Source organism: Thalassobacillus pellis (genome assembly GCF_016908295.1).
Taxonomy (GTDB): Bacteria; Bacillota; Bacilli; order Bacillales; family Halobacillaceae; genus Thalassobacillus; species Thalassobacillus pellis.
In genome coordinates this window covers 1-57,671 of record NZ_JAFBDO010000004.1, presented here as the reverse complement: position 1 = coordinate 57,671, position 57,671 = coordinate 1, and the positions used below count along the sequence as shown (strand labels likewise).

Annotated in this window: 51 protein-coding genes and 1 pseudogene; 42 read left to right on the top strand and 10 right to left on the bottom strand. The window is 42.6% G+C overall.

Annotated elements, in window-relative coordinates; all coding sequences use genetic code 11:
• Nucleotides 1-120: 120 nt before the first annotated feature.
• From JOC33_RS13865 to JOC33_RS13800, 15 genes are all read left to right on the top strand, one after another.
• Entirely contained in the window at nucleotides 121-399 is a 279-nt protein-coding gene (locus JOC33_RS13865) for an ArsR/SmtB family transcription factor (protein ID WP_205093152.1), read from the top strand.
• 82 nt (nucleotides 400-481) lie between these two features.
• On the top strand, nucleotides 482-865 hold the full coding sequence (locus JOC33_RS13860; RefSeq protein WP_205093151.1) for a VOC family protein: 384 nt from the start codon (nucleotides 482-484) through the stop codon (nucleotides 863-865).
• A gap of 147 nt (nucleotides 866-1,012) precedes the next feature.
• Nucleotides 1,013-1,387 carry a hypothetical protein gene (locus JOC33_RS13855; protein ID WP_205093150.1) on the top strand — a complete coding sequence of 125 codons (375 nt, stop codon included), beginning with the start codon at nucleotides 1,013-1,015 and terminating at the stop codon, nucleotides 1,385-1,387.
• Nucleotides 1,371-1,673: a hypothetical protein gene (locus tag JOC33_RS13850; RefSeq protein WP_205093149.1), complete on the top strand. Its 303-nt coding sequence runs from the start codon at nucleotides 1,371-1,373 to the stop codon at nucleotides 1,671-1,673. The genes JOC33_RS13855 and JOC33_RS13850 overlap by 17 nt, the downstream gene beginning before the upstream one ends.
• Before the next feature lie 726 nt (nucleotides 1,674-2,399).
• Nucleotides 2,400-2,972: a DUF1062 domain-containing protein gene (locus JOC33_RS13845; protein ID WP_205093148.1), complete on the top strand. Its 573-nt coding sequence runs from the start codon at nucleotides 2,400-2,402 to the stop codon at nucleotides 2,970-2,972.
• 173 nt (nucleotides 2,973-3,145) lie between these two features.
• The gene (locus JOC33_RS13840; RefSeq protein ID WP_205093147.1) at nucleotides 3,146-3,643 is read left to right on the top strand and encodes a GNAT family N-acetyltransferase; all 498 of its coding nucleotides are present in this window, start codon (nucleotides 3,146-3,148) and stop codon (nucleotides 3,641-3,643) included.
• Nucleotides 3,639-3,866 carry a DUF6440 family protein gene (locus tag JOC33_RS20380; RefSeq protein WP_420825718.1) on the top strand — a complete coding sequence of 76 codons (228 nt, stop codon included), beginning with the start codon at nucleotides 3,639-3,641 and terminating at the stop codon, nucleotides 3,864-3,866. Before JOC33_RS13840 ends, JOC33_RS20380 begins: the two co-directional genes overlap by 5 nt.
• A gap of 122 nt (nucleotides 3,867-3,988) precedes the next feature.
• Nucleotides 3,989-4,360 (top strand): DUF4181 domain-containing protein, encoded by a 372-nt coding sequence (locus JOC33_RS13835; RefSeq protein ID WP_205093146.1) that lies wholly within the window; start codon nucleotides 3,989-3,991, stop codon nucleotides 4,358-4,360.
• 311 nt (nucleotides 4,361-4,671) lie between these two features.
• Nucleotides 4,672-5,025, top strand: coding sequence for a hypothetical protein (locus JOC33_RS13830; RefSeq protein WP_205093145.1), 354 nt, complete (start codon nucleotides 4,672-4,674; stop codon nucleotides 5,023-5,025).
• Between the two features lie 187 nt (nucleotides 5,026-5,212).
• The gene (locus JOC33_RS13825) at nucleotides 5,213-5,683 is read left to right on the top strand and encodes a peptide-methionine (S)-S-oxide reductase (RefSeq protein WP_205093144.1); all 471 of its coding nucleotides are present in this window, start codon (nucleotides 5,213-5,215) and stop codon (nucleotides 5,681-5,683) included.
• A gap of 219 nt (nucleotides 5,684-5,902) precedes the next feature.
• Nucleotides 5,903-6,538: a hypothetical protein gene (locus JOC33_RS13820; protein WP_205093143.1), complete on the top strand. Its 636-nt coding sequence runs from the start codon at nucleotides 5,903-5,905 to the stop codon at nucleotides 6,536-6,538.
• Nucleotides 6,539-7,192: 654 nt separating this feature from the next.
• Complete coding sequence (gene ppsA / locus JOC33_RS13815) at nucleotides 7,193-9,808, top strand: phosphoenolpyruvate synthase (RefSeq protein ID WP_205093142.1); 2,616 nt, start codon at nucleotides 7,193-7,195, stop codon at nucleotides 9,806-9,808.
• A gap of 222 nt (nucleotides 9,809-10,030) precedes the next feature.
• A complete protein-coding gene (locus tag JOC33_RS13810) occupies nucleotides 10,031-10,870 on the top strand; it encodes a manganese catalase (protein ID WP_205093141.1) in 840 nt (279 codons plus the stop codon).
• Nucleotides 10,871-11,333: 463 nt separating this feature from the next.
• Entirely contained in the window at nucleotides 11,334-12,698 is a 1,365-nt protein-coding gene (locus tag JOC33_RS13805; RefSeq protein ID WP_205093140.1) for a DUF2254 domain-containing protein, read from the top strand.
• A gap of 300 nt (nucleotides 12,699-12,998) precedes the next feature.
• The gene (locus tag JOC33_RS13800) at nucleotides 12,999-13,169 is read left to right on the top strand and encodes a glycine zipper domain-containing protein (protein ID WP_205093363.1); all 171 of its coding nucleotides are present in this window, start codon (nucleotides 12,999-13,001) and stop codon (nucleotides 13,167-13,169) included.
• A gap of 35 nt (nucleotides 13,170-13,204) precedes the next feature.
• On the opposite strand, the gene JOC33_RS13795 is transcribed toward JOC33_RS13800, so the two are convergent.
• Complete coding sequence (locus JOC33_RS13795; protein ID WP_205093139.1) at nucleotides 13,205-13,438, bottom strand: hypothetical protein; 234 nt, start codon at nucleotides 13,436-13,438, stop codon at nucleotides 13,205-13,207.
• Nucleotides 13,439-13,605: 167 nt separating this feature from the next.
• Between JOC33_RS13795 and JOC33_RS13790 the strand changes: the two genes are divergently transcribed.
• Nucleotides 13,606-14,082 (top strand): SRPBCC domain-containing protein, encoded by a 477-nt coding sequence (locus tag JOC33_RS13790; protein WP_205093138.1) that lies wholly within the window; start codon nucleotides 13,606-13,608, stop codon nucleotides 14,080-14,082.
• A gap of 260 nt (nucleotides 14,083-14,342) precedes the next feature.
• Here JOC33_RS13790 and JOC33_RS13785 read toward each other — a convergent pair whose 3' ends face one another.
• Together JOC33_RS13785 and JOC33_RS13780 are read right to left on the bottom strand one after the other, a co-directional pair.
• Nucleotides 14,343-15,035 (bottom strand): BMQ_0737 family morphogenetic spore coat protein, encoded by a 693-nt coding sequence (locus JOC33_RS13785; RefSeq protein ID WP_476718288.1) that lies wholly within the window; start codon nucleotides 15,033-15,035, stop codon nucleotides 14,343-14,345.
• Nucleotides 15,036-15,085: 50 nt separating this feature from the next.
• Entirely contained in the window at nucleotides 15,086-22,330 is a 7,245-nt protein-coding gene (locus JOC33_RS13780; RefSeq protein WP_205093136.1) for a carboxypeptidase regulatory-like domain-containing protein, read from the bottom strand.
• Between the two features lie 300 nt (nucleotides 22,331-22,630).
• Between JOC33_RS13780 and JOC33_RS13775 the strand changes: the two genes are divergently transcribed.
• The 4 genes and pseudogenes from JOC33_RS13775 to JOC33_RS13760 all read left to right on the top strand — a co-directional run bounded on the left by JOC33_RS13775 (nucleotide 22,631) and on the right by JOC33_RS13760 (nucleotide 25,074).
• Nucleotides 22,631-23,164: a hypothetical protein gene (locus tag JOC33_RS13775; protein ID WP_205093135.1), complete on the top strand. Its 534-nt coding sequence runs from the start codon at nucleotides 22,631-22,633 to the stop codon at nucleotides 23,162-23,164.
• A 24-nt stretch (nucleotides 23,165-23,188) separates the two neighbouring features.
• Nucleotides 23,189-23,698, top strand: coding sequence for a hypothetical protein (locus JOC33_RS13770; RefSeq protein ID WP_205093134.1), 510 nt, complete (start codon nucleotides 23,189-23,191; stop codon nucleotides 23,696-23,698).
• Nucleotides 23,699-23,986: 288 nt separating this feature from the next.
• A complete protein-coding gene (locus tag JOC33_RS13765; RefSeq protein WP_205093133.1) occupies nucleotides 23,987-24,382 on the top strand; it encodes a VOC family protein in 396 nt (131 codons plus the stop codon).
• A 384-nt stretch (nucleotides 24,383-24,766) separates the two neighbouring features.
• Nucleotides 24,767-25,074 (top strand): annotated as a pseudogene (locus tag JOC33_RS13760) (DUF5412 family protein).
• A 48-nt stretch (nucleotides 25,075-25,122) separates the two neighbouring features.
• On the opposite strand, the gene JOC33_RS13755 reads toward JOC33_RS13760, so the two are convergent.
• A complete protein-coding gene (locus JOC33_RS13755) occupies nucleotides 25,123-25,509 on the bottom strand; it encodes a DoxX family protein (RefSeq protein ID WP_205093132.1) in 387 nt (128 codons plus the stop codon).
• Nucleotides 25,510-25,542: 33 nt separating this feature from the next.
• Entirely contained in the window at nucleotides 25,543-26,418 is an 876-nt protein-coding gene (locus JOC33_RS13750; RefSeq protein WP_205093131.1) for a sigma-70 family RNA polymerase sigma factor, read from the bottom strand.
• 438 nt (nucleotides 26,419-26,856) lie between these two features.
• Between JOC33_RS13750 and JOC33_RS13745 the strand changes: the two genes are divergently transcribed.
• From JOC33_RS13745 to JOC33_RS13735, 3 genes are all read left to right on the top strand, one after another.
• Complete coding sequence (locus tag JOC33_RS13745) at nucleotides 26,857-27,315, top strand: methyltransferase family protein (RefSeq protein ID WP_205093130.1); 459 nt, start codon at nucleotides 26,857-26,859, stop codon at nucleotides 27,313-27,315.
• A 245-nt stretch (nucleotides 27,316-27,560) separates the two neighbouring features.
• Nucleotides 27,561-27,794 carry a Spo0E family sporulation regulatory protein-aspartic acid phosphatase gene (locus tag JOC33_RS20725; RefSeq protein WP_420825717.1) on the top strand — a complete coding sequence of 78 codons (234 nt, stop codon included), beginning with the start codon at nucleotides 27,561-27,563 and terminating at the stop codon, nucleotides 27,792-27,794.
• Nucleotides 27,795-27,949: 155 nt separating this feature from the next.
• On the top strand, nucleotides 27,950-28,159 hold the full coding sequence (locus tag JOC33_RS13735; protein WP_205093128.1) for a hypothetical protein: 210 nt from the start codon (nucleotides 27,950-27,952) through the stop codon (nucleotides 28,157-28,159).
• 86 nt (nucleotides 28,160-28,245) lie between these two features.
• Here the strand turns inward: JOC33_RS13735 and JOC33_RS13730 are convergent, their stop codons facing one another.
• Nucleotides 28,246-28,986 carry a YqcI/YcgG family protein gene (locus JOC33_RS13730; RefSeq protein WP_205093127.1) on the bottom strand — a complete coding sequence of 247 codons (741 nt, stop codon included), beginning with the start codon at nucleotides 28,984-28,986 and terminating at the stop codon, nucleotides 28,246-28,248.
• Nucleotides 28,987-29,357: 371 nt separating this feature from the next.
• On the opposite strand from JOC33_RS13730, the gene JOC33_RS13725 reads away from it, so the two are divergent.
• The 14 genes from JOC33_RS13725 (at nucleotide 29,358) to JOC33_RS20660 (ending at nucleotide 49,554) form a co-directional block, all read left to right on the top strand.
• Nucleotides 29,358-30,047 (top strand): ABC transporter permease subunit, encoded by a 690-nt coding sequence (locus JOC33_RS13725; RefSeq protein WP_205093126.1) that lies wholly within the window; start codon nucleotides 29,358-29,360, stop codon nucleotides 30,045-30,047.
• Complete coding sequence (locus JOC33_RS13720; RefSeq protein WP_205093125.1) at nucleotides 30,044-30,982, top strand: ABC transporter permease subunit; 939 nt, start codon at nucleotides 30,044-30,046, stop codon at nucleotides 30,980-30,982. The genes JOC33_RS13725 and JOC33_RS13720 overlap by 4 nt, the downstream gene beginning before the upstream one ends.
• Before the next feature lie 2 nt (nucleotides 30,983-30,984).
• On the top strand, nucleotides 30,985-31,953 hold the full coding sequence (locus JOC33_RS13715; protein ID WP_205093124.1) for an ABC transporter ATP-binding protein: 969 nt from the start codon (nucleotides 30,985-30,987) through the stop codon (nucleotides 31,951-31,953).
• On the top strand, nucleotides 31,950-32,879 hold the full coding sequence (locus tag JOC33_RS13710) for an ATP-binding cassette domain-containing protein (RefSeq protein ID WP_205093123.1): 930 nt from the start codon (nucleotides 31,950-31,952) through the stop codon (nucleotides 32,877-32,879). Before JOC33_RS13715 ends, JOC33_RS13710 begins: the two co-directional genes overlap by 4 nt.
• A gap of 205 nt (nucleotides 32,880-33,084) precedes the next feature.
• Nucleotides 33,085-34,569 (top strand): response regulator transcription factor, encoded by a 1,485-nt coding sequence (locus JOC33_RS13705; RefSeq protein WP_205093122.1) that lies wholly within the window; start codon nucleotides 33,085-33,087, stop codon nucleotides 34,567-34,569.
• A 9-nt stretch (nucleotides 34,570-34,578) separates the two neighbouring features.
• The gene (locus JOC33_RS13700) at nucleotides 34,579-36,387 is read left to right on the top strand and encodes a sensor histidine kinase (RefSeq protein WP_205093121.1); all 1,809 of its coding nucleotides are present in this window, start codon (nucleotides 34,579-34,581) and stop codon (nucleotides 36,385-36,387) included.
• A gap of 117 nt (nucleotides 36,388-36,504) precedes the next feature.
• Nucleotides 36,505-37,794 (top strand): ABC transporter substrate-binding protein, encoded by a 1,290-nt coding sequence (locus JOC33_RS13695; protein ID WP_205093120.1) that lies wholly within the window; start codon nucleotides 36,505-36,507, stop codon nucleotides 37,792-37,794.
• 191 nt (nucleotides 37,795-37,985) lie between these two features.
• The gene (locus JOC33_RS13690; RefSeq protein ID WP_205093352.1) at nucleotides 37,986-38,903 is read left to right on the top strand and encodes a carbohydrate ABC transporter permease; all 918 of its coding nucleotides are present in this window, start codon (nucleotides 37,986-37,988) and stop codon (nucleotides 38,901-38,903) included.
• Nucleotides 38,900-39,727 carry a carbohydrate ABC transporter permease gene (locus tag JOC33_RS13685; RefSeq protein ID WP_205093119.1) on the top strand — a complete coding sequence of 276 codons (828 nt, stop codon included), beginning with the start codon at nucleotides 38,900-38,902 and terminating at the stop codon, nucleotides 39,725-39,727. Before JOC33_RS13690 ends, JOC33_RS13685 begins: the two co-directional genes overlap by 4 nt.
• 41 nt (nucleotides 39,728-39,768) lie before the next feature.
• A complete protein-coding gene (gene ebgA / locus JOC33_RS13680; RefSeq protein ID WP_205093118.1) occupies nucleotides 39,769-42,891 on the top strand; it encodes a beta-galactosidase subunit alpha in 3,123 nt (1,040 codons plus the stop codon).
• A 142-nt stretch (nucleotides 42,892-43,033) separates the two neighbouring features.
• Nucleotides 43,034-45,658 carry a glycosyl hydrolase 53 family protein gene (locus JOC33_RS13675; protein WP_205093117.1) on the top strand — a complete coding sequence of 875 codons (2,625 nt, stop codon included), beginning with the start codon at nucleotides 43,034-43,036 and terminating at the stop codon, nucleotides 45,656-45,658.
• Nucleotides 45,659-45,736: 78 nt separating this feature from the next.
• The gene (locus JOC33_RS13670) at nucleotides 45,737-47,803 is read left to right on the top strand and encodes a beta-galactosidase (protein ID WP_205093116.1); all 2,067 of its coding nucleotides are present in this window, start codon (nucleotides 45,737-45,739) and stop codon (nucleotides 47,801-47,803) included.
• 15 nt (nucleotides 47,804-47,818) lie between these two features.
• Nucleotides 47,819-48,862, top strand: coding sequence for a glycoside hydrolase family 35 protein (locus tag JOC33_RS20665; RefSeq protein ID WP_338054527.1), 1,044 nt, complete (start codon nucleotides 47,819-47,821; stop codon nucleotides 48,860-48,862).
• Nucleotides 48,863-48,903: 41 nt separating this feature from the next.
• Entirely contained in the window at nucleotides 48,904-49,554 is a 651-nt protein-coding gene (locus tag JOC33_RS20660; RefSeq protein ID WP_338054526.1) for a beta galactosidase jelly roll domain-containing protein, read from the top strand.
• Between the two features lie 196 nt (nucleotides 49,555-49,750).
• Here the strand turns inward: JOC33_RS20660 and JOC33_RS13660 are convergent, their stop codons facing one another.
• Nucleotides 49,751-50,428, bottom strand: a complete 678-nt coding sequence (locus tag JOC33_RS13660; protein WP_338054534.1) for an STAS domain-containing protein — start codon at nucleotides 50,426-50,428, stop codon at nucleotides 49,751-49,753.
• 349 nt (nucleotides 50,429-50,777) lie between these two features.
• Nucleotides 50,778-51,215 carry a CHRD domain-containing protein gene (locus JOC33_RS13655; RefSeq protein ID WP_338054525.1) on the bottom strand — a complete coding sequence of 146 codons (438 nt, stop codon included), beginning with the start codon at nucleotides 51,213-51,215 and terminating at the stop codon, nucleotides 50,778-50,780.
• 168 nt (nucleotides 51,216-51,383) lie between these two features.
• Here JOC33_RS13655 and JOC33_RS13650 point away from each other — a divergent pair, with 168 nt between their 5' ends.
• Together JOC33_RS13650 and JOC33_RS13645 are read left to right on the top strand one after the other, a co-directional pair.
• On the top strand, nucleotides 51,384-52,487 hold the full coding sequence (locus JOC33_RS13650) for an NADH:flavin oxidoreductase (protein ID WP_275576998.1): 1,104 nt from the start codon (nucleotides 51,384-51,386) through the stop codon (nucleotides 52,485-52,487).
• A 119-nt stretch (nucleotides 52,488-52,606) separates the two neighbouring features.
• A complete protein-coding gene (locus JOC33_RS13645) occupies nucleotides 52,607-52,780 on the top strand; it encodes a hypothetical protein (RefSeq protein ID WP_205093115.1) in 174 nt (57 codons plus the stop codon).
• A gap of 69 nt (nucleotides 52,781-52,849) precedes the next feature.
• Here JOC33_RS13645 and JOC33_RS13640 read toward each other — a convergent pair whose 3' ends face one another.
• The gene (locus JOC33_RS13640; protein ID WP_205093114.1) at nucleotides 52,850-53,719 is read right to left on the bottom strand and encodes a DMT family transporter; all 870 of its coding nucleotides are present in this window, start codon (nucleotides 53,717-53,719) and stop codon (nucleotides 52,850-52,852) included.
• Between the two features lie 232 nt (nucleotides 53,720-53,951).
• Between JOC33_RS13640 and JOC33_RS13635 the strand changes: the two genes are divergently transcribed.
• Nucleotides 53,952-54,662 (top strand): Type 1 glutamine amidotransferase-like domain-containing protein, encoded by a 711-nt coding sequence (locus tag JOC33_RS13635; RefSeq protein ID WP_205093113.1) that lies wholly within the window; start codon nucleotides 53,952-53,954, stop codon nucleotides 54,660-54,662.
• A gap of 19 nt (nucleotides 54,663-54,681) precedes the next feature.
• Here JOC33_RS13635 and JOC33_RS13630 read toward each other — a convergent pair whose 3' ends face one another.
• Nucleotides 54,682-55,794 (bottom strand): hypothetical protein, encoded by a 1,113-nt coding sequence (locus JOC33_RS13630; protein WP_205093112.1) that lies wholly within the window; start codon nucleotides 55,792-55,794, stop codon nucleotides 54,682-54,684.
• 254 nt (nucleotides 55,795-56,048) lie between these two features.
• Here JOC33_RS13630 and JOC33_RS13625 point away from each other — a divergent pair, with 254 nt between their 5' ends.
• Nucleotides 56,049-56,942, top strand: coding sequence for a DMT family transporter (locus tag JOC33_RS13625; protein ID WP_205093111.1), 894 nt, complete (start codon nucleotides 56,049-56,051; stop codon nucleotides 56,940-56,942).
• Between the two features lie 121 nt (nucleotides 56,943-57,063).
• Complete coding sequence (locus tag JOC33_RS13620) at nucleotides 57,064-57,363, top strand: hypothetical protein (protein WP_205093110.1); 300 nt, start codon at nucleotides 57,064-57,066, stop codon at nucleotides 57,361-57,363.
• The last annotated feature ends 308 nt before the right edge of the window (nucleotides 57,364-57,671 follow it).

The window sequence follows — 57,671 nt, the reverse complement described above, 5'->3', positions numbered from 1 at the left end:
ATAAGCAAACGTTAAATATAAATCCATCTATTATTTTAAGAAACAGGGAGGCATTCATTTTATGCAACTATTTAGTTGCTTAATATTGACTGCAACCGAATAGTTGCATATACTATAGATATGAATTGGGATAAAGACGCTATATTCAAGGCGCTTGCTGACTCGAATCGACGGTTAATATTGGACGAGCTATCTGAAAGAAACGAGCTAACGCTCTATGAGCTTACTGCACGTCTCATTATGAAACATAACCTTTCCATTTCTCGGCAGGCGATTGCTAAACACCTCACTACACTGGAAGAAGCAGGGCTTGTACAATCAAAACGAAAGGGAAAGTATCGGGTACTTACTTTTAATAAAGAACCACTTCAAAACTTACTGAAAGGATGGATCGAGTAATTTTATCATTGCAACATGGCTGTCAAGCTAAGGCATGCAACGAGATTTCAGCACAACAAAAATAACAAGGGAGGAAAAAAATATGAAAATCGTAGTTACCAGCATATTCGTAGACGACCAGGAAAAGGCATTGGAGTTTTATACAGAAAAACTGGGGTTTGTTAAGAAAGAAGACGTTCCCACTGGAGAATATAGGTGGTTGACGCTTGTATCTCCTGAGGATCAGAACGGAACAGAACTTTTACTCGAACCGAATCAACATCCTGCTGCGAAAGAGTATCAAAAGAAGATATCTGCTGAAGGCATTCCGGCGACAATGTTCGGTGTTGCAGATGTACATGAAGAATACAAACGTTTGGTGGAGAAAGGCGTAGAATTTACGATGGAGCCGACAAAAATGGGCGAAGTCACACTAGCTGTCCTCGATGATACATGCGGTAACCTGATTCAGTTAGCCCAGCGGTAAATAACTTACAAGCTTGGTAGCCAATTTTTTATAACATTGGTAGCACCTTTATGCTTGGGAAGTAGAAAAGTACAAAGAGAAACAAAAAAAAACGAGTATTTGCTCGTTTTTTTTTTATGTGAAGTTAAATGATTAGATTTTAGTGTAATGGAGCGGCTTGTAAAAGAATTTATTCAAGCTGCACCCATAATAACTACAACCCAGGCAGAGATGGTTTATCAAAACATCCATAATGAATGGACCCCGCAAGAGATATCCATAATTTCACCTTACATTAGCCAAGACACGATCGATGAATTGGCAAAAAAGCAATTTAAGATGAGAGGGATAAAAGGGTTATCCTCTTTTGCATCATATATCAGCCAAGATACTATGGATGAATGTGCAAAAGAGGAGTTTGATAGAAATGGACTTGAGTTTCTTCCAGTCGTAGCTCCATTTATCAGTCAAGAGCTCATTGATAATAGTGCTAAAGAAGAGCATCAATTAAACGGGTTTATCATCTATGGCTCCTTTTATTAGCAAAGAGGTTCTTGAAGAATTGATAAAGAAAGAGTATGAAAAGAACGGGTTAGAGGGCTTATCGTCTATGGCCCCTTTTGTTAGTGAGCATACTTTAAACGATTGTGTTAAAGATAGTTACCAAGTACATGGTATTTCTTCCCTTGTCTCAATAGCTCCATTTTTAAAAAAAGAGTTATTAAACGAACTTGCCTTTGATGCAATTTCAAAAGAAGGGATTGGTGAGATCACGTCAATTATTCCTTATATAGATAATAACTTGGTTATAGATTTAAAAAACAAGTAATACAGCAGAAGTGTGCTCTTTTAAAGCAGGTTCTCTCAAATTCGAGTCTTCAATAAACGTAAAAAGACAACAGGAATTAAGAATACTAGTGATTCCTAGTAGGGGAAGGTGGAGATCGTATTAATGGTCTACAAGGTGAATCCTTCACAAACATTAAACCATACGGTTAAATATCCATTTCTTATAGTATGAAATCTAGGAGATGTTTTTTGTGACTGGATTTTGACTGGTTTTTAAGTTGTTCACTAAAACCTAAAAGCATCTCAAGAGTTTATCAACTTTTGAGATGCTTTTCTTTCAATAGGGACACGCAGCTTTTAAAAATGCCTCTATTAGCTATACAATTGTTCCATTATAAAGATTTATAATGGAACAAGCTGAACATAATTTGCAAACACCCTTTTATATTCACTGATAATATTGTTAGAGATTAGCTTGATACAGAGTACCATAGTGGTATACTGATATATAGGAGAAATATGGAAGGTGGAATTGATTTGCCAACAACTTGTAATGGTTAAAAAGTAATTCAATAGTACATTTTTTCTTGGCATTTTTAGTCATAGGATAAGTGTGTCTATTTTTAACCATTACAGGGAACGCGGAATAATCAGTTGGTTTAATTCCTAGCGGGATCCCTATGAGGTATTTCGCTTTTTTTAAATGGGAAATCTTTCTCCATTCAACCGTTATTGGCGTTCCTCTGAATTATAGGAGGAGCGATGCATGAGCGTTTATGATTTGTTAACTTATGAGATTATTCCTCAAGAAATACCCAACGTAATCAGGAACTGTAGTAAATGTAAAAGGGATACAGCATTCTATTGTAGTGAGAAATTCAGGGTAAATTCAAATCAAAAAATGGTTGCTGTTTGGGTCATTTATAACTGTACACATTGTGAGGGAACTTGGAATTTCCCTATTTTATCTAGAGTACATGTAAACAAAATTAATTCTGAACTATATACCAAATTTATGGATAATGATAAAGAGACAATCTGGCACTATGCTTTTCAATTCACACATTTGCGAAAACTATGTAATGAAGTGAATACAAATATACGTTACGAGTTAAGGGAGGAGAGGCTTGAATCAAAATCGAATAATCTTACCATTAGGTTTTACTGTAAATACGATTTTGATCTAAGAATTGATAAACTATTGGCAGAAATACTTGGCATTTCAAGGTCCAATCTAAAAAAACTGGAGCTTGATGGAATGATAATGCTAAACCCAAATATAAATATAAAGAAGAAAATTATTGATAATTTACAAGTAACAGTTGCAGGTAGTATATAGAATAGTTAATGTTGTGTAATAAGTAATGACAGGGGCTAACTCTCAGAAGGAGTTCAGCCCCTTCTTCCATACCAAAAAAGCTTTTTTTGAAGCGTTGGGGGAAGAAATCTATGAAGCCTGCTTATGGAAATTTTTCTGATTGGTAAATCAAGCTAGGAATGGAGTTTAACAAGATGATTTCTTTAAGAAATGTTCAAGGTGCAGATTTAGAACAGTTATTACTCATTGAGAAAGAGGGCTTTACGTTTGAAGAAGCCGCAACAAGAGAAACATTTTTAAAGAGGATACAGTTGATAGTTGACACCTTTATTGTGGCAGAAAGGGATGGGAAGATTCTTGGATATATTAATGGACCTGTTATTAGTCAACCTTACATAACCGATAATCTTTTTACAGAAATCAAAGAGAATCCGAAAAAAGGAGGGTATCAGAGTGTTTTAGGATTAGCAGTGTCCAAACAAGCAAGAAATCAAAGAATTGCAAAAAATTTAATGGAGAAAATGGAAGAGCTTGTAAAAGTAAATGAAAGAAAAGGAATTACGTTAACTTGTAAACTGGAATTAGTATCTTTTTATGAACAATTAAGGTTTGAAAACCATGGCATGTCTGAATCAACACATGGTGGAGTAAATTGGTATAACATGATCAAATTAAGAGAGGGTGTGAATTGATATTTTTTCAAAGCTGATAAGAAAGAAATCTATTAATGGTGGAGCAGGTAAAAATTCAAATAAAAGGTTTGAAGTTATACACAAAGAAAAAATAGGTGCCTTATCAGGATGTAAGGTGTTAGTTGATAAAGAAACAGGCGTTCAATATTTATATAGTTGGTACGGTGAAAGTGGTGGAATAACACCTTTGTTGGATAAGGAAGGGAAGCCAATTGTTCCATAAACGGGATCGATTGAGTAACTTATTAAGGCCTCTTTTGCTATCCAGGCTTATTTTTAACTTTTACCAATAGATATAAAAAAGTATTTGAAAATCTTCCATCCATAATTTAAGGGGGGGATTAGGTGGGGTTCGTAGCATTTTTTATTGTTTTAACTTCCTTGATGTTTTTGACAGAAAAATTTACTAACAAGATACTTAGGGTTCAAAAAGTAAAAATATCAGAAACAGCCGGTAAAAACCTTGACCGCTGGGGGAGAGGTATAATCTTATTAGTCTTTTTAAGCCTTCTATGGTTTGTCATTGATTTCAACTCAGACACTATAATAAAATATTATTTAATGTCTTATTTAGCGATAATATTAGGATTTCAGGCAATAATGGAATTCATCTTTATCAAAGGCTCAAAGCAATATATCAGCACAATGATATTACTTATAATGAGTCTTTTTATTATATACAACGTTGATAAATTTCTTACTTTGGAGCAGATGTAGTCACAGTTATGTATTGCATCAAAGCTATTTCAATCTATATAGAAACGAGGGCATATCTTAAATAAGGTATGCCCTTTACTGATAATGTATATTGAGAAATTGGAATTGTTTTGAAATAATTGATATGAAATGAGGGATGTCTTTTTATTTTTATTGTGAGGTGGATTGTAATGGAATACGCAGTTTCAATTTTTTAGAAAAACTAAACCATTTCTCACCTTAGCTAGAAGACATAACTACTTTTGAATCCCTTAGAGGAATCATCTTTCATGAAGTAAAAATTAGATTTTCACCATAGATGGAGGCGAACAATGAAACGCTTGCTTTTTTGCATGCTCATTATCGTGTGTTTTGCAGCAGGGTGTAATAAAGATAAAATAAGTGCACCTTATTTTGTTTGGGAGGGGCAGTTTTATATAACCACTCATGAACCTATAACCAAAGATGAATTAAGTCAAAAAATTGGAGAAATAAAAGAAAATGTAAGCAAACCCTATAAAGGCGGCCAAGCTAAAGGGCTCCCTGAAGGTACTATGTTATTTATGGTAAAAGGACAACATCTCGGGACAAATGAAACAGATGACGGTATTATTGCTTTCGAAAGAGATGGAGAATTTAACATAGCCAGGCAAATAGAACCTGAATTAAAAGGGAAGTTGAAATAAGTGCAAAACCTCTATATTGAATAAATATGGGCTATAATGGTAGACTTCTCAAAATATATTGCGCTTTCGAGCCTTAAAGAAAAGGGGAATAAGCCGAGCAGTTTACCTTAAGAAAAAGAGGGCGAGGACCTTATGATATCTAGGATTTTACATACTATTAGTTTTTTAAACAAAGAGGAGAGTCAATATGGAAGTAGTATATTTTGCAGGTGGTTGTTTATGGGGGGTACAAGCTTTTATAAAAACTTTACCTGGAGTTAAGTTTACAGAAGCGGGAAGAGCTAATGGAACCAGTCATACACTTGAGAGTGATTATGATGGTTACGCCGAATGTGTAAAGACAGGATTTGATCCGACGGTTGTCACGATCAGCGAATTAATGGGATATTTTTTCGAAATCATTGATCCATACAGTTTGAACAGTCAGGGACAGGATGTTGGCGAGAAATACAGAACAGGAGTATATAGTGAAAAGCCTGAACACTTAACAGAAGCGAAGGCATTTCTTAGGAAGAGAAATGATTATGAGCTTATAGCTGTTGAAGTATTACCTCTCACAAACTATGTGAGAAGTGCAGAAGAACATCAAGATAGGTTAGCCAGGTGTCCCAATGATTATTGCCACATTCCAGATGAAATATTAAGCAGGTATAAGTAAGAAATATTTACTACATTGCATACGCATAGTAAAAGGTTTTCAATGTAGAGGGTAAATCAGGGGAGAAGGATGTTGAAACAAAATTAATTGCCATAATTTATTTATGAATTTTCTTTTTAACGAGCATTTGTTGCCACCTTTTTGGTGGGAGAGGGTGGACTATTTAATAGCTGGGGTATTGTGGTGAATTTATGATGATAAAGAAAGGGGGAGACATGCATGAAGAAACGAAGTTGGTGGATTCTTGGAGTACTATCTATCTTAATACTTGTTGGAGGGATGTTTTACACGGAGATTTTAGGAGCACAAGAGGAAAAGGGAAAGAAGCTAAATTTTTTAAATGTCAGTCAACAATTATCTCAAAAAGGCTATTATATTTTAGCAATTTATTCTGGTCCAGCAGAAAAAGCGGATGTAAGAGTGGAAGTTTCGGATGCGGTTTCTGATAAAAAAGATGCGGAAGAAGAAATAACAAAGCTTATGAAAAAGAAGCTGAAAAAAGAGGGCTACATAAACGGCACTGTCCAAGTAGATTTCGTAAATTTAAAAAAAGTTGAACAAAAACGGCGGTGGTTTTCGGTTGTTCCTGTTATCGATAAAAAGCTGAAAAGTGCCAGTGATACTTTCAAAGGCATAGCGATCGATCTCAATCCGAAACCGGTCACTTACATTTTGAAATCAACGCATACAAAATCAAATGTTGATAAAACAGAGGTCAAACAATGGATAGGCATTGCGAATGAAATTATCACAGCGAATGATTTGCCATCCATCCTGGAAGATGGGGAAGTTTATGAAATTGTAGTTAGAGGTTCGGACGAAGAGTTATTGCTGAGTAAAAGGTTTGGAAAGTAAGTGGAAAGAACTGAGAGAGATATAATGTGAAAAAAAAAGGGGAGATATTGATTTGAAATATCAGAAAGTTAGAAAAAATTTATAGAGTTGTAGCCGTTAAAGTGAACGGAGCTTAATCGAACTCGCGAGTATCACTTGATGGCCCGTGTATGTCCCCTTTGAACACGCGTGGATTCCTCCTTAGCCCGCGTACTCCCACTTTAAACACGCGTAAATTATCTTTTGGCACGCGTAAAACACCCTCGAACACGCGTGAATTTCCTTTTGGCACGCGTATTTCATTTCAAACACGCGTACTCTATCTTCATACTCCCGCGCTTCCCTACTGCCGTGAAAACAAGAAACCCCAGGCTTGGCCTGGGGTTTCTTGTTTCTTATAGAAGTTAAGAGTACCACTCTTGTTAAGCTCTCCCGTTACACGAACTCGTGCAGGCCGTCATTGAAAAAGCGGTTTTTTGTGTCAAAATTGCATTCATCCGGAGGCTGAATAGCCGCATCCCGATACGGATTATTACTCTTCCTAGGTTAATTATAGCACATAGGAAAAGGCGAATATAGACTGTTTATTCGCTTGGGCTGTTGCTAAAATAGGATAGAACTTTGATTAGACTTGTTGAGAGGCTTGGAAATCAAAAATGGTTAGGAGAGATATTCATGAGTTCTTTGGTTCTCGGTTTTCAGGAAATGGAAAAAGCACAGCTTGGGCTCGTTGGAGGAAAAGGGTTACGTTTAGGGGAATTGTCAAAGCTCAAAGGAATACAAGTTCCTGAAGGATTTTGTGTTACAACTGTTGGATTTCAAAGGGCCGTCACTCAAAACAGAACGTTTCAAGATTTGTTGGATCAGCTTACAAAGCTGCGAGCAGAGGATCGGGATCAAATTGGCGAAGTCAGCAGGAAGATCCGACAATTTATAATGAATGTTGAAATTCCTTCGGATGTTGGGAAAGAAGTTGCTCACTATCTCTCCACGTTTGGTGATAAACATGCCTATGCTGTGCGATCCAGTGCGACTGCGGAAGATCTGCCACATGCCTCTTTTGCCGGCCAGCAGGATACCTATTTAAACATTATCGGTATTGAGGAAATCCTGCGACATATCAGCAAATGCTGGGCTTCCTTATTTACGGATCGTGCGGTAATTTACCGGATGAAAAACGGATTTGACCACAGCCGGGTGTATTTATCTGTTATCGTTCAAAAGATGGTTTTCCCAAAGGCTTCGGGAATATTATTCACCGCTGATCCGATTACCTCCAATCGTAAACTGCTGTCCATCGATGCAAGTTTTGGACTTGGAGAAGCACTGGTTTCTGGTTTGGTATCTGCAGATAATTACAAAGTACGGGAAGAGAAAATCGTCGCTAAGAAGATATCAACCAAACAGGTGGCCATCTATGGACAAAAAGAAGGCGGAACAGTAACACAGAAGATCGCACCTGACCAGCAAAACTCACAAACGCTCACAGATCGGCAAATTTTACAACTGGCGCGTATCGGCAGTCAGATAGAGGCTTATTTTGGCTGCCCACAGGACATGGAATGGTGTTTTGCTGATGATACCTTTTATATCGTCCAGAGTCGCCCGATAACGACACTATACCCCATTCCTGAGACAGGTGACCAGGAAAATCGGGTCTTTATCTCGGTAGGACACCAGCAAATGATGACGGATCCGATCAAGCCACTTGGATTATCCTTTTTCCTGTTAACCACCAATGCTCCCATGTATACAGCAGGTGGAAGGTTGTTCGTAGATTGTACACCGTCTCTTTCATCCCCTGTCTTAAGAGAAAGGTTACTGACTACCATTGGGCAATCCGAACCGCTCATAAAAGACGCACTCATGACGATAATAGAACGGGAAAACTTTATAAAACAACTGCCACATGATGAAAATGATCATGCTCAAAAAGAAAACAATAGAGATACTACTGAGAGTTTTCTGGAACAATTCGAGAACGACCCAACTATTGTTACTGATTTGATTAAGAGGAATCAGACCTCGATAGAAGAGTTAAAACAAGCGATCCAGATGAAATCAGGGCCAGAAGTAATGAGTTTCATCCAACAAGATATCCAGCAGTTAAAGAAGATGTTATTTGACCCGCAAAATATGCAAGTGATTAAGGCTGCGATGGACGCTTCCAGTTGGATTAACGAGAAAATGAACAAATGGTTAGGGGAGAAAAATGCTGCAGATACACTGTCTCAATCTGTTCCAAACAATATAACTTCAGAAATGGGACTTGCGTTATTGGATGTCGCGGATGTCATTCGGCCATATCCGGAAATAGTCGATTATTTACAGCATGTAGATAAGGAAACCTTCCTGGATGAACTGGTGGAATATGAAGGGGGACAGGAGAGCAAAGACGCCATCGATGCTTATCTCAACACATACGGAATGCGGTGCGCCGGGGAAATCGATATAACGAAAGCTCGTTGGAGTGAAAAGCCTACTAAACTTTTATCCACGCTTCTTCATAACATCAAAGAAATGGAGCCTAATTCCGGCAAGCGGAAATTTGAGCAAGGACGCCAGGAAGCTATGCAGAAAGAACAAGAACTAGTGGAGCGGTTGAAACAGCTTCCGGATGGTCACCAAAAAGTAAGAGAAACAAAAAGAATGATCAGCATTATCCGGAATTTCATCGGTTATCGCGAATATCCGAAATACGGCATGATAAACCGCTACTTCCTATATAAGCAGGCTTTACTGAAAGAAGCGAAACAGCTCGTACAAGCTGGCGTGATCGACGAAAAAGAAGATATCTATTACCTCACTTTTGAAGAGCTTTACGAAGTCATCCGCACAAATAAAATGGATAACGAGATCATCAGCACACGAAAAGATGAGTACCAGCTATTTGAAAAATTGACTCCCCCGCGCGTAATGACATCTGATGGTGAAATCATTACCGGCAAATACAAACGGGAAAATCTTCCGGCTGATGCGATTGTGGGTCTGCCTGTCTCTTCCGGGGTGATCGAGGGACGGGCGCGTGTCATCCGAAACATGGAAGATGCTGATTTAGAAGATGGGGATATATTGGTCACTGTCTTTACTGATCCTGGCTGGACACCATTATTTGTATCCATCAAAGGGCTGGTTACTGAAATTGGCGGTCTGATGACCCATGGTGCAGTTATCGCTCGAGAGTATGGCTTACCAGCAGTTATCGGGGTGGAGAACGCCACTGAACGGATAAAGGATGGTCAGCACATTCGCGTGCATGGAACAGATGGGTATATCGAAATATTGGAATAGATGAATTTTGGTAAAGAATTTATCAATTAAATGGTTTTCCGCTTTTTGATACTGAAAGGCTTAATCAGTAATGCGGCAATCATAATTTCCGGGTTTTATTTAATAGGAAAGTTTATCAAAAAAATTCTTCTACAGGAAACCCCGCTTCTAACCTTATAGGCATGCACCCATAAGCGATTCCCGCATATGGTGACCTTATATGATGCTTAGAGGAGGAGTTCGATGTTTTACCATATCAAAGAGCTGCAGTACGAAGCAAAAGTATCTCGGCCGGATCCTGTATTTGCAAAGCAGCTGCAAGAGGTGTTGGGCGGGCAATGGGGCGAGATATCTGTTATGATGCAATATCTTTTTCAAGGCATGAATGTGCGGGGAAATAAGAAGTACCGGGATTTACTTATGGATATCGGCACAGAAGAGATTGCCCATATAGAAATCCTGTCTACGCTAATTGCTCGTTTATTGGATAATACTTCGTTGGAGCATCAGGAAAAGGCTTATCATTCTGATCCCGCAATAGCAGCGATTATGGGTGGAATGAATCCACAGCATGCAATTGTTTCCGGTCTTGGTGCTATGCCATCTGACAGCGTAGGAAACAGATGGACGGCAGATTACATCATTTCAAGCGGGAATCTGTTAGCGGATTTCCGTGCAAATTTAACTGCAGAGTCTCAAGGACGTTTGCAGGTAGCACGTTTGTATGAGATTTCAGATGACCCTTTAGTGAAAGATACACTGAGTTTCTTAATTGCCAGGGATACGGCGCATCAAAACCAATGGATAGAAGCTATACATGAACTGGAACAACAGGCTGGAGATGTGGTAGTTCCGACTACTTTTCCGCGTGAATGCGAAAAACAAGCAGTATCCTACGATTTTTATAACACTTCCAGAGGGGAAGCAGACGCACATGGTCCATGGGCGCAAGGTGTCGCACCGGATGGAAGGGGTCAATTCCGTTATGTTCCTCAACCGGGTCCGTATGGCGGTCCGGCCAAGCTGATGCCGGCGCCTCCGGATGTTTATGACACTCCCCCATCATCGAAAAAAAGAGAGTGATTTGCGGAATCTTTTATAGTGGATGGAAGATTTAAGCATCTCCAGCTTATTCTAGCTGGAGATGCTTTATTTATTTTGTGAAGAAAATGATAGGTTGTATAAATATAGAATAATTATTTTTCCTCATGTTTGTTCACTTTTTTGTCGTGGTAAATGGTGTATGTGAAGGATTGAATCGTGGCAAATAATGATAAAAACGTAATATGCTCGTGGAGGCAGAAAAAGGGCTGCTAGACAACAAGCGAAAAGCAATAAGGAAGAGTTTATGAAGACATTGGCCAAAAAAGCGAAAAGACTCTAACAATAATCAGTAGGGAACCAACAAGGCGGTCTGTTCTAATGAAAGAATAGGGCGTCATATTTATTTCGATGACCCCAGATGAAAGTAGGTGAAAGCGTGCTCTTTAAAAAAGCTCCTACAAAGTTGGAGAAGTTCAAAAAAAAACCTCCAAGAGAAAAATGGATGGAACTGTATGGGAATCTATGGGTGACCCCTATAATATACGGGTTACTGTCGGTTTTACTGTTAGTGGCAGCCGTTATTTTAGATACAACGATTAATTCTGGAAAGTTTATTCCACCTGCTCTTTCCATTGAATATCAACTGACCAGAACCATTTTAAGCACGTTGAGTGGAGGAATATTATCTCTGACAACTTTTACTTTTTATGGTGTACTAGCTGCCCTAACAACATTTTCTGTGCAGTTTTCCCCACGGATCCTGCAAAACTTCATGAGGAATAAAGTGACCCAGAGGACGCTTGGCATTTTTATTGGAAGCTTCACTTATGTGTTGCTTTGTCTCTTTTTCATCGATAAGGAGAGCACTTTTTTCTTTATGCCGGTTCTGGCAATCTTGTTCACCATGCTGACCATGGCGACTTTTATTATCTTCATCAACCATATCGTTGACTGGCTGCAGGTTACAAATATGACGGAAGATATGAAAGAAGAGTCTGCCATAGTCGCTAAAAATTTATTGGTAAAGGAAATGGATGCGTATCGTGTAATAGATAGCTCGTCCATAAAAGACCAGATTCCGGAGAGTAGAGAGCAGGGCTGCTCCATATATGTAGAAGAATCAGGCTATATTCAAACCATTGATTTCATAAATTTAATTAAAGAAGCGGAAAAGGACGATCTTATCATAGAGTTACATTATAAGGTAGGGAACTATGCGTTTGTATCCACTCCCTTTCTGACGTACTGGCCAAACGGGGGCCATTCCATCGATGAATCGAAATATTCCTCTATGATTCGTATTGGGAAAAATCAAAACGAGGTTCAGGACATTGAGTTCAGTTTAAACAAATTGGTAGAAGTCGCCATTCGTGCCATCGGAAGTAATGATCCGAAAACAGCCACTAGAACTATCTATCAAATAGGTGATTTATTAATAAAAATTTCCCAATTATCTTTTTTTACACCTTATTTAGCAGATGAGAAGGGAAATTTACGTATCATTTTAGACAATCTCGAATTTAAAGATTATCTGTATATCGGTTTATCTTCTATCCGTCATTATGCCCGCACTAACGTGATCCTTACAGTGGAAATATTAAAAGTGTTACATGCCATCGCTAAAGTTAGAAAGAAGCATGACTGTACCCCTGTTTGGGAATTCGCCGTATATACGACGCGTTCGTTAGAAATAAATTATATCCATAGCCTGGACCGGGAAAAACTGTATAGCACCCTATTAGATATGGCAATAACAACAGGGCATGAAATGGAATATAATAAGCTGGTGCGAAAAATGATGCGGAATATCACGGATGAGGATGACCGTAAGGAGATAGAAAGAAAGATTCCATTAAAATGTTATTGACAGGGAACCGGGAGAGGATAGTGTTTATCAGCGTAGAGAAGAGAGGACATTTTGTTCTCACAACATGATGCAAGCACTATGATACTCTCCGGTTTTGTTAATTGTAATACTGAATCGAATCCGCATCTCCCATTCCTCACACGGATTGGAGATGCTTTTTTATGCTTTGAGGATTAATGATATAATTATGGGAAATAGTTTAGCAGGCTAGGATTACCTGAAGAGCCTTTATAAATCTGCCATTCTGTAAGACGCGCTGTAAGGAAGCGGCAACCGTTAGCTGGAAAAGGGGGATGCTTTGTGACAAAGAATCCAAAAGAGGGTAAGAAACGACATGGTTCCTATATGGGGCTTGGTATCGCTTTTGGCGTGGTCATAGGGTTATTACTGGATAATCTGGCTATGGGAATTGCTTCTGGGATTGCCATAGGCGCCGGCATGGGAAGCATAATGAATTCCAAAAGAAAATGATCTTAGTATGTCGATATGTCACATCAAGGAGTTGCTCAGTAACCCAATGGGGTGAGAATTAACAGAAGTGCACCAAGCGCCACGAATGCATATCCCCGGATATTTTTCTGGACAGGATTTTTGATATCATCTAACCCTCCTACCAGTAGCAGCAACCCAAAAACTGTGTTAGTAGCAATATCGAAAAAAACTGATTGATCTTCGAATAACTTCCATATGACTATAACAAGAAAAGTGACAGATAATAGAATTGAAATATTCCGTAACATGAAAGTGCCTCTTCCCCTTTTTCAGTATCTTACCAGGCGATATAACGTACATATTATCATACATTAGGCTCTTTAAGGAGATTTTAATAGAATGTGTAAGTTAAATGCATTTACTGAAAACGACACCATGTTTCTATGAAATAATATTCAATAAAGGAGAATGTAAAATGAGTAGTTATGGCGAGTTGCTAGAGTTGGATGGTCGTTACGCATTAAAGTTTGAAAGAGTGGTGCCTATTAATCAATTGGAGGCATTTGACAAACTTATTGAGCCTGCAGTTTTTAAGCAGTGGTATCCTTATGCCACAGGTGAAATGGAGATGAAGGTTGGGGGAAAAATTGACTTTGAGGATGAGGAAGGAACAACCTATGAAGCGGTAATCACCCAATTGGATCGGCCTTATCGTTTTTCTTTCCTGGAAATTGATGATCTGCTTGATATCACGATAGAAGAGGAACGGGAAGGCTCCCGATTGGTTTTCACCCATACTTTTGATGATAAGGAAATGGCACAATATGTGGCTGCAGGCTGGCACAGATGCCTTGATGTTCTCGAGCAGTTGATGAAAGGGGAAGCTGTGGTCTGGAAAGATAACGCCCAAACGTTGAGGAAGACTTATGAAGAAAAATTTTTTAATGAGTAACAGTAATATAAACATGAATGGAAAGTGTTGAAATTTGAAAAGTCTCCCTTCCCCTGCCTGTCATCAGCTGGGTGAAGGAGAGACTTTCTTTTTGGATTATGTGCGCCGTTTATGCTCGCCCGCGTTCGGAATATGCTCGCCAGCGGGAAAATATGCTCGTTCAACGCATCGATACGCTCACCAGTGTACAAAATACGCTCGCCCATATGCTGAATATGCTCGCTCAGCATTTCGTGATGCACACGAGGGTCACTGCTTCATTAAGGTTTAGTGGATAAAAAATCACTGAAGCAGTTGGATGGGAGCGTAGGAGGAAAGCAGCTGCTTTTGATTTCTGGTCTGGGCTGGCATAATTGTGCTTGCACCTCCAACAAGACTACTACCTCTGTTTGTACGTGTTCGCAGAGGAAAAGCTCCACATCGATTTGCTGGAAGGCGGGATTTCCTTCACTATCTGGTCTGCAAACGAAACAGGCGGTACATTCGATATCTGTTACCTGGCAATTCAGTGTAGTTCCGGCCGGGGCACATAGAAGATATTCCTCGCAAATGGAAAATGGCTGGGGAGATGACGTACAGATTACGGTGCTGTCCTTTTCAATTTCTACTATAAAATGGCCACTCGTCCTTACCATTACTTTTTGAAAAATGACCGAATCTCCGTTCGGCAGAAGGATATCAACATTTTGTCGTCCTCCTGCTTCTGATACTTCTGTACAGGAGATAGAATCAGATATGGATTCGACTGGATTTCCGTTTTGATCAGAAAGGGTGCATGTTGCTGATAACTCGCCGCTCTGCATTTGTTCGTTGAGTTCATCACAACGGAAGTCCAGGCGTTCCAGGCCGTCGAGTCCATAAAACGTTGTAACAGGTATCGTGATTTGGCGCGTTATCCAGTCATATACTTTGGGTGTTTTGATACAAAAAGTCTCCAACTGTTGGTTTTCCATACAAGTCACTTACCGATCCTCCTTTCGGCTAATTTTTACATTGATGAGATTCAGCTTCCATTCAGGTAACGGCAAGGGTCCATCACAACTCGGATGATGAAAGAACAGGTGACTACACTTCCAGCAGCATCCGTGGCACTGCATGTTACCGTAGTAGAGCCGACCGGAAAGAACGACCCTGACGCTGGGCTGCATGATGTTTCTGCTTCTCTACATCCGGTTATTGTCGGCGGTGGAAACTCGACCACGGCCCCGTTCATTCCAAGGTCATTAGGAACAATGATATCGTCTGGACAGATGAGAGTAAGTTCCCCTAGCATGACGTTTAATATTAATTCCTCATTTTCTTCTAATTCCACTCGATGTTCTTCTGATGGGTACCCCTCTGCAGAGAACCTTACCTGGAATACACCTGGAGGAAGTCCTGTGAGGGTGTAAAACCCATCGACATCGGTTAATGTGGAACGAATGGGAACATCCAGCCCTTCCGGGAATATTTGTACAAGTGCCTGAACGATTGGTGCTTCATTACACACATCGGTGACAAATCCACTGATACTGGCTGGGTTTCCTTGTAATAAAAAGTTCTCTTCTGCTATTTCTCCACTTGAAAGAGTTATCGTCCGAAACGATGCCTGGTGTCCTGATGCACGAACGATTAAAATGAAAGTACCTGAAGGGAGACCGGTTATCTGGTAATTCCCTTCTGAATTAGTCAGCGTTTCACCGAGGAAGGTGCCATTCGCAGAGAATATTTGGATAAGTGCGTTTTCGATTGGGGCCATTGTTTCAGCACTACTGACATTCCCAGTAATCGTTGCCGGGTTGGGTTCTAGTGCTACGTTAATCAGAAGATCTTCATTCTTACTAAGTGTCACCTGCCTGGTTTCTGTCACGTAACCTTCTCTGGAAAAAATCAAGTCATAGTTTCCGGGTGGAAGGCTTTGGAGAAGGTAATTCCCATTTGGATCTGTTTCGACTGCTGCGACGATGATTCCACTCCCCCTGATCACCAGGGTAACATTTGCCCGGGTAATCGGGGTTCCGGACTGGGAATCTACTACTTGGCCGCGGATGGAAGCTGCATTTCTTTCCAGAAGGACATCCAGGGTTCTATCTTCGCCATTTTCCAAAAGAATACGAAAAACTTCACGGGAATAGTTCTCTTTTGAATATACGACGCGATATTCCCGCGGCTCAAGTCCCGTTATATCATAGGCACCATTTTCATCTGACAGTACGGAAGCTACTGGTATATCTGTTCCAATTCGGAATACTTGCACTAAAACTGTGGAAATAGGCTGGCCGTTGGAAGCATCTCTGACTGTTCCGCTCAAGGAGGCAGACTGCTGAAGCAAAGCAAAGTCCAGAAATTCCACCTCATCAACCGTTAAGGTGACAGCGCCGACTTCGTTTCCATATCCTTCCGCGCTGGCAATGAGCGTATAGGTTCCTGGCGCAAGATTTGTGAATATATATTGACCGGTCGAATCTGTGAGTGAACTAGTGATGAATGTTCCGGATAAATCAAATACCCGAACGAGAGCATCTTCGATTGGTTCCTCTGTTTCCCTGTCAGAGACAACGCCAAGGAGAGTGGCCGTATCCGGAGTGAGGGAGACGTTAATGGTTTCTGTTTCGTTTGGTGATAAAATAACCGGGATGACGACATTACCGAAATCCTGAGCAGAAAAAACTACATCAAAGTTACCGTTTGGTAAGTTACCGATCGTATATGTTCCATCACTGCCTGTAATAATCGTCGCAACAATGATATCGGTATTAGGAATGACAACGGTGACAAGTGCTCCACTAATTGGATTTCCGGTTACTGCATCAACAACTGTACCTTGAATGGTTGCCGGGGATGGTGTCAACACAATATCTAAGATTTCAGTTTCAGTTGGGGATAGCACCACTGTACTTACAAATATGGAATAATCCGTAAGTTGTGCTACGACATCAAATGTCCCTGAAGGGAGCCCTTCTAGCAGATAGTTCCCATTTTCATCGGTTAATGTCCTTCTTACAAGAATATCTGTCCCTCCAAGTCTGACTTCAATGATTACTCCTGTAAGCGGTGCCCCTGTCAGAAAATCAGTAACTGTTCCACTTAATGTTGCAGGATTTTCCTCTAGGCTAAAATCAAGGGTAGTCGTATCATTAGCTGCAATTTCGATTGTCTGGATTCCCGCCTGGTAGTCGGGGTTGATAGCAGTTACGGTGTAAATACCTTCTTTAAGGCTGTCAATCAAATAAAATCCACTGATATCTGTCTGAACGCCCGCGACAATGGTTCCCTGATTATCTATTACCCTGATTAGTGTACCTGGTAATGGGCTCGCTGTACTGGCATCTCTCACTGTTCCCTGGAGTGTTCCTGGGTTCCTGGAAAGAAGAATTTCTGTATTTGTAACGTTATTACTGATAACTTCTGCAGAGACACTGTTAGCTCCGTAACCTTCCGCATTGACCGCTACTAAGACATACACGTTTGGAGATAAGGATGTGGTTTGAAAAAAACCGTCCTGATCCGTCAGGGTGGTATATATAATAGGGCCTGATCCAGATAATTCCCTGACAATAACATTAGCACCAGGAATCGGACTGTTGTCCTGGGCGTCTCTGACAAAACCTTGTATGAGACCGGGGTTTGGAGATAATGCAAAGCTTAGCGTAGTTGTTACTTCCGCTTCGACAATTGCCCCTGCAGTAGCTGGACCGAAATCCGCTGCGTTAGCAACAACCGTATAGACTCCAGGTGTTACCCCAGTGAAAAAATATTCTCCAAATTGGTTGGAAACAGCCGTTTGAACCAGAACGTTATTGATATCATACAGGAGGATAGCTGCGTTCGGGACGGCGTCGCCTGTTTGGATATTGGTAATAAATCCCTGAATGTTACCTGGGTTAGGGTCAAGAGTAAAGAGTGCATTTATTTCCTCGCCTGGTCCAGCGATAAACGTCTGTGTCTCTGTTCCAAAACCTGCAGCATCTGCAGTTACATTCAGAATTCCGGACGGCAGGGAAGTCAGTGTAACGGTTCCATTCTGGTCTGTAATACCGGAAATAATCAAAAGGCTGTTTTCATCTCTGACCGTTACAGCCGCTCCTTCCACAGGTAAACCAGTCGAGGCATTGGTGACTGTTACGGAAAGCGTAACAGGATCAGGAACCAATATATTCGTTACGTTTATTGTCTGGCCTGACTCTACAAAGGCAGAAGCAATGGAGGAACTAAAATTAGGAGCGCTTGCGACTACAAAATAACCACCTGGGGCTAAGCCGGGAACCGTATAAGTGCCATCACTATTTGCCAGCAGACTGACAACGAGGATATTGTTTTCATCGTAAATTCCTACCTGAATACGTGTGTCGGTGATGGGGTCGCCATTGGTATCGACGACCGTTCCAGTGATAGTTCCAGGATTTGGCGTTAGGGCAATGTCTGCAGTGACAGTTGTATCGCTTAAGACGAAAGCACCCAATTGTCCTGTGCCAAATCCGGTTCTGGAGGCAGTGACAATATAGGGGCCTGGTGAAAGTCCACTGACCGTATAGTTACCGAACAGGGTGGTTGTGGTGACAGAAACCGGAAGCTGGGATATCCCATCCAGGATAGTGACCGTGGCTCCTTCAATTGGATTTCCAGTAGTCAGGTTCGTAATTTGCCCATTGATGGAACCAGGATTCGGCACGAGAACAAAGTTGATATTGGCCAGTTCCTCTCCGGGTTCCAGGTCAATTCCAGTGATTACTTGCCCAAAGCTTGGAGCATTTGCAACAACGGTAAAAGTTCCAACTGGCAGATTACCAATTGTATAATTTCCTTCAGCGTTCGCAAAACCCGTGGCAATTAACACACCGTTTAAATCCAGTACCTGTACGGTTGCCTCCGGAACTGGGTTTCCATCATTGTCGGTGACTCTTCCTGAAACAGATGCTGGGTTGGCAGTCATCGTTAACGCGACCTGGGAAGTTTGACTGGCTTCTACTAATGTTCCCGTTTGAACGGTTGAAAAGTTTGGAGCAGAAGCGGATACGATATATAATTCAGGTGCAAGGTTGTTGAAACGGAAAGTCCCGTCTGCATTTGCTGTAACAGAGTCGATTAAAACATTATTTGCATTCCGGAGCTGGATGATGGTATTTGGAACGACAGGGTCTACCACCCCGGTAATGCTTCCTGGGTTAGGCAGTAGAGTCACTTCTACAGGAGTGGTTTGGCCAGCAGTGACAAAAGCACCAGCCTGGCTGTTTTGAAAATTCGCAGCAAAAACAGTTAACGTATATTGGTCAGGGGCAAGCCCATCGACAAAAAATAATCCATTTTCATCGGTCAGAACTGTAGTAATCAATGAACCGTTGCTATTTGCAACACTCACTGTCGCCCCTTGGATTGGTGCTCCTCCCAAAGTGACAACGTTACCAGCGATTTGGCCTGGGGAAGGGGAGAGCGCCATGTTGCCTGCAGTGGTCTGATTGGAATTTACCTGGAAAGTAGCGATTCCTGTCTGGAAATTCTCAGCTGATACGATAACCGTATACACACCTGGTGCCAGTTGGTTGACGACATATTGCCCATTCTGGTCGGTCACAACAGAGGCAATTATGGCACCGCTCGTATCGATGATTCTCACCTCGACATTGGCACTGGTAATTGGTGTTCCTGTTTGGACATTGACTATCTGTCCGGCCAGAGACCCGGGATTCGGTTCCAGATTAAAATCCAGGTTAGAAACTAAATTAGAAACGATGGTTACTCCCTGAACTGCGGATTGAAGATTGTCAGCGCTTGCCACTACGGAATAGTTTCCGGGAGCGAGACCTTCCATGGTATAGCTGCCGTCTGAGGCTGTGACTGTTGTCGCTATAACGATGCCCGATCCAGAACTTAGTTGTACGGTTATGGACGCACCTGCGACAGGGTTCGAAGAGGAATCAAACACACTTCCCGATAATGTCCCAGGGTTTTCTTCCAGGACTACATTTAATTCAGTTATCTGCCCATTTTCAATAGCTGCAGCAGAAGTATTTGTCGAGAAACCTTCGGCGCTGATGACTACTGTATAATTTCCCGGAGCGAGACCGGTAATGAAATAATTTCCATCCCCATCTGTTACGGCTGTAGTGATTAAAATATTATTTTGAAATACTGATACTAAACCTCCGCTGATCGCCCCTCCTGAACCATTTTGAACAGTTCCTGCCAATGCCCCTGCCAGCCGGGACAACTCTGCGTCAACTACGGTAATGCCGTTAGGAGATATTTCTGCACCAATCGTTATATTGGAATAACCATTTGCTGAAAAAACCAGTGTGTAAAAACCAGGTTTGAGCTGGTCGACTGTATAAACTCCTCCTGCGTCAGCTGTTGTTGCAGCTACTACAACATTTTGGGAATTGAGGACCTGAATCACTGCACCTGGAAGAGGAGCATTGGTTTCACCGTCTCTCACAGTACCGGTCACGGTTCCTGGATTTGCCTGCAGAAGGATGTCCGTTACAGTCGTGTTGCCTGCGGTCACAATGGTGGAAACCGTAGAGGAAGCATAATTCACAGCCGTTGCTCGAACCAGATAATTTCCGGCGGATAGATTCCCGAAAGTATAATTTCCAGTTGCATCAGAAGTGACAGAAGCAATAAAAACACCTGTCTGGGTAAGTAATTCAACTGTTGCGTTTGGAATAGGGGTATTGGTTGCAGAGTCTTGGATCTGCCCTGTGATGGAGCCAGGGTTACCTAGTAATACAAAGTTGACGGTATACGTTTGATTTGGTGCAACAACTGTGGCGGTAACTTGAGATTGGAAGCCCGGTGCCATAACGGAAATCTGATACTGCTCCGGAACAAGTCCGGTAAAGGAATAGTCACCTGCTGTGTCTGTCGTATCGGAGGCGATCAGGATGCCTTCCAGGTTTGTCAGTCTTACCTCGGCATTTTGTATTGGACCACCATTAGAAACATTGCCCGTTATAGTGCTTGGAAGAGGGGAGAGGGAAAGGTTTGCCGTGGTGGAACTCCCACCGATGGCGGTCACATTGACAGACTCCATTTGGTAATCTGGGCGAGAAACTTCTACCGTATAATTCCCCGGAGAGATACCGGTAAATGTATAGATACCATTTCCATTAGTCGAAGTTATCGCAATTTCGGTTGCTCCCTGTAATAATCTTACTGTTGCACCTGAAAGCACCAGGCCCGTTGCCTGGTCGAAGATGGTTCCAACAACTGCAGCTGTCGATTGGACAGTAATAGGAATAGCAGCCGTGTTAGATTGAATGGCGCTTCCCGTAAAGTTATCGAATCCTGAAGCTTGCACACTGTCTAAGGCGCGTGAGCCATCATTTGTATAAGCGCCATTCAAGGAAAATATCAACACAGCATTTTGTCCTGCAGTTAGATTGCCAACATTCCATGTTAACGACTGTGTCCTACTATTATAAACTGTCAGCCCTTGGGTGACAGAAGTGACTGTAATGGCGTTGATAATATCTGGTCCGAGCACGTCTTCCAGAAATATCGTATTTGCCGGGGATAAACCTGTATTCGTTACGATTATTCTTCCTGTCCAGAATGCCTCCTGCCCTAGTAATACGGTTGACGGACCTGATGTCAGCGTTTTACTTACCGTTAATTCTGCCCTCACATCCACATCTGCCGGGCTAACCGGGTCACTGAGAGCATCTGCGAATTGGAATCCTTCCTCGGTACGCAGGGAATCCTTATTATAATTGTTAGTGTTTGCTGAGCTGAAGATTACGCTTCGCAGTAAAGTCGACTCATTGATTCCTAAAAAACTAAAGACAGTAGATGCAGGCAGAAACCAGTCGAGAAAAAAGTCTGGGGAACCGCCAAAATTGGAATTAGCAGGGGTAACCCTGGCGTAATCGAAATTCGTAATCGGCTGTGCGAAGTTCGGGTTTCCACCACCTGTCCCTTCCGCTGGGTCATTCCATGAATTCACTTGTTTATTAACGTTACGTACCAAGCTTAGCCGGTTATTGAGGCCATCTACATTAAATAGCCAATCATATGTTCCAGGTTCGCCCTGGGTATTAATCAAAATACCCCATGAAAAGTTTCGAAATGCGGTTAACTGTGCATTCCGTGGATCTCCATTCAGTCGTATCCGGAAATATACGTTGCTGCCATCATAAGCAAAGAAAGCGGCAGGAAAAGTAGAGTTGCCAACAATATCCGTCGAAACGGGGCTTTCATCACCGACCAGGTCAAATATAGGAGATCCGTTTACTTGGATAGGGGTATATTGGGTGTTGTCGGGAAAGGGCATATGCTTTCCTCCTTCAAAGCCATTATTTACTAGTGTATAAAACAAGGCGGATATGAGGGTGTATATTTACCTAGTTTTCTTAACTTATTATTGGAGTTATGGAGGTCTCAAATTTCCGTATTCTCCCCATGCAGGATGCATAATGGTCGATTCTTACAGCTGTGGCTTTTCTCTGATTTCATTTTCCTTTCCATCGTCTGTTCTCTTTCAATCTCCAAAGTGATAAACTTGAATTGTCGTAATATTGAAATATTTAAGCGGGGATTCACAAAAATTACAAAACCAGGAGATGAGGGAGGCTTGAAAAAACTATTTCTTCTTATTACATCACTATCTTTACTAGTAATGTTGGGGTGTGAATCGGAAAGTAAATCAGCAGACACTAAAAATAACAAATTGGAATATCAAGGCAGCATTGTTGCCGTAGGCGAGGAATATACGAAGTGGAATCTAACTCCAACATTTAAGTATCATACAAAAGATCAAAGAACTGGTGAAAATGTCAGTTATGAGATAATTGGAAAAAAAGATAGCTTTGGAATAACAGGCCCTTTCCCGATAATAGCTAATAAAAGTCAAAAGTATATGTGGTTTTATTGGGGGAAGAAACCGATCAAAGATCAGCCTGTAAAAGTAATGGCTTACAAAAAAGGCTCCAATGAATTAATCAAGTTATTTTCAGGGGAGTTTTATGAAGGTGCGCAGATAAATGAGAAGGAAGTGAATATGCCATCATCTTTGAAGTTTCCGGACTCTGGAATATGGAATGTACTTGTTTTCATTCATGATGAACTTTCTGGAAATGTTGTCGTGCAAGTAGCAGAAAGGGGTTAAATCATAACCAAATGGAGGATTGTTATGAAAAAAACGATTCTATTTGTACTTTTGCTGACGGTGCTTGCAGGTTGTGGAAAAAACAGTTCAGAACTCATCAAAGATGCCGATTCAAAAGAAAAATGGGAGGTCACTCCTACATTTTCTATTAAGAGAGAAGTGAATGGGGTAGAGCGTGAAACAGTATTCAGAGGGTACAAGGGAAAGGTGGCTTTTATGAACACGATAAAATTCGTACCCAAACATCCTGTGAAGACAAGATGGTTCTTTTGGGGAGAAGAACTGGAGGAAAGAAATGAAGAGAACTTCAAACTGATTGGTATCCACAAGGAATCTCAACAAGAAAAGATATTAATTGATTCAAATGCCTGGGAAATTCCTAATCCAATGTATGTAGAGTCCTCACTTAAAACTGCCCTTAATGCAAAAGCCTCCCAAAATACAGTATTCTCTCTTCCAAAGGCCGGATTATGGCGGCTGGAAGCTTATGTTGGAGAAAAACTGTATGGAAGTATCGTGGTGGAAGCAGATTAAGCTATTAATTTAGAAGGAGGGGGTTATTCTGGAATGGTTAATCTCCTGGTTTGCGTTTTCAATAGCGATGGGAGCATGTGTAGAAACGATTAACAGGAATAAAAAGTTAGAGAAAAGAATTAGAGAGTTAGAAGTTTACATTGGGGAGGATGAGCATAATCATGAACGAAAAACAGAAGCTGATTGACATGATAAAGAAGGAGTATCGACGTGATTAGGAGAATATAGTTACTTGGAGAATACATACGAGACTGCCACCTCAAAATTTGAATAAACCAGGAGGTAATCATGGGTAGGTTAGTGCATTTCGAAATTCATGTCGATGATATGGAGAGGGCTAAAAAGTTTTATGGAGAAGTATTCGGATGGAGATTTGAAGATTGGAGCGAGTTTGCTGGAATGCCTTATTTCGGAGCTGTGACTGGTGATGATTCAGAGCCGGGAATCAATGGGGCTTTGATGCAGCGGCAAAGTCCTCCGCCAGAGTTGAATCAGCCGGTGAATGGCTATACTTGTACAATGGGGGTAAACGATTACGATTCCACGGAAGCGAAAATTCTTGAAAAAGGCGGCAAGGTTGCAATGCCAAAATATGCATTGCCAGGAATGGCATGGCAAGGTTACTACGTGGACACGGAAGGCAATATACTTGGCATTCATCAGCCAGATGAAAATGCAAAATGAGGACCCTGGGATTCAGGGTTCTTTTCTTTAGTGGAATAAACTATTCATAATGGAAGAAGTAGGGGAGAATTTGGCATAAGTGCTGCATTAGTCTTCTTCTGTTTGTATAAATAGGTGTTTTCATCATTTTACCTGGGATGGGAACGTATATCTTTTTGGTGTATTTATTGGGAGCAGCCATTTTCCATATATGGATATGGAAAAAGAAGGGCATAGTTATTTTCCTTTTGGTTCTTTCCTTTTTTGCGTCAAGTATTTTTGGTTTATTATTTCATTTTTACTGAAAATAAAGATAATGGAAAAATATTAGGGGGCGCATGGAATATCTCATCTGCTGACAAGAGACTAGAATACGAGAAAAAGAAAATTTATAAGAAAGTGCTAATGGGAATAATTCTGGCTGGGTTAGTAGTCATAGGTGTGGGCTGCTACGGTATTTACTGGGCATTCTATGATATGGACAGACTGCCGAAAGGAGAATTACTTACCGAAGATATTTCACCAGGCGGGAATTATTCCTTAAGGGCATACGTGGGGAACTAGTCTACCATGAAAAAAATAATACCGAAACTATCTATTGGAATAACGAAGAAAAGACAGCAAATATTGTCTGGAAGGATAATAATACTGTTACCATTAATGGTCATACGTTAGATGTACCAGGTGATACATTCGATTTCATACATGAATGAAGGAACTACCACAAATGAAGGGTAAGTTCCTTCTTTTCATTTTATAAACTATTTCCCAAAAGCTGCGCTTTGAAAAAGAGCTGGAAGATAATCTGCATTGATAATCACGAGTATGGTGATTAATACAAAAAACACAAACGCTGGCATCGTTTTACCGATGGTATCTTTGATTCTGACATGGGCGAGACACGCTATCAGCATGGTAATTCCAAGCCAGATGCCGGCCAGAACGAGAACTTCGATAATCCAGTAGCCTGTGATGAGCATGGCGACTCCGATTAATTGGACAATGCCTGTAACGACTCGGAACCATTGTGGCAGTTTGATTTGCTTAAATATGCCTACCCAATATTTGACTCCGATAACTTTGCTGATACCTGAAAAGGTAAAGTACAGAACCAATAACGATTGAAGAACAAGGGAAAGTATCGCCATTTCAGTTTCCTCCCTATATTTTTTTCGATGCGTTTATTTCAAAATGGTTAACTCCATCTGCTGAAGATGATCCTTATCAGTTACGACATCGACTCGGGTAATTTTATCGTTTCGGTAAGTGGGCACAAGGACGAGCAGCAGCTGTCCTTTTGGAGCCACGATGATGCCGACTGCTTTATTGACGATGGCAGGAAATGCGGCTTTGGCACGGCCGTGCATGAGTTTTTCTGCGACTACGTGAGCACCATTTACCTCTCCTGCTGCGCTTGTATATACAGATGCCCGGTCGTCACGCAGAACAACATTTTCATCGAGTACTTCAAGAAGCGCCTCGAAGTCTCCTTTCCTTGCCGCAGTTAGAAAAGAGTCAACTATTTTCCTTTGTATACTTAAATCGGTGTCAGGGGATTTTTCCGCTCCTTGTACCCGATGACGGGCCCGGCTGGCAAGCTTTCTGGTCGCAGCTTCAGAGCGGTCGATGATAGGCGCAATTTCTGAAAAAGGTACAGCGAATATGTCATGCAGGACAAATGCGATTCGTTCAACGGGCTTTAACGTATCAAGTACAACAAATAACGCGAGACCAACAGAATCGGCAAGCACAGCCTCCTGTTCAGGGCCTGCCATTTCGTTACGAGCGAGCATTTGATCATTTTCATAGGCTTCCATCGTTTTTTCTCGCAGTACCTTTCCCGAGCGAAGCATATCTAGGCAAATGCGTGAAACCACTGTTGTCAGCCACCCACGGATATTTTCCACTTCTTCTAAATCAGAGCGATTGAGACGAAACCAGGACTCCTGCACAGCGTCTTCAGCACTGCTCCTCGATCCGAGCATGCGGTAAGCCACTGCCTGCAGATGGGTCCGGTTTTCCTCAAATTTCTCTGCCAGCCAATTATTTTCTTCCATCGCCCCATTCCTTTCTTACATGTTCTTATAAGTATAACGAATGAAATCTGTCCGATGTGACAGGGAATGGGGAATTTTTTTGCCTAAAAGCTATAAAATGACAGGTATCATAAAAAACATCTGACAAACATAACTCCCGCAAAACGTTTCAATAAGATAGCTTTAAGTTAAGAATACTTTTATAAAAGTATGGGCTGGTGTGACAGCATAAACCAGAAAGGGTGGGTCTGCATGTACGGTATATCGAATAAGTCATGGCCGCAAAGGTTGACGATCATCTTAAGTGAGTGTTTATTTCTGCTATTTGTATATGAATTTTTATTTCCAGGCTGGAGTGATTTTTTTCGGCTGTCCGAGGGTGATTTTGGACGGAAAGTGCTCTTGTTTATATTTTGCATAATTGTTTTTTTAAGAATGAGCTTTATGGTGGTTTATCTGTTGAAGCGGGGGATTACCTGGGAAGAGACCGGCGGTGTTATTTTTGCGTTTGCTGTATATTATATTGGTTTTTCTATTCTTGGCGGAATCAGTGAGGAGCCTTTGGATTGGATTGATGGTATCGCAGTGTTTATTTTTTTGACTGGATCCGTAATAAACACATTGTCTGAAGTACTGAGAGATCAGTGGAAAAAGGATAGCAGGAATAAAGGAAAACTTTATACAGGGGGCTTATTCAAATACGCTGTTCATATCAATTATTTCGGGGATGTGGTCTGGGTATGCGGATTTGCATTACTGACACGGAATGTGTGGGCGGGGCTAGTTCCATTATTTTTACTGGCCATGTTTATTTTTCTTAATATTCCAAAGCATGATAGTTATTTAAGAGTGAAATATGGAAAGGCATTTGAAGATTATGAAAAAGTGACTAAAAAATTAATTCCATATATTTATTAAGTGTAAGTTGAATATACTAACCGGTAGTAAAGTAATAGTTGAAACTGCCGATATAAGGGGTAGGTATTGTAAAGTTGATACTTAACTTTGTAAAAATGAAATATAGAAATCAAATGACCAAGGCAGTATAGGAAGAAACCTCTATGTCAGCCTTGGTTTTTTTAGGGGACTAATATTGTAAATAGTAATTAGTGCTTCAAAATGCCTTTTTTAAATAGTTAAATATATTCAAATCATAGTTAACAATAATAAATAATCCAGCAATTGGGTATAGGAATATCCATGGGGGTGTAAGTATCAACACACAACAACTCGAAATAAGAATTGAGCAACTAAGACAAAAGATGCACCTGTTATATTCAGAAGACCCAAACAACCTCCAAGTTATTCAAGTGTCACAATCTTTGGATGAGCTCATAAATGAGTATCATCGGAGGACATGGTCTAAAAGGAAAAGGAAGACCGAAATTTTGTCCTAGAGGATTATGACAGGGGAAAGCAGCCATATATGTGATGCTTTCCCCTTTTTAAAGTTAACTCCCCATTTTTTAACAATTTCCTGTTTGAGTATAGAATGAAGGTGGTATTTTATTAAATATCAACTTCAAAAGATTTCTAAAGTAAAGGTGATGAAATGCAATTAAAACACCAAAAAATTCTTGTCTTTCATTCATTGGCTTTTGAAACGAATGACTTAGAAATAAAGAAAGACACACGTTTTGACAATGGGACAAAAATCGTTGATGAGAAAGGTGATTACATTCTGTTTTATTATCACCCTTCTTTAAAGAGAATAGTGTATACGTTCAAAGACATGGAAGACACCTACTTTCTTTGTGTATGACCTTCATGGTTACAATGAAGAAGTTAATAAAAATATGTGTTTAGATAGGAAATGAGCTGTCCTGCGCTGGGACAGCTCCTTTCCGTTTATAATTCTTTATGATGGAAAGGGCATTTGCCTTCAATAGGTTTGATGTCATCTCCAATGAAGGATTGCTTCCATTCATTATGATTGGGATCGCCAAAATGACTGATATCAGGATGTGTCGGGAGTCCATCCCATTTTTCCACACGACTTCTCACTTTTTCGCGTGACATGATGCCGCCTTTCTCTGTTCCTTCCAGCCCTTGAAAAATGACGCGAGGCTGGAATCCTAGAATCAGACTGTTTCCCAGGTCTCTCGTTTTTCGCTGCTTATATGCCGGGGCATTCCCGAATGTGAAGATAGGCTGGCCGGCAAAATGAAAATCCCATAAGTAGTGCTCGGGATCTTTTGGGGCGTCTTTTGGCCAGGGGAAACGATCTTTTTCATGGAGGTACTGTAAAATATCCCAGAAATAGGAGCGGTAGTATTCGATGGATTGTTCCTCCGTTTCTGGTTCGACAAAAATGAACAGGCCATGCCGTTTGGAATCCGGCTTATCAAAGAGATGGAGGAAACTTTCAACTGCATCAGGCAAGTGATCCCATTTATCGTGGTCGATAAAGGAATAACGGAGTTCTCCTCTTCGTTGTCCCGTGCGACCGAAAAAACAAGGGAAAGTAGGGTCGGTTACGATGCTCTGAAAAGTTTCATATTCCTTTGCTAACCAATCAGGTATGTAATCAGAGTTTTCCTTTTCCATTGCTTCTTTTGTCAGCAGGTATGGGGAGTCTTTAATTAACATGATCGTCTCCTTCATGTGAGTGCTATATTTTACATTAATTCTATTGCCTAATTCCACTTTCCCGAAACATAGGCTTTCATAATATAGGACTGCTATTTCTTTTCTACATTTACAACAATGCGAACTGGCTTTCTACAAAATTTTTATATAAAATGATGTTATTGAGGTTATTATTAGAAAATTCACAAATTTATTAAGGTAGAAGCTTCACTAATTAAAGAAATAATAAAAAGGTTAGGGGCTGAAGATCGGTGACGCTAGGGGGTTACTTAAGAAAGTTAAAGTCAGTTTCAATCGGGATCATTATCATAAGTTTGTTACCTTCCCTTATCTCAGGTTTAGACCAGACTTTTAATCTCAGAAATTATCAAATGAATGGAAAGACGTACGATATCTTTCCAGGGATATTCGAAAAGTATTTCTATTCAATGACAATTGTACTCGGCGCATTAGTGATTGGTTTGTTTTTTGCCATTCTGTTTACGTTTGGGGCAACGTTATTGCCGCGGTTCTTAAAAAGATTAGTATATGGAATACTTACTGTTTTCGAATCGGTTCCTGATCTTTTGATTGTCCTTTCCTTACAAATGTTCATCATCTATATATATCAGAAAACGGGCTGGCTGATCAGCAATGTGACTGTGGTGTATGATGATAAAATTTATCTGGTGCCTATTCTGGTTTTATCCGTTCTTCCAACGATTCAATTGTTTAAGATAACGTTTCTATTATTAGAGGAAGAGAAATACAAGCCTTATGTAAATGTAGCCAAATCCATGGGCTTAGGCGATTATTACATATTGATCCGCCATGTTTTCCGAAACGTTCTTTTCAACCTGTTTCTGTATTTTAAGACGATTTTCGTTTTCCTGCTCTCTAATCTTTTTATCGTGGAGTATATTTTTAACATTCATGGATTGATGAGGATCATGCTCAGCCCGAATACCTTTGTATTTCTTATCAGCACGATTTTGATTGCTGTTCCATTTCTATATGTATTTGAGCTGGCACAATGGATGATTCATAAATCTACAGGAGAAAGGGAGAAGGAAGCGGCATGAATGTTGGTATCTGGAAGCAGCCTCAATTTATAACCGGATTGATCATTCTGGTTTCATTGTTGGTCGCAAGTTTTGTTTATCCCTATTTTTTTGAACTCCCAAAAGAAACCAAATACTTATATGAAAATGGGAATCTTGTGGATGTTGCTCCTTTTCCTCCCTCCCTGGTCCCGCCATTCGGTACCGATGTCTTCGGAAGAAACTTGCTGGCACTCATCATTAATGGGGCGAAATATACGCTGCTGATCGCTTTTGGTATTGCGATGGTGAGAGTTATGCTTGGTGCGGTTTTGGCAGTAATCTATCATCATTACCATGATAAACTGCGTCCTTTGTTTGAGGATATCATCGAATCCACTTTATTCATTCCACCTGCTATCCTGGGTTATGTGTTCCTGAGTCCGCTTGCCGTAAAATATTCTCAGGAAAATAGTGGGTTTGCGGAAATGGTGGCCACCCAAAGTCTCGTATTAATTCTGATGGGTGTACCGCCACTGGTGTCTGTTTTCTCCAAAGATATGGCGAAAATTACAGACAAGGAGCACATCGTCAGTACGCTTTCCTTAGGAGCAAAGAATCGCTACGTCTACTTTAAGCATGTACTTCCGGAGATGGCAAGCCGCTTCTGGCTCGTCATTGCACAGCAGATCATCCAGGTACTGATCTTGCTTTCCCACCTCGGGGTCCTTTATATTTTCATCGGAGGTGCGGCGACTATCATAGACGGAGACTTACTTAGTGCCCACGAAGTGTATGTATCCCTTACGGGTGAATGGGCAGGGTTGATTGGCAGCAACTATGAAGCTATCTATCATACCCCTCATATCGTGCTGATACCTTTGGGATTCTTTTTTTTAGCAATTTTTTCTATGAATCTTGTCATCAATGGGATCCAAAACAATTTGAAATGGAGCGACAGGGGAAGGGGATGGTGACAATGCTTGATGTGAAAAACCTGAAGGTGATGTTTCATTCGAAACAAGCGGAAATGGTCGCTGTCGATGAGGTGAGTTTTTCCGTCCGGGCAGGTGAGACGGTCGCCTTGATCGGTGAATCAGGCTCCGGGAAGAGTGTCACCTCCCAGGCAATCATGGGGTTGCTGCCGGATAATGGTCGTATCGCAGGCGGGGAAGTTTCTTTTCTGAATCAGAATCTAGTAAAGCTGTCAGAAAAAGAAATGCGGCGTATCCGCGGAATGAAGATTTCGATGATTTTTCAGGATGCGACGGTCTCCCTGAACCCGACGATGAAAATAGGAAAGCAGATAGTAGAAGGATTGCACTATCATCAGCTCTTCCCTAAAAAAGAAAGCAAGGGGGAAGCATTACGATTGTTATCGATCGTGGGCTTTGAAAACCCGTCTGACATCTATCATCAGTATCCGGGAGAATTGTCTGGCGGGATGAAGCAAAGAGCTCTAATCGCGATGGCCATTTCCTGTGAACCCCAGCTTGTCATTGCTGATGAGCCGACTACGGCATTGGATGTGACGATTCAAAAACAAATACTGGATCTGATGGATGATTATAAGCGGCGGACAGAAACTTCCATTCTTCTTATTACGCACGATTTCGGCCTCGTTTCCGAATATGCCGACCGTGTACTGGTCATGTACGAGGGGAAAATTGTCGAGGCAGCCGATGTTTTCACTTTGTTCAGAAACCCTGTTCATCCCTATACTAAAGGACTGATGAACAGTATTCCAAGAATTGAAGACCCAAGAGTCATGCTGCAAACGGTAAGAGATATGGCCGTGCAGGAAGGCACGTTTGAAGGAAGGGTGTTTGCACCTGAGGTATTCTCAAAGGATGGAGTAACGTATCATGCTCCTTCAGCCTTGATAGAAGTGGAAAAAGGGCATTTTGTCCGGTTCTTCACCAATAAAATGGAGGTTTCACGGACATGAATAAGAAATTAGTTGAAATACGGAACCTTTCGACCCAATTTAAAAAAGGAGCCAATATACATAAAGCAATCGAGGGTATCACATTCGATGTGTATGAAGGGGAATCACTTGGAATCGTCGGGGAATCAGGTTCAGGAAAAACGACGCTTGGCCGCACCATCCTGCGTCTGTTAACTCCTTTCCACGGAACGATTCAATTCGATGGTATCGACCTTTCATCCATGGACGCCAAACAATTAAGAGTGTGGAGGAAGGATTTCCAAATGATTTTTCAAAATCCATATGAATCACTCAGTCCTCGACTTAAGGTAGGAGAAATCATTGAAGAGCCGATGGTCATCCAGAAGATGTTAACCCCGAAGGAACGGACGAACAAGGTGTATGAGATGCTTGAAAATGTCGGCCTTCCCAAGAGTGCTTATCAGAAGACGATCCATGAATTTTCAGGCGGGCAGAGGCAGAGAGTTGCGATTGCAAGAGCGCTCGTCATGAATCCGAGGCTTGTGATAGCTGATGAACCCGTTTCCGCTCTTGATGTTTCCGTGCAAGCCCAAATTCTGAACTTGTTGAAGGAGCTCCAGACAGAATTCAATCTCACCTACATTTTCATTTCGCATGATTTGAGTGTCGTCCATCATATGAGTGACAGGGTAGGAGTGCTCAACAAGGGCCATATGCTTGAAATAGCTGCGAAAAACGAAATTTACCAGAATCCGATCCATCCCTATACCAAATCCTTACTCGCTTCTATTCCGAAGGTAAACCCAATGATGAGAGGGCTGGAAGCAGAGCCCGTGGAAGTCCCGCCACAGCCGCCGTATCCTCCGCATCTCATTGATATCGGAAATGATCATTACGTGGCTGCGGATGTTATTGAAATCCAGAATTACCGAATGAATAAGCAGGTACATAAGTCCGAAAGTTAGAAATGCTGTTGTAAAGCCGTAGCTCGATTAGCTGAGCTGCGGCTTCATCATGGAAAGGACCGGAATATATTTTCCCTGCATGAAAATGCCAGAAGGATTTTGCTAAACGAGTAAACCTATTTACGGCTATAAGAAAAGCCATTACAATAAAACTATCAGAAATTTTAAAAAACTCTACAGCAACAACATGGGAGGGAGATGCATAATGAGCGGTCTGTACAGGGTTTTGGTTGTGGATGACGAGATGCTGATCCGTCAGGGTATAATAAATTATATAGATTGGGAACAGGAAGGATTTGAGGTTGTCGGCGAAGCTTCCAATGGGAAAGAAGCTCTGAAGTTGATCGAAGCATTACAGCCTCATATCATACTTACGGATGTGGTGATGCCGGATATGGATGGCATCGAATTAGTCAGGGAGGTGAAAATGCAGTATCCATCCATCGAACTAATCGTCTTAAGCAGTTTTGAAAATTTTGATTATGTCCGCTCGACTTTCCAAAACGGGGTAGCCGATTACATATTAAAACCCAAATTGAATGGGGAAGAACTCATCAAAACGTTACGGAGAATCGCACCCGAGCGGCCAGCCGGCATTAATAAGAACCAGTCTGCATCTTCTGTGGAGGAAGTTTTGACAAAGAAGATGTCAGGCGGTTCTTTAACCGAGGCCGAGGATAAGCTGTTGCAGGATCTGGTTTTCAAAAGTTTCACCTTAATCGCGGTTATTGGACTTGAAGCGAGGGATGTTACAGACCAGCTCAGCGAAGTCGACTTGTTTTTGCTGCCCTCTGATGAAAGCGATACCACGTTTTTGCTTCTGAATGGTGAGGAAGAACAATGGCCTGCGCTCAAACAAAGCATCACCAGATGGGCTTTAGAGCATAGGGACGCCCGATTGCTGGTGAGTGCTCCTTTTTCATCGGTTCATGAGCTGCAAACGGTTTACGAAGAAAATCTCGTGAAGATGAAATATTACCTGTTTTACCTGGAGGATCCGGTATTGTGCTATGATTCCTTGCCAGAAGTGGAAAGAACTACCAAGCCATTTGATTTGAGCCGGTTCATCGACTTTTTTAAGCAGAAGAGGTTTGAGCTTGCAATTCCTTCCCTGAAGGAGCATGTTGATTTTTTGACTCGTAATTATACCAATGACATCTTCGAATTTAAATCTTTTCTCGAAAATATCATTTTTAACAGCGTCGTCCTGTTGGGAAATATGAATTACGATGTCGAGGAACTGGAAGGGAAGAAATACGATTATTTTACAGTAATCAATGAAGCCGGGACTGCGAAAACAGCGGTCGCAAGCTTTCATGATTTCATGGATGAGGTCGAAAAAATTATCCAGGTGGAAGATCGTCCATCTAATATGCAGCGGCTGCTTGAGTATATCGATGTCCATTATGCAGAGCCTCTGTCACTGACCACCCTGGCCGATTATTTTCACTTCAATCCATCCTATTTATCCAGTTATTTCAGCAATCATCATAATGTAGGGTTCAGCGATTATTTAAATCATGTGAGGATTGAAAAAGCAAAGCACATGCTGGCGTCAAGTGCTGCTTCTGTGAGTGAGATCAGTGATATGGTCGGTTACTCAGAGCCAAGTTATTTCTGTAAAGTGTTTAAACGGCTGGAAGGATCATCCCCCGGCCGGTATCGCAAGAAATCACCAGTAGTGAATTGAGGATATACCATGAAGAATTTCTTGAAAATCATACGGCATAATAGTTTATTTCTGAAAATGTTTCTAATCATGCTGGTCAGTATTGTGGCGGTCTCTGTACTGATCACTTTCAGTACGATCCGCATGTCCCATAATCTATTTATGGAGACGTTCAGCATCACGAATAGTAAAGTGTTAAGTCAGATAAAACAAGAGTTTGAATCTTTCAGCTACTCGGTTGTATTTACGACGATGAGTGTTGAAAATAATGGGACAATCAAGCGGAGTCTGATCCAGGATCACGTCACATCTACGGATGAGTCCAGCTCCGTTTACACGATATCGCAGCAAATGGAAAATATTTATTCGGACAGCCCCAATGAAGCGAACATGATTGTATTAGGGGAAAATAAGCGATTGTTCAACATGAAATATGCCCACTGGCCTGTGACTGCACAAGAGCTCCTTGACCACAGGATCACCCAATATACGAGAGCGAATCCAGGTACCATCATGTATCAGTATGTGGATGGGAAGATTACGAATGATGTGCCGATGCTGGTTGCGACTAAGGCGCTTATGGAACGTTCTACGGATAATATTTATGGCTACCTTTACATCCCTATCAGGGAACGGGATCTCAGGGAATTTTATGGAGGATACACGAGTAAGGGTAATGATGTCCTGTTAATTGATGGCAGCGGGCAGGTTGTATCCAGTAATAAGCAAGAATGGATTGGCCAGTATGAATCGGATTTACTTGCGGTGGCGAAGGATACTGAAGAAAATAACCTCGAGTATCAGGAGGTCAACGTTTTTGATAAAGATTACCTGCTGTTATCAGCTTCTTTGCCGGCCCTCGACTTGTATCTGATTAATCTCGTCGACCAGGAGATGGTCCTTGATAATCTGGTGGATACGAAAGAAATAGTATTTATCAGTGCGCTTATCGTCCTGATCGCAGTCGTGGTCGTATTTCTCATATCAAGGAGAATAACCAATTCACTGCGCAGGCTGGTCAGACAAATATCTGATATGGCAAAGTATGATTTCGGTAAACCGATAGATGAAAGCGGCGGGTATGAGGCCAGAAAAATCGCCATTGCTTTCAACTATATGCTCAATGAATTACAGGAACATGTCGATGAGTTACTACAGACGCAGCGCAGGCAGCGAAAAGCGGAGCTCGAAGCACTCCAGCACCAGATAAATCCACACTTTCTCTATAACACGCTGACCTCGGTCAAATTTCTGGTGAAGGAAGGTAAAAAAGAAGCTGCTTTTGACACGATAGATGCGTTGATTCCGCTGCTGCAAAATGCACTTGGGAATGTCGATGAAACCATCACGGTTGAACAAGAAGTGGCCAATATCCACAACTATGTACAAATCAATCAAATGAGGTATGGCGACCGGATTAAGGTGAATTCACTCATTTCCCCGGATTGTCTGCATTATCATCTGCCGAAGCTTGTAATCCAGCCTTTCATCGAAAATGCCTTTTTCCATGCCTTTACAAAAAAGAAATATGGGTTCATCCAGATCCTGATCGCCCAGCGGGGGGATAAGCTGATTTGCGAAGTGATCGATACAGGTGACGGGATGGAAGTGGACAAGATGCAAAGCAAGAAAGGAAAACGGCAGCTGTTCAGCGGAATCGGTGTCCGAAATGTCCATGAGCGGATCCAGCTGCTCTATGGTCCTGCATATGGAGTAGAAATTACCAGTGAGGTGGGAAAAGGAACGAAAATAAAAATAACCCTGCCTTTGTCAGATGAAAAAACAAAAGATATTACCATTTCTAAAAATAATACCAAAAGGCGTTTCCTGGATGGTTGAAACTTCTAAAAATAGTTTCATAATCTTCTAAAGATCGTTCTAACGGTCTTTTTTTTATGATGGTATCATTGGTACAAGCGTAATGACAACGCTTACAAAATTAAGGGGGATGGATATATGAAGTACTTTTCGGTCAGGAAAAGCTGGATACTTGTATTTGCTATTATGACAATCTTTACTTTAGCTGCTTGTTCTTCGGATGAGACGGGTGGAGGCTCTGGGGAGGAGCCGGATGAAATAACCGCCTGGGCGTGGGATCCGAATTTTAACATTGCTGCCTTGGAGCTTGCCAAGGAATCCTATGAGAAGGATATCAAGCTCAAAATCATCGAAAACGCTCAGGATGACATCGTCCAAAAATTAAATACCGGACTAAGCTCCGGAACGATGAAAGGGATGCCGAACATTGTGCTCATCGAGGATCAAAGGGCGCAAAGCTTTTTGAAGGCATATCCGGATGCGTTTTACCCACTTGACGAATACATAAACCCGGATGATTTTGCTGCCTATAAGCTGGCGCCTACAAGCCTTGACGGGAAACAGTATGGCCTGCCATTTGACACCGGCGTAACAGGGCTGTTCTTCCGTACGGATTACCTGAAAGAAGCAGGTTATACGATGGAGGATTTATCCAATATTACATGGGAAAAATACATCGAAATCGGGAAAGATGTGAAAGCGAAAACAGGGAAAGATATGATTTCCCTTGATCCGAATGATTTAGGACTTATCCGTGTCATGATCCAAAGTGCCGGTTCCTGGTACGTGAAGGAGGATGGGACGACTGTCCATTTGAAAGACAACGAAGCATTGAAAAAGGCTTTCCAAAACTATAAAGCTATGATGGAAGCTGATTTTGTCAAAGCGAATTCGGATTGGAGCCAGTTCATCGCTGCCTTTAACAGCGGAGATGTGGCCACAGTTCCAAGTGGTAACTGGATTGGGCCGAGCATCGAAGCGGAAGCATCCCAAAAAGGGAAATGGGCGGTCGCTCAGATTCCAAGGTTAGATATGGAAGGTGCTGTCAATGCATCGAACCAGGGTGGAAGCTCCTTCTACGTATTGAATATCCCTGGAAAAGAAAAAGCAGCCGAATTTCTTGCGGAAACATTTGGTTCCAGCAAACAGTTCTACCAGGATCTTGTACTTGATGTTGGGGCATTAGGTACTTACAAACCGGCTTCTGAAGGAGAAGCTTACCAGGCGGAAAATGAATACTTTGGCGGACAGAAGCTTATTTCTGACTTTTCCAAATGGATGGAAGAGATTCCTAGTGTCAACTACGGCATGCATACCTATGCGATTGAAGATATCCTTGCTGCCGAAATGCAAAATTACCTGAATGGGAAAAGCCTGGAGGACGCATTAGCAGATGCCCAGGCACAGGCAGAAGCGCAACTGAAATAAACAGGTGCCCACTCTCGGTAAGAAAATGGGAAGAGGTTGCCAATCTCTTATAAGAAAAGCTTGAGTTAGATAAATATAGTTTCAATGAATAAGGGATTCTGCGAAAGCCATCATTACTTTCAATGAATCCCTTTCTGTACAAAGACGGCTTTTCTTAGGTGTAAGGAGGACACAAATGAATGGGTAAAGCAATGAACAACACAGGCAGTATCCCCTATACTGTGAAAAAAAAGCGAAAATCAGGCGGCTTGAAAAAGAATTATATCGGATGGTTTTTCATACTGATAGCTGTTGCTGGAATCTGTTTATTTTATTTTTATCCAATGGTCCAGGCGTTGTTGCTCTCTTTTCAGTCAGGAATGGGAGCGAACCTGGAATACGTCGGGTTAGACAACTATATAAGGCTGTTCAGTGATCCAACCTTTATCGCAGCACTTACGAATACGATGATCTACTTACTTGTTCAGGTTCCTGTGATGATAGTTCTGGCACTGTTCTTCTCTGTTCTATTGAATGACGCAACCTTGAAGTTCCGCGGATTCTTTCGGCTGGCGATCTTCTTGCCATGTGTCACCTCACTTGTTGCCTATGCTGTCATTTTCAAGTATTTGTTCGGGGTAGACGGTCTGGTGAACCGGTTTCTGATTGACTTATCAATCACTTCAGAACCGCTTAACTGGCTGTCTGATCCCTTGCTCGCAAAACTGACGATCATCATTGCCATTACATGGAGATGGACAGGGTACAATATGATTTTCTATCTTTCTGCTTTACAGAATGTCGATAAATCGATGTATGAAGCGGCAAAAATCGATGGTGCATCTGCTTTGCAGCAATTTTTCTATATCACCGTCCCGATGCTGAAACCGATCATCTTATTTACTTCGATCATTTCTACGATCGGAACGCTGCAGATATTTGATGAGATCATGAATATTACCAATGGCGGTCCGGGTAATGCGACGCTGTCGATTTCGATGTACATTTATAATCTATCTTTTGAATATACTCCGGATTTCGGTTATGCGGCGACAGTCTCCTATGTGATTGTCATTCTGGTAGTTCTGCTATCGCTCATCCAATTTAAAGTGGCAGGTGATAATAAATGAGAAAACTGCAACGGATTGCAACCTACATTTTTTTAAGCATTGCTGCAATCGTGTCTATATTTCCATTTTTATGGATGCTCGTCAGTATGACTAATAAATCCGTCGATATCACCCAGGGACGGCTGCTGCCGGGAACACATTTATTCGAGAACCTTACCGTTTTATTTCAACAGGTAGACATGGTAACTGCCCTGGTAAATTCAACGATCATCGCTGTTATCACTACATTTTTGACGCTTCTGATTGGATCTCTTGCCGGTTACGGTTTTGAAATCTACCGGACTCCCGGCAAGGATCGGATTTTTAACATATTGCTGTTATCGATGATGATACCGTTCGCTGCGATCATGATTCCGTTATACCGATTATTCGGCGGCATATCTGCTACCATACCATTCCTCGGTATTGATACGTTAGCAGCTGCCATTCTTCCAACGATCATTACCGCTTTCTTCATCTTTTTCTTCCGTCAAAACACAAAAATGTTTGCGAGAGATTTAGTCGAAGCGGGCAGGATTGATGGCTTAAGTGAATTGGGGATCTTTTTCCGGATTTATTTACCGACGATGAAAACATCGTATGCGGCAGCGGCTATCATTGCGTTCATGAATAGCTGGAACAACTTTCTGTGGCCGTTAGTTGTACTTCAGTCTCCGGAAAAGCAAACTATCCCGCTCCTGATTTCAAAGCTTGGAGCCGGTTATACCCCGGATTTCGGTGTGATCATGTCCGCCATCGTGATTGCCACCTTACCTACAGCAATTGTGTTCTTCTTGATGCAAAAGCATTTTGTGGCAGGGATGATGGGGTCCGTAAAAGGTTAATGGTTAATATTGAATAAGTGCTGTAATGGGAGGTTGGAAACATGGTACATCAGAAACATGATTGGGAAAATTTACAGGTGCTCGAACGAAATCGTAAAAAAGAACGGGCTCACTTCATTCCATTCGGGAATAAACGAAGTGCTTTGACGTTCGACCGGAAGCAGTCCGCGTCTTTTAAACTATTAAATGGCTCTTGGAAGTTTCATTATGCGGACAATCCGAATCTCGCTCCAGAGAATTTCTATGCAGAAGACTTTGATAAGGAAGACTGGGATGATTTGTATGTTCCATCCTCCTGGCAAATGCATGGGTATGGAAAGCCTGCCTATACGAATGTAGTATATCCATTTCCAGTAGATCCGCCGTATGTTCCGAGTGATAACCCTGCCGGTTCCTACCTAAGGGAATTCTGGATTGCAAAAGACTGGCTCGATAAGCAGGTGACAGTGAGGTTTGAAGGAGTGGACAGTGCTTTTCACCTTTGGGTGAACGGAAAAGAAGTCGGCTACAGCCAGGGAAGCCGCATTCCTTCCGAATTTGACCTTACCCCGTTTATCAAGGAAGGGAACAACCGGATCGCTGTCCGGGTATATCAATGGTCGGATGGATCGTATATCGAAGACCAGGACATGTGGTGGCTGAGTGGTATTTTTCGGGATGTTTATCTGCTGGCTGTTCCCAAGGTACATGTAGAGGATTACTTTGTAAAAACGATTCTTGATGAGAAGTATGAACATGCCAGGCTTGAGATAAAAACGATCATTGAAAACAGCGGTAGTGTGGATGTTTCGGGCGTTAAACTGGCATATGACTTACTAGATGCAAACGGGCAAGCCATGCTAAAGGATACGGACAGTGAGGCTGTGACGATTGCTGCAGGCGGCAAAGAAACGGTTGTTCATACGATTGAGATAACCGATCCGAGCAAGTGGTCGGCAGAAGATCCTTATTTGTATACACTGCTTTGTTCCTTACTGCAGGAATCAGGTGAAGTTGAGGAAGTCATACCAGCGAAAGTGGGTTTTCGTTCGGTCGAATTGCAGGATGGTCTGTTTCTGGTTAACGGCAAGGCGATTAAACTGAAAGGCGTCAACCGCCATGATCACCATCCTGAGCTGGGGCGTGCCGTGCCACTTGAATGGATGGAAGAAGACATCAAGCTGATGAAACAGCATAACATTAACGCTGTCCGAACCGCCCATTATCCGAATGACCCGCGTTTTTATGATTTATGTGACGAATACGGGCTGTATGTAATCGATGAAACTGATTTGGAATGCCACGGATTTGATGTCATCGGCAACTGGGATCAGCTCAGTGATGATCCTGAATGGGAAAATGCCTATTTGGACCGGATCAAAAGAATGGTGGCAAGGGATAAAAACCACGCTTCCATCATCATGTGGTCACTGGGCAATGAATCCGGCTTTGGCAGAAATCATCTGGCCATGGCGGACTGGGCGAGAAGAGCGGATGACACCAGGCTGTTACATTACGAAGGAGAATGTCGTGCGATCACAAGAACTGAAAGCGACTACGATCCGCAAAGGGAGCCGGAAGCTTCGGATGTGTTCACAACGATGTACACCGCAGTTGAAGTAATGGATGCACTGGGAAAGCGGGAAGATCTAACGAAGCCGCATATCCTCTGTGAATACGCCCATGCGATGGGAAACGGCCCAGGAGGTTTGCAGGAATACTGGGATACCTTTTACAGGCATGACCGGCTTCAGGGCGGATTTGTATGGGAATGGCTTGACCATGGAATTGCTCAGGTTACGGAAGATGGTCAGGAATATTTTGCGTACGGAGGCGATTTTGGAGAAGTACCGCACGATTCCAATTTTGTCATTGATGGACTGGTCATGGCAGATCATACCCCGTCCCCTGCACTTTTGGAATACAAAAAAGTCATCGAGCCGGTACGAGTGGAGTCCGTTGATCTGGTGAAAGGGGAAGTGACCATCACCAATCGTTATGACTTTGTTTCCCTTAGTCATTTGCATGCTTCCTGGACGGTCCAGTCTGGAGAAAAGATTGTCGCATCTGGGCTGATTGCCGTTGAGGATATTGGGCCCCATGAAAGCAAAACTGTGAACCTGCCATATGAACTGGAGAATTATCATGGCACGGTGGATGAATATTGGCTGAATGTGGAGTTTACTCTCTCAGAGGATACAGCCTGGGCTGAAACAGGACACCCAGTGGCCTGGACCCAGTTTGAACTGCCGGTTCAACAAGCAGAAAACGAGCGGGAGCATAGTTTTTCTGCTAAACCATTGGAAGTAGAAGAGGACAGAAATCAGCTGCATATAATAGGAGAAGATTTCTTTGTAAGGTTCGATAAAGGTACAGGAAAACTTTCCGAATGGAAGTCCCAAGGGATGGACCTCATGAGAACCGGGCCGGCACTGAATTTATGGAGAGCTCCCATAGATAATGATTTATGGGCCCAGGTCCACTGGAAGGATATTCCTTCAATAAAGGAATGGAAAGAATTTGGACTTCACAGGCTCCAGGAGCGGCTCGTTTCCATCAATTATCAGGCAAAAGGAGATCATCTGATTGAGGTTACTGCAGCGATGCGTATGGCCCCGCCCGTTTTAAGCTGGGGAATGCAAGTTACCTATACGTATATGGTTGAGGCGAATGGCAGCATGGATATCGATGTCACCGGGGAACCAGATGGAAAGCTTCCAGAGACATTTCCACGAATCGGCTTGAAAATGGAAGTTCCTGCTTCATTCGATCAGGTCACATGGTACGGCCTCGGTCCGGGAGAAGCCTATGTCGACAGCAAACAAGCAAACCGTGTCGGCGTATGGAAAAAACAAGCCGAGGAATTCTATACGCCTTATGTCTACCCTCAGGAAAATGGCAGCAGGCATGAAGTCCGCTGGGCTGAGCTTAAGAACGAGTCCGGAGTTGGTCTGTCATTCTTCGGGAGACCAATGTTTGACTTTAACGCGCAGTACTTTACCCTTGAAAATCTTGAAGAAGCACAGCACACGTACGATCTTGTTAAGCAAGATTACCTGACGGTCCTGATCGACCATAAACAGCATGGGCTAGGTTCCGCCAGTTGCGGTCCGGATGTTTTGGAAAAGTACCGGCTAAAAAGCGGGGCTTTCCAGTTTGGGCTACGTGTTAATCCGAGTCTTTAAATCAAAATGAAGGGACTTACCGATGAAAAGCACACCGAGACTGCCTGTTCCCTGATCAATTAAGGGGTACAGGCAGTTATTTTGCTGCATGGCTGAGGTCAACACGTTTTCTAGATTGTAAAGAAAAGGAGATAAAGCTTATATGAAAATGGGAAAGATACTTCGTTTGTCCTTTTTATTGGTAATGCTGCTGTCTTTTGGTCCAGTCGTATCGGCTGCTAGTTCTCCTGTTGAAATAACAGGCGGGGATAAGACGATGACACCCGGAGATTTCTCTGTGTTGCAATTTACATCCAACGATGGAATAACAATTAAGGATTATACATGGGAAGTCGACAAGGAACATGTTGTCGAAGTAGACGCGAAGACAGGGAGGATCGATGCCCTGGGTACAGGACAGGCCACCATTACGCTGAACGCTACAGGGGAAAACGGTGAAGTTTACAAGGAGACCAGTGAAGTTACTGTCACTGCTGGACCGACACCGATCGTTGAACCTGTACCGGAGCTTAAAAACAATAATCGTCCGGATTTCATGATGGGGGCAGACGTTTCTTCTTTGTATCGCATCATGGAGGCAGGGAAAAAATTCTATGATTTAAACGGGGAAGAATCCCACTTGTTTGATATTCTCGAGGAAAATGGCGTCAATTGGGTGAGGCTCCGCGTATGGAATGATCCTTACGATAAATTTGGAAATCCATATGGCGGGGGGAACAGCAATATCGATACAACAATCGCTCTTGCCAAGCAGGCCAAGGAACGAGGCATGAAGCTGTTCGTTACATTCCATTACAGTGATTTCTGGGCCCATCCCGGCCAGCAGATAAAACCAAAGGAATGGGAGGATTTATCAGAGCAGGAATTAGTGGATGCCGTCGAGAAGTTTACGACAGAGTCATTAAACAAAATGAAGAAGGCAGGAGTATATCCGAACATGGTCGGCATCGGCAATGAGACGAACAGCGATATTCTGGAACAGGAATTCAACCTTACTTCGAATGGAGATATCAACCCGGTCGCTGTGGATATTTTCAAAGCAGGTGTGAAAGCAGTACAACAGACGGATCCTCATGCAGACGACCCTGAAAAGAAAGCATTGGTGTCTTTACACCTTGCTAATGGAAATAATCAGTGGCTGTATAACAGTTTTGCGTTGGCCATGGAGAAGAACAACGTCGATTATGATGCGATAGGCGCTTCGTATTACCCTTCCTGGCATGGGACATACGAGGAAGTTCAGAAAAACTTGAATCAGATCACGGAGAAATACGATAAATATACATTCATAGCGGAAACTGCCTATCCCTGGACGATTCAGAAAGATGCAGGAGATGACACACCCCAGAACTTCAAACATGGAGATATCAGTACAGTAGGCTTGGCTGCTTCTGTCCAAGGTCAGGCAACTGCTCTTCGTGAAGTGATCAATGTGGCTGCAAGCATCAACAATAAAAAGGGACTCGGGGTATTTTACTGGGAACCAGCCTGGCTGCCAGGCAGTACGACAGGTTGGGCGACGCCATATGGTACTGGTTGGGAAGTAGCAGGGTTATTTGATATCAACGGCTATGTCCTTCCATCCGTAAAAGCGTTCGAGCTGGTGAGAGGAGATCAGGAAGTCCCGGCAGAAGCGGAGGAATACGCGTATGGCTGGGAAACTCAGGTTGTTATCAATCAGGGGGACTCTCTTCATTTGCCTGAAAAAATCATGGCAGTGAAAAAAAATGGCATGATGGGCGATACCAAACGGACCTTTACTAAACAGTCCGTAACATGGAATGAAGAGGATATTGAACAGGTAGATGTGAACAAGCCTGGGGAATACATTGTTTTTGGCAGTGTAGCTGGTAAAGAAGAAAATGCTTTTGCTCACGTGATTGTGAGAGAATCTGATTCCGCTCAAGCCCATGCACCGACATTCAGTTTGTCTGATGGAAGTTACGTAGATGTGACAAAGGAAAATGGGTACTCCTACTCCACCAGGCATGTGATAGAAGGGGGCAGCTATATTGAGCTGGAGACAGCGACTCCTAATGCAGATATCTTTTTCACCCTTGACGGAGCAAGCCCGATAGACGGGACTGGCTCAACAAGAAAGCTGGTGGGCGCCCCATACGTCAAACCCTATGACTCAATACGCATTTATGCCGGACCGATTCAGATTGCGAAAAACGTGACGATTAAAACTGCCGCGAAACGTTCCGGATACCATTATGTTCCAGGTCAATGGGGCTGGGAGACAACGGCTTTAGAATACAGCCCGGTGGTCAGTGCCAGCTATAAAGCCGTTTATGACTATAGTGATGATCTGATTGCAAACGGCGGGTTTGAAACAGGAAACTTAAGCGGCTGGAAACTGAAACCTAAAAGAGCAGCTGCCGAAGTCATTACACCGGATGATTTTGTAACCAAAGCTTATGCCGGAGATCACTCGTTTCAATTTTCACTTGACGCAGGAGGAAGTCTCAAACTGAGTCAGAAAGTGAAAAATCTTTCGGACGGGGAATACAGCCTGTCTGTATATGCAAGAGGGGATCACCAGACTGCCGATGAAACGAACATGAGCCTGTCCGCTTTTACACAAGGAAAAACTTACAATAGTACAGTAAAAACGATCGCAGTACCTGGTGGTGAAATGATCTGGAGAAAGTATACCGTAGAAAATATTAAAGTGGATAATGGGATTCTGAAAATTAATTTTGATGCCCATACCAGTGGTTCTTACACTGGCTATCTGGATCATGTGGTTCTGGAGAGAAAATAACAGGACAAACTCCCTTGTATTCATCCGTAAAGGGAGGCAGAGGAGTTTGTTACATTTCTAACGGAGAAAGGTGATTAGATGACTAAAAAATATCCTCCTGTCAGTACAAATATTCCCAAAATACTCCACGGAGCTGATTACAATCCGGAGCAGTGGGAGCAGTACCCGGGAATCCTGGAAGAAGATATCCGCTTAATGAAGCTTGCCAAATGTAACGTAATGTCCGTAGGGATTTTTTCCTGGGCGAAATTGGAGCCGGAGGAAGGCGTTTTTCATTTTGAATGGCTAGATCATGTGCTGGATAGGCTCGCTGAAAATGAAATCTATGCGTTTTTAGCTACACCGAGCGGGGCCAGACCGGCATGGATGTCGGAAAAGTACGAGGAAGTGCTCCGGGTCGGTGCGAACCGGGTCAGAAACCTGCACGGTTCCCGGCATAATCATTGCTATACATCTCCTGTTTACCGGGAGAAAGTAGCGATCATGAACAGCAAGTTAGCGGACAGGTATTCTGATCACCCGGCAGTGATCGGCTGGCATATCTCCAATGAATATGGCGGGGAATGTCATTGCGAGTATTGTCAGGACGCCTTTCGTGAATGGCTGAAAGACAAGTATCAAACGCTTGATGACCTAAACCATAGCTGGTGGACGACATTCTGGAGCCATACTTATACCTCATTGTCCCAGATTGAATCACCAGCACCTCATGGGGAAACGAAGGTCCATGGATTGAACCTGGATTGGAAGCGGTTTGTCACCGATCAGACACTGGATTTTTTCAAACACGAGGTAAAACCTCTGAAAGCAGTTAATCCGGATCTTCCTGTCACTACGAATTTTATGGAAGCCTTTGAAGAGCTTAATTATGCCAAGTTTGCGGATGCGTTGGACTTCGTTTCATGGGATTCTTATCCCATCTGGAAGGATGAGGTAAGTGATGCTCATCACGCTTCCTGGGTGGCAATGAATCATGACATGTTCCGTTCCCTCAAGGGCGGTCAGCCATTTTTACTGATGGAAAGCACGCCTGGTATGACCAACTGGCAGCCAGTCAGTAAGCTGAAGCGGCCAGGGATGCATTTGCTGGCATCCCTCCAGGCGGTGGCCCATGGCTCGGATTCTGTTCAATATTTCCAATGGCGAAAAAGCAGGGGATCGAGCGAAAAGTTCCACGGTGCAGTCGTGGACCATGCAGGTCATGAACACACGCGGGTTTTTAATGATGTAGCACAGGTCGGCGAAACACTTGATCACTTAGATGCCATTGTTGGAACGGCTGTTGATGCTGAAGCAGCCATCATTTTTGATACAGAAAACAGATGGGCGGTCAAAGACGCCCAGGGGCCTCGTAATCTGGGTGTGAACTATGAAAAAACCGTTACCGAACATTACCAGGCCTTCTGGAAACAGGGAGTGCCTGTCGATGTCATCGATATGGATCAGGACATCTCGAAATACAAAGTGGTGGTTGCCCCGATGCTGTATATGGTCAGACCGGGAGTTGGCGAAAAAATAGAGAAGTTCGTGGAGCAAGGCGGTACGTTTGTCGCGACTTACTGGTCAGGCATCGTGGATGAAAATGACTTAACTTTCCTGGGAGGATTTCCAGGCCCTCTCCGTAAAACCCTTGGGATCTGGTCAGAAGAAATCGACGGATTGTATGACGGGCAGACCAATTTGATCAAAGTCCATAAAAATGACCTGGGGTTTGAAGGCGAATACACGGCGTACGAGCTATGCGATTTGATTCACTTAGAAGGTGCACAAGCGCTGGCTTCCTATCAAGACGACTTTTATGCTGGGCGTCCTGCGCTGACGGTCAATCAACTCGGAAAAGGCAAAGCCTATTACGTGGCCTCCCGAAACACACAGCCATTTCATAATGAATTTTTCACTAAATTGGTTGATGATATTGGGATTAAAAAATCCATCGAGGCTGAACTCCCGGAGGGTGTATCGGCTCAAAAGCGTACCGATGGGCAGCATGATTTCATTTTTCTTATGAATTTCAGCGGGGAAAAGCAGACGGTTGAATTGCCAGAGGGCGAGTTTACCAATTTAGTCGATGGAAACACCGTTTTCGGCAACATTGACCTGAAGAAAAATGAAGCAGCTATTTTGAAGAAAGAATTACATGCTTGAAATTGGAGGATAACGATGCTGGAAGCAAAAAATGGAGCGTTTTATTTAGATGAACAGCCATTTCAAATTTTGTCCGGAGCAATCCATTATTTCCGTACTGTACCGGAATATTGGGAAGACAGACTGCAGAAATTGAAAGCATTAGGGTTAAATACAGTGGAAACCTATATTCCCTGGAACCTGCACGAACCGAAAAAGGGACAGTTTCGTTTCTCAGGAATAGCAGATGTTGAGCGATTTATCGAGTCAGCCCATGAATTAGGGTTGTATGTCATAATCAGGCCGTCCCCATATATTTGTGCAGAATGGGAAATGGGCGGGCTTCCTTCCTGGCTGTTAAAGGAAAGCGGGACCGTCCTTCGCAGCAGCGATCCCGTCTATTTAAAACATATTGAAGAATATTATGACGTGCTGCTTCCAAAATTCCGGCCTTATTTATATCAAAACGGCGGGCCGATCATTGCCATGCAAATCGAAAATGAATACGGGGCATATGGGAACGACCAGGCTTACCTTTCTTTTTTTAAGGAGGAGTATCAAAAACATGGACTTGATACCTTTTTGTTTACTTCTGATGGGCCGGAATTTATCCGGCAAGGTTCCCTGCCACATGTAACAACCACGCTGAACTTCGGTTCCAAGGCCGATCGTGCGTTTCAGGAACTCGAAGAAATGAAACCAGGTTCGCCGAAAATGGTTGCCGAATTCTGGATAGGCTGGTTTGACTACTGGACGGGAAAACACCACACAAGGAATGCAGAGGATGCCGCCCAGGTTTTTAAGGAACTGCTGGAGAAAAAAAGCTCGGTCAATTTTTATATGTTTCATGGTGGTACAAACTTCGGTTTTATGAATGGAGCAAACCATTACGACATCTACTATCCTACGATTACAAGTTATGATTACGATAGTCTCCTGACTGAAAACGGGGAAATCACTGAGAAATACAGGGCTGTGAAACGTACGTTAAGCGAATACATAAATGTGCCGGAAGACTATGTAAGCACCATTACTTCCAGGGAGTATGGGAGGAATCCGTCAGCTTATTTGATACGCTAAGTCAAATCAGCAGACGAGTCGAACACCTCACTCCACTTCCCATGGAGGCAATCGACCAGGCGTATGGTTATACACTATATCGCACGGAAGTTACCAAAAAAGGCGAGTTAAGCATGCGGATCGACGACATCCATGACCGCGCTTTTGTGTATATTAACGGAAAGTATGAAACTACGATTTATAAAAATGATAAAAAACGACAAGTCCTCTTGAAATTCCCAGAGGTAACCAACACATTAGAGATATTGGTTGAAAATATGGGCAGAGCCAATTACGGAGAACACCTGGCAGACAAAAAAGGGTTAACCAGCAATCTCTGGCTTGGTGAACAATACTTTTTCCATTGGGAAATGTATGCCATTGAATTGGAAGTGCTGCCAGAGGAATATCAGGCAAAAGGAGGTAGCCGGTTCCCGAAGTTTTACCGCGGAACCTTCGATGCACCAGGTACACAGGATACCTTCATTGACAGCAAAGGTTTTACCAAAGGCAATATTTTCGTCAACGGCTTTAATTTAGGGAGGTATTGGAATACAGCCGGGCCACAGCAACGGCTTTATCTGCCAGGCCCTCTCTTGAAAGAAAAAGGAAACGAGCTGGTTGTACTGGAGCTCGAACATACGATGACCAATGAAGTCGAACTTTTAGATCGACATATGTTGGAGAAGGAAGCAGCTGTTTACGAAAAATAGAAGGGAAAGGACCGTAGATGAATGACATCTGCGGTTTTTCTATGTACATCGCCCCTCTTAGCAACCGGCTTCCGATTCTTCCGTCAAGGGTAGTGATGAGTAGTGATCCTGGCTTTGATTTTGTGCATGGGCAAAGCATAAAACAAGAAAAGAGGCAGGGTAAGTAAGGTATAAGCTTACGGGCTGCCTCTTTTTCTTAATTTGTTGTTATATTTACCACTTTTTTTATGGCACGGTGAAGACTGCTGTAAGTTTCCACGTGCTTCATATCGATCCCGAGACTTACCATTGTCTGTACGATATCAGGACGAATTCCGCTTATAATTGCTTCTATTCCTGTCAGTTTTAAGGAATCGATGACTCTGAAAATTTGATGAGCGACCATGGTGTCGATGATGGAGACACCTGACAAGTCGATGATGATCGTATCTAAATCAAATTTAATTCCTTCTGAGAGGGCGTTTTCCATTAATATTTGTGCACGGTTGGTATCAATTTCGCCGACGATTGGAATGATGCCGGCTTCTTCGGTAATTCGTACGACAGGTATCGATAATTCATTGACCGCGTATTGGGCTTTTTTGATGGTATCTTCAAAATCATCCATAAAAGAGCGGCTGGTCATGAGTACGGCCTTATCAACTGTGCGATTAAATTTAGCGACGATTTGATAAAATTCATCAAAAGTCAGCTGCTGTTCTTTCGCTTCCTCTTTAATGTGGTCTCCGATTATTTCTCGATAATGACTGATTTCTGCCAGGGCTATATCTAATGGCAGCCTGAGAGAAACCAGTTTTCCGGAAACTTGTCTACCCCATTCTTCCAGAGCTTCAACGGCTTCTTCCTCTTCCAGAATGATAGATCTGGCATACACTTCTATCAATCTTTTCCGCCATGGAAGCAGCTCATTGACGAAGTCGTTTTTACTATTTTCCTGAGGGTGGAGATGTTCAGCTAATTCTTCGATCTTTTCAAGGATAGAAGAAGTGATGGGTCTTAAGAATTCAAACTCTTTTGTTGTAATAAAAACGCCTCCCAGTGATGCTTGAATAATAATATAATTATAACGGATGTTTTAATAAAGACCAACTAACTTATTAAATGGCAGCTGTCCTACGTCTCTTTTAAGAGTTTATAGTATGGGAAAGTCGATACAGTGATAAAATTAGTAGACATAAAAAAGATATGGACGATGCAGAATCTCCATATCCTTTTACATTTGCCTAATATACGTTTTTAACAGGGATGATTTGTCCCCTGATTTCCCCGGCAGGGTTCTGTTCGGTATGGGCGTTTACATAAGTGAGTTCTTTTTCCATCAGTTTTAGTAAATCACGGACACTACGCACGCCTACATTATTACGGACAATATCTTTGTTGGTAATGACTCCGGTAATAACGCCTTTACGGGTGCTTATCCCATTTTGCTGCTCGATGGTTTCTACATTTTCGCCAAAAAGGAAAGCCAGAACTGGTCCGTTTTCGTTACGGGCGCCAAAATGAATATGAGCTTGAATGAAGTTCCTGATGTCAAAGACCTCTAATTGGAATTTAATTTTATTTCGATGGCGGTCGGCAACAAACTTTGCCACGCCAAAAGCTTCTGTTCTTACTGGAGGTACTTCGTTTTCCCCTTTAAGCTTAGCAATGAATTTCTCCACGATTTTCACCTCCTGTCTGTATACGATAGCTTATGTAAGTCCAACTGAATCGGTATAGGTAGTCCTCTTTGATTCATAACCTATTGTAATATCTTGAAGTCAAAATTCTTTTCTTCCCTGGCAGAATTTGCAATAATGATGAGCATCAGGGTAAAAGGAGGAAAATAATTGAATCAAACAAAAACAACGACAGAACCATTATTCCGACCATTTATGAGTGAAAAAATACAATTACCGAACCGTACAGTGATGGCACCGATGACTCGTAAGTTTTCTCCGAATGGCGTACCAAACGAAGATGTGGCTGCCTACTATCGTCGTCGTGCCGAGAATGAAGTTGGATTGATTGTAACAGAAGGAACTGGCATCAATCATCCAGCCGCTGTAGCAGGAGACAGCATTCCGCTTTTCCATGGGGAAAAAGCTCTCCAAGGCTGGGGGAAAGTAGTGGAGGAAGTCCATCGTGCTGGCGGGAAAATCGTTCCCCAGCTTTGGCATGTGGGAATGACCAGGAAAAAAGGGGACTTGCCGAACGAGGAGGCCATGCCCGTAGGTCCATCCGGCCTTAGTCTGGATGGAGAACAGGTCACCGATCCGCCGAGCACTGAAGAAGTGGAAGCATTGGTGGAGGCCTATGCACAAGGCGCAGCTGATGCCAAACGGCTAGGTTTTGATGGGATTGAACTGCATGGTGCTCACGGATACTTAATCGATCAATTTTTCTGGGAACAGACAAATCGTCGGGAGGATCGTTTCGGTGGTGACCTTGTCGGCAGAACACAATTCGCTGTGGAAATAATTGAAGCGTGCCGCAGGGAAGTAGGACCTGATTTCCCGATCATTTTCCGTTTCTCCCAGTGGAAAATGAATGACTTTGAAGCGAAGCTTGCCAAAAATCCAGATGAGCTGGAACGTTTTCTGAAACCACTGGCAGAAGCAGGCGTAGATATATTCCACTGCTCTACAAGACGTTTCTGGGAACCGGAATTTGAAGGATCAGATCTGAACCTGGCAGGCTGGACGAAAAAACTTACCGGAAAACCTGTCATCGCAGTCGGCTCCGTCGGTCTGGATGGCGAATTCACCAGCTTTTCTGCAGCAGGTACGACAAGCCTGGACGGGCTGTTAACGAAGCTTGATAAAGGAGAATTTGATCTGGTCGCCATCGGCCGTTCCCTTTTGCAGGACCCTGAATGGGTGAAAAAAGTGCATGAAGGCAGGGCTGATGACCTTTTGCCATTTGATAAAGAAGCTTTGAAAAAGTTATATTAAAAGGAAAAGGCGCAATTCCGATGGAGGAACTGCGCCTTTTTTTGGGGATTATGAAACTTCTTTGCCATATTCTCGTAAATGCTAGGGTAAAAATTATTCGAACAACGAGGGAGGTAGCTATGGAAGATAAAAAGTTTTTTTACTTGCTTGGTGTTATTTCCTACATTAGCTGGCCGCTGTACTTCCTTATGAAACTATCGGAATATCCTACAAGCGATATAGTAGAGGCGTTGACGTTTATCACTGTAGTTGCCATCTTCTACTTCATCATCCTGTATTTCTATTTCGATTAGTTTAGTGGCAGTAGGCGATATTACGTTTTTATAGATATACTTAACGGGGAATGGAACTGACTGGAAAAATCAGTCTGACTGCTTCACGCTAAGTACGGTGATCGTAACCAGGATGAGCGCCATTCCAAGGGTTTGAATGATGGTCAAATGATCTCCGAGCAAGAGTACTCCAAATAAAGAAGCAGTCACCGGCTCTACCATAGCGACCATCGAAGCAGTTGATGCGGCAGTCCATCGTATGCCGATGACATACAATATAAATGAAATACCGGCACCTACAAGCCCTAATAAGAGAAACCAACCTATATCGCTGGATGTTAACGCAGCTGCTGCCTTACTCTTGTCCGTAAATAGAAATAACACGAGACAAAATGAAAAAAAAGCGATAGTTAAGGTGGTCTGCGGCTTTCCGATAGAAGAGGCGTTTTTAAACCCGAATATAAACAACGCATAGGAAAGTCCAGCAGCAATCCCAGCTGCCGCCCCTGGAAAACTCACGGAAATCGCATCTGTGTTGTAAGCACCTGTAAGCAGAATGATCCCCATGAGTACACCGGCAATGCATCCCCATTTAAACCAGGTAGAACGTTCAATCCGTAGTAAAAAAGAGAATAATAGGACAAACACAGGTGCTGTGTACATTAAAGTGGCGGCAACAGCAATGCTTGAGGCTTGGATACTGAGAAAATAAAATGTGAAATTGCCGGCTACCCCAACACCTGCCAATATGGACCAGACATATAAACGAGGAGAGGAGCTCCAATTTTGTCTAAAGCGAAAGAGAAACCACGCAAAAAAGCATAAAAAACCGACAGCTCCTCGGTACAGTGAAATGACTATAGGATCCCAGCCCTTGGTCATTAAAATATCTGCAATTCCTCCGCTGATACCCCAGCATACAGCGGCCAAAATGACTAAACCTACACCTTTGAACCTCATTGAGTGCCTCCTAAAAGTAAGTAATGATACGAGTTTTTTTTAAATGCGACTTTTTACGCTCCTGATTTAAAAGATGTAGGTGGCAATTCCTTTAATTTCTTATAGGTAAACCTAAATCAGTTCACATGTTATCTACATTGTTCCAACAACCCAGGCGTTTGATAAATTGTCCCTGTGGTACCAGTTAAGAAGCTGAGCAAAAATTAACCCAATTGCGAAGGGGATGGTTAATATGAGACAAATCATTGCACTAGGAGGGGGAGGATTTTCCACGGAACCTGAAAATCCGTTACTTGATCTGTACATTTTGAAACAGTCAGGGAAAGCTAGTCCGAAAATCTGTTATGTTCCGACAGCGAGTGGGGATGCAGAAGTTTGTTTAGACTGGTTTTATGATTTTGCAGAAAATCATAAATGCCAGCCCTCCCATCTATCCTTATTTAAACCACCTACTCGTGATTTAGAAGGGTATATACTAGAAAAAGATATTATATATGTTGGAGGAGGAAATACAAAGAATCTGCTGGCTTTATGGAAGGAATGGGAGTTGGATCAGATACTGAGGAAAGCTTGGGAGCAAGGAGTTGTACTCGCTGGTGTCAGTGCAGGCTCCATTTGTTGGTTTGAAGAAGGGGTTACCGATTCTTATGGTGATAAGCTCGAGCCTTTACGATGCCTGGGTTTCTTAAAAGGGAGCAACTGTCCTCATTACGATGGGGAAACAGAAAGAAGACCCACTTATCATGAACTTATTGCTTCTCATAAAATAAAGCCAGGTGTTGCAGCTGATGATGGGGTGGGCATTCATTTCGTAGATGACGAAGTTAGTAAAATAGTAAGTTCAAAACCTGATGCGAAAGCATATAAAGTCTTTTATGATAAAGGAGTAAAAGAAATAGAACTTGAAACGGAATATTTGGGGGACAGTCCCCCACTGCGTTAAAGCGGCGGGGGACTGTCCCCTATTGATAGTTTACGATTGCGGGACTGGGGTCGAGTTTGATGACCTCGAGGGGGTTCATGACAGGTTCGTCTTTCTTATAAAAAACTTTGAACCCTCCGTACTGGGTGGCTTCTTCCCGGACATATTTCCGGTAGCCCTCGTGTTTATCGGAGGAAACTCCCCATCCGTCGAAATTAAGGGCAACTTCCACGTTCTCGGTCGGTTTGATAGCTTTTTTGTTGGTAAGGGCTGCGTCTGTAAATTGATGGACTAAAATAAACTTATCGGGCAAATCCTGTTTTTCTACTAATTTAGATAAGTATTCTACCGCTTTTTGGACTTCTGCTCCGTTCACCTGGCCAAGGTCTTCGCCGGGGACTTCCCCTTTGCCTACATGGAATTCTGTATCAATCGCGAGATGTACATAAGGACGTTTCAGCCATTTTTCGATTAATTTGACCTGATTCATGACCGAATCCTTCCCAAGTTGTACATCTAACAAGAGCAGGGCATTATGTTTTTCAGCAAGCTTGGCATACTTTTCAATATCCTCTTCCGGAGTCATTCGATAGTACTTCCCATTGGGGCCGGGGTCACGCTGTGCGACAGTAGTAATCAGTTCTATGGTCGGAACAGCCGGTCGTGAAGGATCTGCATCGGAGTAGACCTGCGCCTGCTCCTTTAGCTTTTTCATCATCGCCTCCGGTTCCATTTCCCCAACTATTCCCATTTCTGTCGAATTAGGATGACCGTAATAAGCAACAAGCCGATGGTTCTTTAAAGGTCCATTACTCTTATCTTTTGCACCATTCACAAGCGTTTGTCCTGCAGGAATCGATCTCGCCTGCTTGCTGCCTGCTGCTTCTGGCGCAGGCATCTGCTTTTGCTCTTTTTCAGACAGTTTCTCTTTAAGCGGCTTCGCATCCTCTGATGGTTTTAAGGCTTCAAAAGGCTGTTGAGCATCAGTGCTGTTTTCCTTATTGTTTGATGATTTTTTTTCCTTCGTATTGTGATTTTCTTCTTTTTGAGAATTTTGGTGCTGGTCTTCTGGATTTGTCGAGGTAGAATCCGAACATGAAGCAAGAATGACAATCAACGATAATATAGTGATCAGGTAAGAAAGTTTTTTCATACGGACACATCCTTTCATGCGCTCTGCCCAAGCATTTAAGTCTACTAGAAAAAGGAGCCTACATTTTATCATAGGATATTCGAAACGGGAGTCTTTTAAATAAATAGAAATGAAACTGTAATGGGGGGAAGCCCTCCAATGCGTTAATGCTTTACTGTGAGAAGCTTTTGTTTTTACCTGGAAATTTCTTGTTGTAGAATATAGGTACGATTCATAAAGAAGTACAATTGAGTTTGGAATGGAGGGGAAGGCCGATGGAAAGCAGGGGGGCGTTACTGCTTATTTTGTTGGCAGCAACGTTATGGGGAACGGCAGGTACAGCACAAACATTTGCTCCATCTGGTGCATCCCCTATTATCGTCGGTACGATGCGGCTTGCAATCGGGGGATTTGTGCTTTTCCTATACGCTCTTATGAGGATGTCACTCAGCAGAAGTCATCTGTTTGACGGGCCGACTATGCTCGCCGCTGTCAGTATGGCCAGCTACCAGTTGTTATTCTTCTCAGCAGTCGCCCAGACAGGTGTAGCAGTGGGGACAATGGTTGCAATCGGTAGTTCCCCGATACTTGCAGGACTGTTGGAGTGGGTGTATACCAATCGTTTTCCTGCCTGGAAATGGTGGGTTTCTACAATGGTTGCCATCACCGGATGCGTCTGCCTGGTTACAAGCAGTCAGGAAGTGACCATTGATATAACGGGAATCGTGCTTGCTGTTGGGGCGGGATTGTCTTTTGCCGCTTACACGATGTTCAACAAAAATTTATTGCAAACGAAATCTCCTGAGGCAGTGGTAGGAGTTGTGTTCACATGCAGCGCCATTATGCTGACTCCATTGTTATTTATTTATGATACAGCATGGCTTTTTCAAATGAATGGGGTTCTTGTAGCTCTGCATCTGGGACTCATCGCAACTGCCTTGCCCTATCATTTCTACACGAAGGGGCTGAAAAACGTGCCTTCCTCCTTCGCGGTAACATTAGCCTTGGCTGAGCCATTGACAGCTACAATATTAGGTGTATTTCTGTTAGACGAAGTCCTTACACCTGTTGCGTGGACAGGAGTCTTCCTGATATTCTTCGCATTATTGCTGCTTTCTTTTTCCCCTGGGAAAAGAAGAGGATGGAGACCGGGAATTTCCAGAAGTTAATAGGGAAAGCTTAATGTAGGAGCGATTTTACATTTCCTTAAAATTTTGATGGTATATTTGGGATGAATGGCGAGTATTATCGAGTGTTACACGATAATAGAAACTAAAGGAGTGCCAGATATTGTATCTCAACCATGTGAATAATCTACATTGCAACAGCAAGCTATCACTCAAACAGGTAGAAGACCGCTTGATTATCACTGCCGATTTCCCTAAAGATTTTCTTGTTGTAAATGAATTGCTGGATCCATTTCTTTATGTGACCTTATACGTCCGCGGCGGGGCCAGAATCAAAATCATTGATGAAGGTACAGTAAACGTCTACGCCCTGACGAGAAAAGATGTTGCAGAAGAGACATATGAGCAAATCATTAAATTCGCTCGCCTCCATGCCCCGCAGTTCAAGAATTTTGCCAATTAAAATCTAACCAATAAAACGCTCAAGGGAGCAGCCCCTTGAGCGTTTTCAAATTATATAGATGGTTTAGGTAACCCTTTTACGGATGTTTTCACCCAGCTCCAGCGCCTGCCCCCTCGAGGTCTTAAGCCAACCCTCTCTGTGGCAAAGACCGCCACGGCGAGGTTCGTCTTAAGCTTGTCGGGGGTGAGCAAGGCGCTTCCGCTTTTGTTTCATCCAGCTCCAGCGCCTGCCCCCTCGAGGTCTTAAGCCAACCCTCTCTGTGGCAAAGACCGCCACGGCGAGGTTCGTCTTAAGCTTGTCGGGGGTGA

Excerpts from the sequence above, each read along its gene's own strand:
- JOC33_RS13645 (WP_205093115.1), top strand. The coding sequence starts at position 52,607 with ATGGAAGATAAAAAGTTTTTTTACTTGCTTGGTGTTATTTCCTACATT.
- JOC33_RS13695 (WP_205093120.1), top strand. The coding sequence starts at position 36,505 with ATGAAGTACTTTTCGGTCAGGAAAAGCTGGATACTTGTATTTGCTATT.
- JOC33_RS13830 (WP_205093145.1), top strand. The coding sequence starts at position 4,672 with ATGAAACGCTTGCTTTTTTGCATGCTCATTATCGTGTGTTTTGCAGCA.
- JOC33_RS13855 (WP_205093150.1), top strand. The coding sequence starts at position 1,013 with ATGGAGCGGCTTGTAAAAGAATTTATTCAAGCTGCACCCATAATAACT.
- JOC33_RS13755 (WP_205093132.1), bottom strand. The coding sequence starts at position 25,509 with ATGGCGATACTTTCCCTTGTTCTTCAATCGTTATTGGTTCTGTACTTT.
- JOC33_RS13840 (WP_205093147.1), top strand. The coding sequence starts at position 3,146 with ATGATTTCTTTAAGAAATGTTCAAGGTGCAGATTTAGAACAGTTATTA.
- JOC33_RS13635 (WP_205093113.1), top strand. The coding sequence starts at position 53,952 with ATGAGACAAATCATTGCACTAGGAGGGGGAGGATTTTCCACGGAACCT.
- JOC33_RS13685 (WP_205093119.1), top strand. The coding sequence starts at position 38,900 with ATGAGAAAACTGCAACGGATTGCAACCTACATTTTTTTAAGCATTGCT.
- JOC33_RS13690 (WP_205093352.1), top strand. The coding sequence starts at position 37,986 with ATGAACAACACAGGCAGTATCCCCTATACTGTGAAAAAAAAGCGAAAA.
- JOC33_RS13770 (WP_205093134.1), top strand. The coding sequence starts at position 23,189 with ATGAAAAAAACGATTCTATTTGTACTTTTGCTGACGGTGCTTGCAGGT.
- JOC33_RS13820 (WP_205093143.1), top strand. The coding sequence starts at position 5,903 with ATGAAGAAACGAAGTTGGTGGATTCTTGGAGTACTATCTATCTTAATA.
- JOC33_RS20665 (WP_338054527.1), top strand. The coding sequence starts at position 47,819 with ATGCTGGAAGCAAAAAATGGAGCGTTTTATTTAGATGAACAGCCATTT.
- ppsA (WP_205093142.1), top strand. The coding sequence starts at position 7,193 with ATGAGTTCTTTGGTTCTCGGTTTTCAGGAAATGGAAAAAGCACAGCTT.
- JOC33_RS13710 (WP_205093123.1), top strand. The coding sequence starts at position 31,950 with ATGAATAAGAAATTAGTTGAAATACGGAACCTTTCGACCCAATTTAAA.
- JOC33_RS20660 (WP_338054526.1), top strand. The coding sequence starts at position 48,904 with ATGGAGGCAATCGACCAGGCGTATGGTTATACACTATATCGCACGGAA.
- JOC33_RS13790 (WP_205093138.1), top strand. The coding sequence starts at position 13,606 with ATGAGTAGTTATGGCGAGTTGCTAGAGTTGGATGGTCGTTACGCATTA.
- JOC33_RS13720 (WP_205093125.1), top strand. The coding sequence starts at position 30,044 with ATGAATGTTGGTATCTGGAAGCAGCCTCAATTTATAACCGGATTGATC.
- JOC33_RS13625 (WP_205093111.1), top strand. The coding sequence starts at position 56,049 with ATGGAAAGCAGGGGGGCGTTACTGCTTATTTTGTTGGCAGCAACGTTA.
- JOC33_RS13715 (WP_205093124.1), top strand. The coding sequence starts at position 30,985 with ATGCTTGATGTGAAAAACCTGAAGGTGATGTTTCATTCGAAACAAGCG.
- JOC33_RS13805 (WP_205093140.1), top strand. The coding sequence starts at position 11,334 with ATGGAACTGTATGGGAATCTATGGGTGACCCCTATAATATACGGGTTA.
- JOC33_RS13705 (WP_205093122.1), top strand. The coding sequence starts at position 33,085 with ATGAGCGGTCTGTACAGGGTTTTGGTTGTGGATGACGAGATGCTGATC.
- JOC33_RS13765 (WP_205093133.1), top strand. The coding sequence starts at position 23,987 with ATGGGTAGGTTAGTGCATTTCGAAATTCATGTCGATGATATGGAGAGG.
- JOC33_RS13865 (WP_205093152.1), top strand. The coding sequence starts at position 121 with ATGAATTGGGATAAAGACGCTATATTCAAGGCGCTTGCTGACTCGAAT.
- JOC33_RS13810 (WP_205093141.1), top strand. The coding sequence starts at position 10,031 with ATGTTTTACCATATCAAAGAGCTGCAGTACGAAGCAAAAGTATCTCGG.
- JOC33_RS13795 (WP_205093139.1), bottom strand. The coding sequence starts at position 13,438 with ATGTTACGGAATATTTCAATTCTATTATCTGTCACTTTTCTTGTTATA.
- ebgA (WP_205093118.1), top strand. The coding sequence starts at position 39,769 with ATGGTACATCAGAAACATGATTGGGAAAATTTACAGGTGCTCGAACGA.
- JOC33_RS13675 (WP_205093117.1), top strand. The coding sequence starts at position 43,034 with ATGAAAATGGGAAAGATACTTCGTTTGTCCTTTTTATTGGTAATGCTG.
- JOC33_RS13750 (WP_205093131.1), bottom strand. The coding sequence starts at position 26,418 with ATGGAAGAAAATAATTGGCTGGCAGAGAAATTTGAGGAAAACCGGACC.
- JOC33_RS13860 (WP_205093151.1), top strand. The coding sequence starts at position 482 with ATGAAAATCGTAGTTACCAGCATATTCGTAGACGACCAGGAAAAGGCA.
- JOC33_RS13725 (WP_205093126.1), top strand. The coding sequence starts at position 29,358 with ATGAATGGAAAGACGTACGATATCTTTCCAGGGATATTCGAAAAGTAT.
- JOC33_RS13640 (WP_205093114.1), bottom strand. The coding sequence starts at position 53,719 with ATGAGGTTCAAAGGTGTAGGTTTAGTCATTTTGGCCGCTGTATGCTGG.
- JOC33_RS13785 (WP_476718288.1), bottom strand. The coding sequence starts at position 15,035 with ATGGAAAACCAACAGTTGGAGACTTTTTGTATCAAAACACCCAAAGTA.
- JOC33_RS13630 (WP_205093112.1), bottom strand. The coding sequence starts at position 55,794 with ATGAAAAAACTTTCTTACCTGATCACTATATTATCGTTGATTGTCATT.
- JOC33_RS13845 (WP_205093148.1), top strand. The coding sequence starts at position 2,400 with ATGAGCGTTTATGATTTGTTAACTTATGAGATTATTCCTCAAGAAATA.
- JOC33_RS13670 (WP_205093116.1), top strand. The coding sequence starts at position 45,737 with ATGACTAAAAAATATCCTCCTGTCAGTACAAATATTCCCAAAATACTC.
- JOC33_RS13700 (WP_205093121.1), top strand. The coding sequence starts at position 34,579 with ATGAAGAATTTCTTGAAAATCATACGGCATAATAGTTTATTTCTGAAA.
- JOC33_RS13735 (WP_205093128.1), top strand. The coding sequence starts at position 27,950 with ATGCAATTAAAACACCAAAAAATTCTTGTCTTTCATTCATTGGCTTTT.
- JOC33_RS13825 (WP_205093144.1), top strand. The coding sequence starts at position 5,213 with ATGGAAGTAGTATATTTTGCAGGTGGTTGTTTATGGGGGGTACAAGCT.
- JOC33_RS13730 (WP_205093127.1), bottom strand. The coding sequence starts at position 28,986 with ATGTTAATTAAAGACTCCCCATACCTGCTGACAAAAGAAGCAATGGAA.
- JOC33_RS13850 (WP_205093149.1), top strand. The coding sequence starts at position 1,371 with ATGGCTCCTTTTATTAGCAAAGAGGTTCTTGAAGAATTGATAAAGAAA.
- JOC33_RS13780 (WP_205093136.1), bottom strand. The coding sequence starts at position 22,330 with ATGCCCTTTCCCGACAACACCCAATATACCCCTATCCAAGTAAACGGA.